Below are 57,671 nucleotides of genomic sequence, written 5' to 3' on the forward strand. Positions count from 1 at the left end.
CACCTGGCGCCGCTCATCGGGTGACAGGATATCAAGACCATCGAGCATCGCCTGTGAATCATCGTCCATGCTGTTTGCCAAGGCTTGCAATGACCGCAGCATGTAGTCACTCATTCGCCGCGCTGGAACTGGCGCAACGACATGCGCGATAAGCTCCATCGACTCCTCATGAGCCTCGATCGTCATGCTGAAGGGGTATGTCACGCCCACACGTCCGCCTAACCACTGAATTCCCGCAGGCAGGGCATCCTCAGTACCGACGACGCTCGCAAGATTATGTCGGTAGTTGAGCAACGCGCTGAACAGAGGCGTGGACGCGGGAATGGAACCGCAGCGCTGCGCCAACGTCAGCGGCGCGTGCTCATGACGCAGCAACAGAGCCAGGGAAGCATGGGCATTGCGAACAGCTTCATCAACCGAGACATCTTGCACGGCGAGGCTGAAGGGAAGCGTGTTGATCAGGAGTCCCATAGCGGGCTCGTCGAATGCTGAGGAAGATGCCCGTCCTAGCAACACAGTGCCAAACACCACATGGCGGTTCTGGCTGGTCCGCGCAACTGTCAGCGCCCAAGCAAGATGGCATAGGCTACTCAAACTGACGCCGAGGCGACGCGCATGGTAATTCAGGCGCCCGAGGAGTTGGGCTGGCACCCATTGTCGATGTTCCTGGAAATGTTCAGGCGACGCCTGCGCGATCCCGAAGGGCAAGCTCGGCTGACTAACCGAGGAAAGGTAATCGCGGAAAAATCGTTCGTAGCGGCCAACAGCCGACTCAAGGTAGGTATGGGCCACAAAATCTCGAAAATGACGCACCGGCGCCAGCGCACACTGCTGGTCGGCAAGCAGGGAGAAGACCTCGTTATTGAGCATTTGCAGCGTGACATGGTCACCAATCAGATGATGCAAACGCAAATGCAGCAACCATCGTCCCTGCTCGGCATCCTCGGCAACAACCGCCCGTAATAACCCAGCTTGGCTGATGTCTAAACTATGTTTACGCGGGTCGAAACGGTCACGAAGCTGCTCGAGGACAGGGCCATGCCGGGCATCCAGCTCAAGGAAAGTCGTCTGTAGAGGGGCATGACGCCAGACGACCTGCGCCGGAACAGGGAGGTCACGCCAATGAAACGAGGTACGCAAGATGTCATGACGACCAATGACTTGTTCGACTTTACTCAGGTAGCGATCGAGTATGGCGCGTTCGGCGAAGGCAAGCTCGTAGACCATCAGATAGGGGTCCCCTTGAGGGGCCAACAAGTGATGGAACAAAATGCCGTCCTGCATGGGCGACAGGGCATAGATATCTTGAATGTTGGCAATACCTCCAGGCACCTGCTGGACCAGCAAATCAATATCGGCCTGGGATAATGCAATCAATGGCAACATCTCAGGCGTGATGCTGGATGTCTCGGATGTAATCAGGTTTGCCGGTACCTCGACATTACTCGCCTCTCGCAAAACATCGGCCATCTCCGCCAGACGAGGCCTGGCGAAAATCGAATGGATGTCCAGTTCCAATCCGTACTTGCGCAGCTTCGCGACCATTGAAACAGCGAGCAAAGAATGCCCGCCGATTTCAAAAAAGTTATCATTGCGCCCTACTCGCTCCAGCCCCAGCAGCCCCTTCCACACCTCTACCAGAACCTGCTCATACTCAGACTGAGGCGCCGTGTCGTTCGATGTCATCGGCAAAAGCCGCTCGGGAGCCGGTAGGGCTTTACGGTCAATTTTCCCGTTCGCCGTCAATGGCAAGGCGTCAAGAAACACCAGCACGCTCGGCAGCATGTGTTCCGCCAGAGTTGCGCGCAAATGAGCACGCAACGTTGTAACCAGCATGTCCTGATCGGCTTGGCGAGACACGACATAAGCAACCAGCCGCTGATTCCCTTCAGCGTCAAAGCGGGCATCCACTACGACTTGCCTAACCTGTTCGTGCTTGGCCAGAGCCGACTCGATCTCGCCAAGCTCGATACGCGCACCGCGTATCTTGACTTGAAAATCGTATCGCCCCACGTACTCGAGACTACCGTCAGCCCGCCAGGCCCCCAAGTCTCCCGTCCGGTAAAGACGGCCACCGTGCTCCGTTCCATACGGATCCGGCACAAACCGCTGGGCGGTCAGGGCTGGGCGATTCAGATAACCGCGGCTCACACCTGCACCACCTATGTAAATCTCCCCCACTACCCCGATAGGCAGCAACTCGCCAGCGGGTCCGAGCACATACACTTGCGTGTTGTCGATCGGGGCACCAATGATTGTGTCTCTCCCATCGGCCGTGTCGAAACGATGGCAGGTAGACCATATGGTCGTCTCAGTGGGGCCATAGAGGTTCCAGAATGCACCGGCATAATCGAGCAAACTCTGCCTTAACCCTGCCGGCAACGGCTCTCCACCTGAAAGGATCTGCATCCTACGCGAAGGCCAGCCCTGCTCGGCGAGCATACGCCAGGTAGAAGGAGTCGCCTGCATCACCGTGACGGCATGATCATCGACGATTTTCGCTAGTGACTGCGGGTTGGCCGCCGTTTGCCTAGAAGCAAGCAGCAGAAGAGCACCATGGATAAGTGGGTGGAACAGCTCAAGTGCGGCAATATCAAATGACAGTGTGGTCACAGACAGGAATCGATCTGCAACGCCCAATGGAATTTGCCGCTGCATAGCCCGAAGGAGATTCATTAGGTTGCGGTGCTCTACCATGACACCTTTAGGCAGGCCTGTGGACCCAGATGTATAAATCACATAAGCAAGCCCACTCTCCGAAACGACGGGTAGACTCTCAGGCAACGGTACTGGCACATCCGGGCCATACAATGCCCAGGGTTCGAGCCTTGTACATCCCACAATCGATTCGAGCCCGTTGAAGGCATCGCGCCCCGCCAAGATAAATGCCGAGCCACAATCCTCAAGCATGAAATTGATTCGTTCTACAGGGTGGCTTGGATCCAAAGGTACATATGTCGCACCAGCGCGAAGAATACCCAGTAGTGCAATGGGTATGTCCAGACCGCGTTCAAGCATTACCGCAACATATGTCCCTGCACCGACACCATGCCGGAGAAGTTCCCCTGCCAACTGACGGGAGTAGACCTCCAACTCGTGATAAGTAAGCTCTTTGCCTTCATGAAGGACTGCACACTTCGCGGGGTTTTGCCGGGCCTGACGCTCAAACTGTTGATGCGCCAGCAAAGGTTTGGTTAGCGCAACCCGTGTATCATTCCAGCCATAGAGTGTCTGCCGCACCTCATCGTGCGAAAGCATGCGTAGCTTATGAACCGGTACATCCGGGCGCTCCATGACATCTTCAAGCACTGCCTGGAAATGCCGTATGAGGCGTTCGATGGTGAGCACATCGAATAGATCGCAGTTATATTCCATACTGCCTAGCATGTGCCCTTCCTGGCCACTCTGCATGAACATACAGGTGAGATCGTATTTGCTCACCTGTACAGCCACATCTAACGGTTCAACACGCAAACCCGGAATGTTGATCGCTCCTCTGCTGGCACCTTGCATCACCAGCATGACCTGGAACAACGGCGAATGGCTCAGATTACGAGGTAGTTTAAGCTCGTTGACCAACTGCTCAAAAGGAACGTCTTGGCATGCGTAGGCCTGCAACGCCGTGGCTTTCACATGCTCTAACAATTCACTGAAATTGGCGGAAGGTTCAATACGTGTGCGCAATACCAGAGTATTGACGAAAAAGCCTATCAGGGGCTCGAACTCCACTCTGCCACGACCGGCAACGGGGACGCCAATGCATAAATCTGTCTGCCCGCTATAGCGATGCAACAACACGCAGAATGCCGCATGCAACACCATAAAAAGCGTCGCTCCGCGAGATTGAGCAATCGCCGTCAAGCGAGAAACCATCTGCGACTTCAGGCGGAAAGGTAGACTCGCCCCTCGATAGGTTTGCACGGCAGGACGTGAACGATCCGTGGGCAAGTGCAATAACTCTGGTGCGTCCGCCAACTGCGTCCGCCAATATTCGATCTGCGGAATCAATAGGCCGTTTTGCACCTGCCTGCGTTGCCACGCTGCATAGTCGAGGTATTGCAGGGCCAGGGGCGTAAATTCGCAGGCCATACCCGCCACACCGCGACTATAAAACTCGGCTATTTCCTGGACCAACAATGTCATCGACCAATCATCAGCGATGATATGGTGAATATTGATGAACAGAACATGCTCTGCCGGTGCCAGCCGAATAACCCCAACGCGCAGCAACGGTCCGAGCGCCAGGTCGAACGGTTTATTCGCCTCAGACTCTAGCGTCGCATATAATTTCGCGGTACGGGCCGCCGGCTCCAATGCTTCCAAGTCGATAACCGCTATCGGCTGGCGCGACGTGGGTTGCACGCACTGCCTCGGCTCGCCATTCACTTCAATGAATGTGGTGCGCAATACCTCATGGCGCTCACATAAGGCATCGACCGCGTACTGGAGCAGTCCTACCTGAAAAGCAGCGCCCCTAAGGCTAACGGCGGCCGAGATCGTATAACGTGCTTCCCCCGGTGAGTAACGGTCAAGGAACCAAAGGCGCTGCTGCCCCGAGGAAAGCGGGAAGGGAGTTGAACGCTGCTCGACCGACAAACGCACAGGCGCGCCACTGTCGCGCAACTGAGCAACAAGCGCTGCCTTGTTGTCACTGATCAATTGTCTGAGCTCGGGAGTCAAACCTCCCTTGGGTGCCTTGACGCTGAGCTGTCCATTTGCGTTTACGCTAAGACGAACTCCTGACTGATCCAATGTCCGCAACAAGTAGATTACGGGATCCTGCGGAACAACTAAACCGTCAGCGTGCACAATGAAGAACTCCAATCCATGAGAAAAAAGACGCGCCAGCATGGCCATCCGACACCGCGCTACTCCAGCATCGCCCCGCTCACCCAATAATCAGCCAGCGCAGTATCAATGGCCGTACAACCTATACCCAAAACCTGCCAGACCTTGGGAAATGAGTCCGCTACAAATTAAAACACCACACCCTATGTTCTAAATATGAATAGCCCCTACAGATCAAATCGTTCATGACCTCTCGCCGAGCACTACCCCCGGTGACGTCTTCGTCCGCCCCTTGTGATCCGAGCCAACCGTTTGGAAATCAACCAGCGAGCCATCTTCCATCACAACGATCTGGTCGGCCACATCGAAATATCTATCATCATGGCTGATCACGACCACAGCCTTGCCCTCCGCTCGCAAGAGGGGGAGAACACGGCGATAGAATACCTCCTTGAATCCAGGATCCTGATCTGCCGCCCACTCATCGAAGATGTACAAGGACCGGTCTTGCAGCAAAGCGACCAGCAACGCCAGACGCTTACGCTGCCCATCCGACAACGCCAGGGTGGAGAACACGCCATCATTGATCGTTACCTTGTTTTCCAGGCCGAGCATAGACAAATAGCCACGGGCTCGTTCATGAATATGCTCCGTCATTGGAGCCAGTAATTGCTCGAACAAATGGTAGTCAGAATAAATTGCCGAAATTTCCTGACGAAACCCCTCACGTGAAGAATCATCAACAGCACGCCCATCGAATGAAATGCTCCCACTCAGGGGCGAGTAATGCAGTGAAATCATCTTGCACAGTGTCGTCTTACCGGAGCCGTTGCCACCAACAATGAACGTCAAGTTGCCACGGCGTACGCTCAGGGAGACCGGCCCAACCTTATAGATCTCTCCATGCACTTGAGACTCGTGCTGGAAGACAATGTTGGACAACTCCATGCACTGCCAAGGCCCTGCGGGTTCCACACCTTCAAGCGATCGATCCTCGGACAGCTCACCGAACAATTGCTCAAGCTGGCGCAATGCGTTCTTACCCATGATGATAGGAAACGTCACATCAATGATCATCGCCACAGGGCCCGCTACGTAGAGCAGAGCCATTACCACTCCCACCAGTTCCGTCGAGCTGATAGCGTGGTAATTGACGAAAATAAACGAAACGACCCCAATCACGAAGAAACTCAGCAAGTCACCATACGAATTCGCCGCGACCAAAAACGTATAAGTGGTTCTGTCGGCCTTGAGCAGGTCCCGCTCGTGCGCAAGTACCACATTTTCCATGTAGTACTTCAACCCCTCAGAGTTTAATTTCAGCTCCTTAGCGCCATAGACCAAACCGGTCATGGCGCTTTGTAGTTTGCCCAGTATTGCACGTGATCGGGAGAAGCTACGATTGCCGAAGAATACCGGCAACTGATGCATGAGCACGCCCACGCAGATAGCCTGAACGACGAACACGAACACTGCTGTATTCAGAAGCGCCAAGAAAGTCAACATACCCAGTAGCGTGACACTGCTCATCAATAGGTCAGGCAGCAACTGCCCCCCTAACACCACGCGACGAACATCCTCAGTCATGGCGGTAATGATCCTGGAATGTCCGACACCCTCGAGGTTACGCAGATCTGCCCCTGATATCTTCTGATAAAGTTTGATGCGCAGATTCAACGTCAGCTCTGCGGAGATTCGCATCAGAATTGTGCGCGATGCCGTTCGCGCCAGCACGATTATCACGCATAGCGCCAGGAAGACCGCCGCCATCTTGTGGTTCGCAATCTCGATCGACAGGAAGGTGTAACGCTCCTCACTCACTGGCGAAAGGCCATCGTCCTGACCACCCAAAGTACTCAAAACAATTGGAATGAGGAAGGCATAGCAAATACCCGCCAGGGAACCAAGGATCAATGCAAAAAACAATCGATTGGGGGCTTTGCGCCCAAATTCACTGATGAGCATCATGCCGGCGACTGCTCTCCGAATTGTTTTCGACGTCATCCCGGCGCAGCGTCATGTGATAATACTGCCCCAGAGCGAACGGAGTGAGCATGTCGGCGTAGTGAGCACTTAGCACGCTCCCCGACTGCCCCGTGGAGTTCATGTAGGAATACGAGTTTTCCACCGCCCCCATGCTCATGACCTGGCGGAAGCCAGCCCCAACATGCTTCACATAGCTATTGGCGTTCATGAATGAATAATATGAAACATTCACTGTATCCGTAGAACCAGCGGCGGCGACACTACGCTCGAAAATCGCGTTCAACGGTTTTATGAAACTGAATGGGGTATGTTCGTATAGCCCGTGCTGCAACCCCCCCCAGCGCCAAGCACTCATATCTCCGCCTTTCAGCTTCTCCAGCTCATCCAACGCCAGATCCAAGGACTCATAAAGTGCCGCGGCACAAGGCCTGGGTTTTTCCTTAAGGTCACACCATGCGCTAGAGGTACCGTCCAACGCCGCATACACATCATCCGTACTTAATCGCGCAAACAACGCTTCGACGTCGACCAGATGACCTCGCTGGTTGAACGGAACGCGTGCCTTAGCCGCGAAGACTCGATCAACCACATGGCGCATCCAGACGTTGAAGATCGCCGCTGGCACACTGTCCAACGACATGTTTCCATCCCAACCACGCAGTTGCGTCAAGGCGAGACTCTGTCGCGGCGTACGCCCCTCGAGCGTTGCCAAGGCTGTGGCCATTCGCAAAGCCGGTAGACTCATCACGTCCTGCTGAATTCGCTGGTGGGTCTCCAAGTCAAGACCGCCCGAGCGCTCGAGGCTTTCGGCGATCAACTGGCGAATACGCAAGGCTCGACCGGGTGGAGCCCAGTTACTGGAAATGAAATAAGGATAATCCGCCCCCGTTACGTCGTCATTTGCCGACACCAAGTATCCTTCTGGCGGATTGAAACGCTGAGGCATATCGTTAAAAGGGATATAGCCTTCCCACTCAAATTCACTCGTTTCGCCAGATACAGGAGCAAGTCCATGTCCGTTCTTACGAATAGGAATCCGACCGGCGCCTTGGTAGCCAATATTACCTTGAACGTCAGCGTATAAAAAATTCAGCGCCGGTGAAACGAACAAGGACAATGCCGACTTGAAGGCCTGCCAATCCTTGGCATAGTTCAACCTGAGCAAGGCTTCATAGGTGGTATCGTTATCATCGAAGGCCACCCAGCGTAATGACGCCACCGCTTCAAGGGCAGGATCCATAGCGGTGATAATAGGTCCATGGACGGAACTTCTGACCTGCAAGCGCACAGGCTCGAGCGCTGTTCGCAGCACTGCGGGAAAGTCCGCTTTGACCTGTATTTCCTCGGTGCGCACTTCAAGCGGCTCCCATCGGCCATCACGGAGATACTGACCCGGCCGCTTCGCATCGAGCGTCTCGAAATATAGATCCTGTACGTCAGCCGTCATGCTGGTAGCCCCCCAAGCGATGTCGCTGTTCAGCCCCAGCACCACCACCGGCAACCCGATCAAGCTCATGCCGACGCTTTTTAGATGCTCCCCTTCGAGCGCGACCGGATACCACCAGGACGGAATGCTCAATCCAAGATGCGGGTCATTGGCAAGCGTAGGTCGACCATCCGCAGCCAATCGCCCGGCCGTCACCCAGGCATTGCTCCCCAGCCATTTGCCTCCCAAGTTCAGATCTTCCCGCAAGACCCGCTGCCCTTCGACCACAGCCGCCAGGGCCTGCACATGAGCGTTATCGACCCCATTGCTCTGCGTCCCCCCACCGTCCTGGTGCCGGCTGAAAAGAAAGTTGATCTGATCGGAATTGAAATAGGCACTCGCTATATAGCGCTGCATCTCGTCGTCGAAGTTCCCCGACAGGTTCAGGGCGAATACTTTGATCCAAGCCAGCGAATCCACCGGAGTCCATGGCTGCGGTTTTATCCCGAACGCGATGAATTCGGGTGGCAAGGCCCGCTGCTCGGAGATCCAGGCGTTGACGCCCTCGGCGTACGCCAAGAGGGAAGCGCGCGACGCCTCACTCAACGATTCCCATGCTTTGCCTGCTGCACGATAGAGCCCCAGGGTTTTAAACCAAGCGTCCTGCTTGACCGAGCCACGACCCAGTATTTCGCTCAGGCGCCCCTGCGCGATGCGACGTTGAACCTCCATTTGCCATAAGCGGTCCTGCGCCTGAGCATACCCCGCCGCATAGAAGACGGCGAGATCCGATGCTCCGCGAATATGCGGCATACCGTGCGCATCACGGGTGATGGTCACAGCGCCCGGATCATGACCGCGCCAGAACAACGTTGCCTTTGCTTGAGGCAATGATGAGTGCAGATAGCACAGCCCAATCCCAAGCACGATCAACAAAGGAAGTATGATGATCAGCAACAGACGAGACAATAGCGGAAACTTATTGATCACAACGAATCCTTTCTCTCAACGGGATGGAGGCTAACGAAAACTCTTCATCGCCGACCTAAAATCATACAAGTCCATCCCACCGACTCATATCAACAAGCCAGTATCCAACCGAGAGCCTAACGACTGCGAGCAATGATTCGCTGCAACACTATTCGCCAGCAAAACTAACAGAAAATCATCAAATAACCGCATAACCTTCAATAATTCCATTTAATATGAGTTACGTGTCAAACGGTTAGCATCCTAACGCAATGACCAAGCGGAATCTACTGTCGAAAGACCTTGGCGCGATCGGCCCATCCCAGCCTACTAACCTACATCCGGGCATCCATCGCCGCCGAAAGTGTTGAAGTCCTGAAAAACAGGGCGGACTCCTGCGTACAGCGCTTCAGGTCGTACCTGAGCGCTCCGGAGCCCGGATCCGAAAGTCCCCAACTCGTTGCACGCAATGACTGGCCTATACCGAAGCCATGCAGCCGCAAGCCCGCTCCCCTGAGCTGTCACAGGCGTAGCGCGCTGCGGCGCCCCCTCCTAAACGAAGTGTAAGTGTTGAGCGGGACAGGCGAAATATGGTTTTCTCGATTATACAGGTGTGTATACTTCGTTTTCTTTGCGCTACTTGAGAAACTGCGCAAGAGAGTCGTAGAGGCCCCATACTCGTCGGCGCCGAACGCCAAGCCAAAGGATACGGTTGCATATGGAAATACATGATCTCATCGGAGTTGGCTTCGGCCCTTCCAATCTGGCGCTGGCCATTGCGCTGCACGAACAACACCAGGACAGACGCCCTCAGAACATACGCTTCCTCGAAAAGTCAAAGAACTTTTCGTGGCATGAGCACATGTTGCTGCCCGACACGCGTATGCAAGTAGCATTTCTCAAGGATCTGGTTTCGTTACGCAACCCCAAGAGTCACTTTACTTTCGTCAACTACCTTCATGAGAAGAACCGTCTTCAGGCATTCATCAACCTGAAAACTTTCTATCCCAGCCGACAGGAATTCAGCGACTACTTGGCATGGGCCGCCAGTCATTTCGATGACTGTATCGAATATGGCCAAGAGGTCATCCATGTCACACCCGTGTCAGAAGCGCGCTCCGTCAAACTGTTGAATGTGCACACGCGCGATACCCAGGGGCTCGAACGCTCTTACCTTACGCGCCATCTTGTCATGGGCGTTGGCGGAAGCATACGCATACCCGAGCAGTTCTCGCCTTATAAGCACGATCCAAGGATATTTCACTCAAGCAGCTATCTGAAACACATCGCCGAGCACCGCGGCGCCCAACGCATCGCGCTGGTAGGCGCCGGGCAGAGCGCTGCAGAAATATTCATGGATCTGCCGAATCACCTGCCCCACGTAAAGTGCGATTTGATCATGCGTCAGAGTGCCTTGCGGGTCTCGGACGACAGCCCTTTCGTCAACGAAATCTTCGACGCCGACATAGTCGACTCTCTATTTGAGAACCCCGAGCGAAACAGTGCCTATATCAAAGATTTTCGCCATACCAATTACGCTGCTGCCAACCTGGACTTAGTCGAGCGCATTTACCAGCTCATCTATCAGCAGAAGGTCAACGGCGTGGAGCGGCATCGTGTTCTCAACGACCAAGAAATCACTGCCGTCGAAACGTCGGCACAAGGAGTGCATATCGCGCTACGCGATATGCACGACAATACGCGCACCACTGAGCAGTACGACTTGGTCATACTCGCCACAGGCTATCAACGAGACCATCATCGCACCCTACTCCAACCCTTGGCCTCGTATCTGAGCGACTTGCGCGTAGACAGGCACTATCGCCTGCATACGACAGATGACTTTCAACCCTCGATTTTCCTCCAAGGGGCCTGTGAAAACTCGCATGGCCTGAGCGACACGCTGCTGTCGATCCTCGCTACCCGGTCGGCAGAGATTTCTCATGCACTAGCGACCAGTCTGCACACCTGCGAACAGGCCTGAGCCGCACTAGCGGCAAATAGCGCTCATATCACGCTATTTGCCATGCCACAGCCTCTCGTGCATGGGGCTTTCGCCCTGTTATGTCGGCGCGCAACCGAGTCGCGCCAGTCAGGTCTGCTGCCGTGAACTGCAAGGGAACCTTGACGCGCTGCACCCATGGCGTTGCGCAATCTCCGCCACGCCTCCAGCTCAAATAGAGGAAGCGTGCCTGGGCCACTCCATGGACGAAAGGCCCTGAAAAATCGACCTGCCCGTGGTCCTTGGACCGCACTTGAACTTGGCATGTGAATTCATGAATACCAGCCTGGTTTTCCACACCTTCATGAACCACCTGCTTCTTATCCTGCAAGCCAACCTGGACTGCCTCCTCGAATTCTGGCAAGGCCTTACAGGATAGGACCACTGTTATACGCGCGGGCAAATCGCTCATTCTATCCCCTCATTGGAATGTGGGCGGCCTTGTACTGACCGCCTAGTGGAGACCTCATGCGCCGCCTACCACAGACCACCTCGCAGGCGACTATCGGATGGACTATCAAAAATCGAACGTTTCGAATTCATCGCATGACAGCTCGTCGAGGCGTGCGGCGAAGGCATGCAGCACGGGAATATCGAAGATGTCTCCCATAGACACCTCGATATCGAATTTATCACGGATGCGCGCCACCAGTTGCCCAACCAATAATGAGTGGCCGCCCAGCTCGAAAAAGTCATCGTGCCGGCTAATATCGTCGACTGCCAATAGCTGCGACCATGTCGCGACCAGCCAAGATTCGGTGTCATTGATCGCGGGTTCGTACAAGCGCCTGGAAAAATCTTCCGACGCTGGCATTGGCAAGACCTTCACATCGACTTTGCCATTCACCGTTAATGGAAACTGTGCAATTTGCACATAGGCGACCGGCACCATATAAGCTGGCAAAATACCGGACAAATACTCACGAAACGCAATCGGTGAGGGTGGGACTTCATCAGGTTGACCGAGGCGATAATAAGCAACGAGTCGAATCCCGCCGCTTGCTGATGCAAGAGCAACGACGTGAGCTTGTCCGACGGCAGGATGCATGGCCAGCCGCGCCGAAACCTCTCCAAGCTCGACACGGAAGCCACGGACATTCACTTGTTCATCTGCGCGCCCTGCGTATTCCAGCTCGCCATTGTCGAGCAAGCGTCCAAGGTCACCACTGCGATACATGCGCGCCCCTGACCGGGCAGAAAATGGGTCGGGCACGAAACGCTCCGCAGTCAATGCCGGCAGCCTGTAATATCCCCGAGCAACCCCTTCACCAGCAATCCAAATCTCGCCCAAGATGCCGTTGCCTGCAGGCTGCAACTGCTCATCTAGGACATACACATGCCGCCCCGAGATCGCTTTGCCGACCGACCTCTGGGCCCATGGTTGTGTGTCGTCCTCGCTCAAGCGATGCCAGGTCGTATGGATCGTGCCCTCGGTGATACCATACATGTCGATAAACTGGGTTTGGCCAGCGGCATCGGCATCGAACCAACCACGAAGCAGTGCCGGATCCAGCTGTTCACCTCCAAAAATCACCTGACGCAAGCTATGGGCTCGAGGTGCACGCAGGTGCTCCTCCACTATCTGCGCGAACGCACCTGGGGTCTGGCTGAATACCGTCACCCTCCGCTCACAGAGCCAACGGTACAGTTCTCCGGGGATGCGTGTTAGCGCTGCAGGGACCATCAGTACCTTCGACCCGGCGCGCAGACCGCCGAACAATTCCCATACCGAAAAATCGAAAGCGATCGAGTGGAAGAGACTCCAGACATCGTCCTGTAACGCGCCTATCGTGCCCACGAGAACGTCCAGCAGCGAGCGGACCTGGGCGTGCTCCACAACCACTCCCTTTGGACGCCCTGTCGAGCCAGAGGTGTAGATGACATAAGCCGCAGCTGCGCCGGCGATTTCAACATCGAGCCCGTGAGCCGCAAGCCCTCCCCAGGCTGCATGTTCCATGTGATAGTCAAGCCATGCAGCATCGCTTTCTCCCGCCAGCGCTTGGCGCCCCTCGTCATCGATGATCACCAGCAGAGGCTGGCTGTCTTCGATGATCTCGAGCATGCGGCCCTTAACCGATTGCGTTTCAAGCGGCACATAAGCGCCACCGGCCTTGAGTATCGCCACAATTGCGATGACCAGTTCGATGCTCTTCGACATCGCCACCGCGACATGACTGCCAGCGCCGACACCGCGTGAGCGCAGATAGCGAGCCAGCTGATTCGCCGAGGCATCCAGTTCCAAGTAACCGAGTTGTCGCGAACCCTCTTCGATCGCAACGGCATTCGGGGTCATTCGCGCCCAATGGGACACGCAATCGTGCAGACAGGCGGAACTCGATGAAGGAATCATGGCGGCAACATCGTGAGCGCGGAGCAGACGATCAGATGCTAGACCGGAACTCGCATCGGAAAACAGGTTGCGCTCCTCAACCAATGCCACCAGCACACACTTGAACGTCTGAAGGAAGTCAGCGACAGTGTCCTCGTCGAACAACGCAGTCGCGTAAACCCATGTCCCCCCCACCTCATCGGTGCGCTCTTCCATCATCAGGGCCAGATCGCATTGCGTGGTTTGAATCTGCGGATGCACCTCGCTGATTTCCAGCCCTTCGAGCCGAAACTTGGCGGTCGGTGTGTTCTGCCAGACCAGCATGGCCTGGAAAAGGGGATTGTAGGCACGGTCACGAACAGGGCGTACCGCGTCGACGATTTGCTCAAACGGCACGTGTTGTCGCTCCTGCGCATCGATCGTCAGTTGCTTGATGCGCGCCAACAGCTGCGCCACCGAAGGCTTGTCGCCCAGACGTATATGCAGGGGCAAGGTGTTGACGAAGCAACCGATGAGCCCCTCGAGCTCAAGCGTAGTACGGTTGGCCACTGGCGTACCAATAACCACCGATGTCTGCCCCGCCAGCCTATCCAGCAACACGGCATAGGCACCCAGCAAAATCATGTAGAGCGTTACACCGTGACGTCTCCCCAGTTCACGTAGGGCAGCCGTCAAGGCACAATCGAGAGTGAAGGTCAGACATTTCCCTGCTGGATCCTGAATCGCGGGGCGAGCACGTTGCGCAGGCAGCTTCAGACAGGCTGGCGCGCCGGCCATATGTTTGCGCCAGTAACGAAGATCTTCATCATGCACAACCATGGTCTCACGTTGCCACAGCGCGTAGTCCGAATATTGCAGCGTCATCGGCATCAGAGGGTACATGTCGCCGTGGGCGAAGTGCCCATACAGCCCGGACAGCTCGCTGGCGAGCAGGCTCATCGACCAGCCATCGGAGATGATATGGTGCATTGTAACGAGCAACACATGTTCATCAGCCGCGAGCTGAAGCAAAGTAGCGTCAATCAGGGGCCCACATGCCAAGTCGAACGGTCGCTGGGCAGCATGGGCGAACAGCTTGGCCACGTGCAACTCGGCGTTTTCCTCGATCGCTATCGCTTCGACGCGCCAATTGAACCCCTCATCGGCAGAGACAACGACCGGCTGCACAACACCTCGCTCTTCGATGAATACGGTGCGAAGAACTTCGTGGCGCTCGACCACCTCCGCGAAGGCGGCCCTTAAGGCAGCGCTATCGAGCGCTCCCCGGATCCGCAAGCCGCCGCTCAGATGGTAGGCAAGACTCTGGCGACGATCGAGCCGACTCAGGAACCACAGTCGTTCCTGGGCAAACGACAATCTAGCCGGACCTCCCTGGCGCTTGATCACACGCTCCTCTTGTGGTTTAGCTCGTTCGAGGGCGAGCGCGAAATCCTTGAGCAACGGATAGGCGAATACATCACGAACGCTGAGCGCGACCTGTGTCAGGGAGCGAACTCTCGATACCACCCTGATAGCCAGCAGTGAATGACCGCCCAATGCGAAAAAGTCATCATCGACACCAAATACATCGCGCTCCAGCAACTCCCGCCACACGCCTGCCAGCAGTGACTGCATCGGCGTCAATGACACCAGCGACATAGGCTCGTCGGACCGGTTGACATCAGGCGAAGGCAATGCGGAGATGTCGATCTTGCCATGGGTATTGACCGGCCATCGCGCTACTTCAAGGTACAGGGCCGGCACCATGTAGGCGGGCAGCACCTCGCACAATCCAGCACGCAAGCGCTCGCTGTCGAGGGCTGCACCGTCTTCGCAGATGATATAGGCAATCAGCCGCTGTTGATCAGCAATGACTTTGGCATCTCGAACGCCGCCAACACCTCGGAGTGTCGACTCCACCTCCTCCGGTTCAATGCGATAGCCCCGCAACTTGATCTGCTTGTCGTTGCGGCAAACATACTCGAACTGCGCGTCCCGATTCCGCCGCCCGATGTCGCCCGTGCAATACAGACGCGTGCCGGGCGGCCCATAGGGATCAGGCAAGAAGCGGGCAGCGGTCAACGCGGGACGATCGAGATAACCTCGTGCGACGCCTGCACCACCAATGCAGATCTCTGCGGCCAAGCCTTGTGGCGCCAGACGTCCGTATCTATCAAGAATATAGGTACGGCTGTTATCGAGAGCGTTGCCAAGGGGCAATGTTCTCTCTGAGCGGGCATGATCCGCAGTCAGCTCGCCCATGATGGAATTGACCGTCGTTTCGGTCAGGCCATAGCTATCGCCAAGGCGTATTTCCTGAGTCCCCGAGGCCTTGAACCAGTCGCGCAAGGCGTCATGCTGCAGCTTCTCGCCACCCGCCAGGATAAGACGCAATGGCGGCCTGGGCAGGCAGCCTTGGTCACCCGTGGCGACCTGCTGTGCCCAAAGGTGCCAGAATGCGGTCGGCAGATCTACCACGGTGACACGATGACGCGCCAAATAGCGCACGAAGGCATCGTCAGGCGCCACCGGACCATCGGGGCGCACCACGATGGCGGCGCCCACGCTCAAGGCAGGGAAAATCTCGGCAATGGCATTGTCAAACGAGGGCGAAGCGAAATGTAGTACACGATCCTCTTCCCCCAGCCGACACCATCGCGCATGCGCACGCATGAATGTGACGACGTTGCGGTGCTCGACCGTAACGCCCTTCGGCTCCCCAGTAGAGCCTGAAGTGAACATGATATAAGCAGCTTGCTGCGCAGACACGCGCGGCAAAGACGACGGTGCATCGACGTCCTGGGTGCCAGACCAGCGTTCGAGCTGCCGCAGGTCAACATGAGCCAGCCCCAACTCGCGGGCCAACTCAGCCCCCTCGGCCCCGCTCAATACAAGAGCAGGCCGCGCAAGCCGAATCAGCAAACGCAGACGTGCTTGCGGATAGCCAGGATCAAGCGGCACATAGGCCCCTCCAGACTTCATCACCGCGAGCATCGCCACGATCATCTCGATCCCGCGAGGCAAGCACAACGCGATCCGGTCTTCCGCGCGCAGTCCAAGATTGCGCAGGTGCGTCGCCAATCTGCTCGCTCGCGTATCCAGCTCGAGATAATCGATGGTCTCCGCGTCGCTGATCAGACAAGGTGCCCTTGGCGTACGTGCAACCTGCGCCTCAAAGAGGCCATGTACGCTGTCACGGGCTAACAGAAAATCATCGACTCGCCCGTTCGAAGGGACGAGACGAGCCATTTGTTCCTCCGGGATCACCTGCAGATCGCTGACAGCACGATAAGGTGCGTGCTCCACCGCTACCGCCAACTGCTCTAACGCCTGTTCACAGTAGAGCGCAACCCGCTCAGGTTGCAGATCGGCCAAGGTCTGCACCTTCAACACCAGCGCCTGACCGGAGTCATCGACCGTAAGCACCAGAGGGAAACTCGTGCGCTCACTGACCAGGTCATCTTCCGAGCGCTCGGCCAATGGCGCTACGGACGATGCGGGCAGGTAACGGTAATCGAGCAGTGCCCCCGTCAGCGCCCCGCTCCCCTCAACGCCGCTACAGCGACGGGCCAGCGAGAACGGCGCATGCTCGTGTTCGACCAACTCACCTAACAGTCGTTGTGCCTGAATCAAACTTTGGCTCACGTCCAGGCTCAGCAAGTTCAGACGGAAAGGCAAGGTATTGACCAACATACCTAGCATGTTGGAAGTACGAGCCCGGTCGTTCATACGCCCAGATAACACCGTACCGAAAACCACGTCCTGTACCCCGCTCAGGCGCGACAGCACCAGCGTCCATGCCACGTGCAGAATTGCGGGGATGCCGACACCATGACGCCTCGTCAGCTCACGTAGACGTGTCACCAGAGAAGCATCAAGCACTGTCCTGGCCTCACCGAGCACCGCTCGTGCATCCACCGCGTCCAATAGTCCCAACGGTGCAGTCGGCTCACGTAGATCGCCAAGCCGTTCGCGGAAAAACGCCTCATCGCGTTGCGTACCGAGCGCCCAAACCTTTACTGCGTAATCTGGGAACTGATTCACGATCGGCAGGCGTGCCTCATCACCAGCCATGATCAGGGACAACTCGTCTTGCATCAGACGCAAGGAGGTGCGATCCCCCACCAGATGATGAGACAGGATCAACAATGACCAGCCACCGGAATTCGATCGGGCGAAAAGCCCTTTCATCAGCGGAGCGGTACTGATATCAATGCGATGCTCAGGTCCTAGTTGGTCGGTCAGCCATTGATCGCTGGCACCCTGCACCGGAGCCTGGAGCTCCAGTATCGGCAACTCAACGGCACGTAGCACCACCTGCAAGGGCATAGCGAGCCCTTCCCACAGCACTGCGGTTCTCAGGACCGCATGGCGTTCAACCACCTTACACAGAGCCAGGACAAAACGATCAAGCGCATCGCGGCTTGTGAAATGAACAATCTGATGACGTAAATATGGGTCGGCATCGCCAGCCAACATATGATGGTACAGCAACCCCTCCTGTAGGGAGGTCAGAGGGTAGATGCCTTCGAGGTTCGATTCTCCCCCCGGCACCAAGGAAACAATCGTTTGTCGATCACGCGCCTCGCAAATAAAGGTTTGTGCTCCCTCGTGTTGTGTCGAGTCGATCAGGTTCTTTTTGACAAGCCTCTGGCGTAACGCTTCGCGCTGCTCCGCCGTCAACGATGGCGCGTTGACATAGGGTTCATCACGCATACATTCTTCCCTGAACAATTGTTTTGATTGGCACATCGATCAGCAATGATCGAGCTGTTCTGAAATGTCTATTGATAGAGTCGCATAGATCCTTCTAAGATGTCTTGTCAAACGACAGCGCCAAGACAATAGAATACTCTCTCCCTCGCGATCTCGGCCTCATTGATCATGTCAAATCACCCCCTACCACCTGCGCCGCTGGCGATAGATATTATCACCGCCCCCACACCCGAGACGCTCAACAGTCTCTACATCACACCGGGCAAACCCGTGCTCATTCGCGGCGTAACGGATCATTGGCCCGCGCGTTGGAAATGGTCCCATGAGTACTTCGCCAAACATGCCGGCCATACAACGGTAACGGTCAGCCGCCAAAGGGGCCGCGACGCGCAAGACATGCTGCTTGCCACATACCTGAAGTATCTCGAGTGCACTCAAGAAGCCGATCCTTTGTATCTGTGCAATTGGATTTTCGAACGCAATTGCCCGCAACTACTGAACGATTACGAAGCACTCGACCTGTTCGAGCGTCTAGAAGCGAAACTGCCTGAAAACTTGCGACCGCAATGGCGCTGGATGTTCATCGGACCGGCTGGATCAGGCACTCATCTGCACGTCGATGTTCTCGACACCAGTGCCTGGAATGTCGTGATTACGGGTCGCAAGCGCTGGCGGTTCTATTCTCCGGATCAGCAGGCCCTGATGTATCAAGGTCATGTAAACACTTTCGAACCTGACCTGACGGCCCACCCACTCTTCGCCCAGGCCCAAGCGATCGAATGCGTGCAACAACCCGGGGATCTTGTGTTCACGCCCAGTGGCTGGTGGCACCAGGTTCTGAACGAACGAGGCGGCATTTCAATCACAGAGAACTTCATTGATCGAGCCAATCTCGAACGCGTCAAACAAGCTGCACAACGGGCAAACCTTGCCTATCTGGACCAGGCCGTCGCCGCCATCGGCTGAAACGGCGCGGCCGGCTGGAAAATCGCGCTCATCGAATGAGTTCAACGACCTTCGAGAGATCCAGCGATGCTTTATCCGCCCAAGTGCTGCACAGCTGCTGTAGCCGGCTGATCAACTCTTGCGCCTGAGTACTGGAGCAGACCTGCGATTGATAACGCAGAGTGAAACGCACACGCTCCGCTTGCTCGCAGACGATGACCAGTGGGTAGCCCTCGTTGATGTGAAACTGCATGTCCTCTACCTGCAGTCCTGTCGCCACTCCAAATAACCGACCCACAGGGGCATGGTTCTCGTGCACGTAGATGGCATCGAAAAGCGCCGACTCGGCCGGCCAACCGATACTGCGCTTGATGTCAGGCAGCGAATCATGTGCGCGCTGTTGCAGACAGGCGATGCTGGACTGCATGGCCCGCGTCCACTGCTTCAAGCTTCGGCCGCCGTTGAGCGTCGCTCTCAAAGGCAGTGTGCTGATCAAGTTACCCACGGTGTCGGCGTAGTCCGAATGCTCGGCATGTCGTCCAGACGTCACTAGGCCCACCAACAGGTCACGGCGGTCGAACGTTACCGCAAGCGCCAACGCAAACCAGGAAGCAAAGGCGCTGGCCATCGTCAGTTGCGCACTGACTAGCGCATCACCAAGCGCACCAGTGATTTCTTGAGAAAGCTCGAACGAGAGTTCCTCGGGCGTGGTGACATCCGATTGCCTGCCTAGCAATCCCGTGACATCGACATGCGCAAGATAATCGGCCCAGAATTGTTGTTCAGCCCGAGCTCTTGCTCGCGTGTCGAGCAGAAGATGGCGATAACTCGGATCCTCTTCTACGTGCAACGCTGAGTCTATCGCCAGACCGGCATACAAGTCCGCAAGCTCGATCATCAGACATTCTTGAGCTCGTCCGTCGGCGATTAGATGGTGTTGTGTCCAAATCCACAAATGCCGCTCTGCGGACAACCTCACCAGGCAAATGCGCAACAGTGGTGGGAGGGAGAATTCGAAAGGAAGTTCGCGCTCGCGACGCTTGAGCTGATCCAGCTCCGTGACGCCTGTCTGTACGTCAGGCGACTCATAGCGCAGCATCACCGTCACATTTTCATGGATTTGCTGGCTGTGGCAAGCACGAAGGCTTTCTGGAAAGGCCGTACGTAACGCGGGGTGTCGCTTTATCAGTAGACGCAACGCGGTCTCGAAACGCCCAGGATCAAGCGCGCCCACCAGCACACAGCTGAATTGCGAGACATAGAGCGAATCCTGCGGGTTGGCCAAGCAGTGGTACAGCATACCCTCCTGGGCAGCCGTGGAGGGATAAATACCACTCTCGGCCTGGCCTGCCGTCACAACGGTATCAATCGAGAGGCTGGTGCTCGTCGCACAAGCCGCCAGATGCTGGGCAAGCGCGCGCACCGTGGGGTGATTGATGATGTCCTGCATGGCTATATCAAGCCCTGCGCGCCTGGCCCGCGCAGAGATGCGGATGCTCTTGAGCGAGTCACCGCCTAGCGCGAAATAGTTGTCCTCCACCTGGACGGGACGGGCAAACGACTCACTCCAGATATCTAGCAGCTTAGCCTCAAGATTGGACAGCGGCTCCCCCTCCACCTCATGGCTGGTGGCGCTCGGTGCAGCCACCGTTTGCCCAAGAAGCTCGGAGAGAAACTGCTGTTTTTCCTTCTGCTCATTGAAACCGGTGGGCTTGGAACGGCTATGCATAAGGTTCGTCCAGTGTAACGTTAAGTGAAAGGGGGGCAGGTAGCGCCGGACCAGGAAAGACCGCTTCGCCCAGCATGTCCTTGATGGAGTCGTACTGGGACAAAAACTCGAACGTCGTAGCGATAGCCGCGCGGACTTGCTCGACTTGATCACGCGAGACATGCCGTGCATCGTAATCGAAAAGAACCCGCAGACCGTCTCCAAGGTGATCCTGGTTAAAGTGGACGGTCAGCGGCACATAAGTTTGGTCGGACGCATAGTGACTGGCCACCTTCAGTGGAAGTGCCTGCAAGCCGCGATACACATGAAAATGCGTATATACGAAGAGCGCCTGAAACAACGGACGCCCGTCATTCATAGCGACCAGTCGAGCATAGGGAAAGCGCCGGTACGGTAAATAGCTCTTCTCTATGTCAAAGCAGGTGCGCAGCAATTGCCCCCAACTCATGCCTTGCAGATCGATAGCTACCGGGAGCAGATTATTGAATACCCCGATGCAACGGTCGCCACCGCTCAGCTCTGGCCTGCCATTGAATTCAACTCCACTGCGCTGCAACGTACTGTTGGTGACGCGAGCCAATGCGTAGAAATGGATCGCCATCAGCAGATTCTTCAATGGTACCCGTGCCACTTGGGCGATAGCCTTGAGACGTTCCACCGGTCGGGCCGTGGCCTGCCAGGTCAGCCGACGGTGCAGCCCACCAGCGGACAGCGACGGTGCCTGTGTATCGGCGAAACACCCGGTCTCAAGCACATTAGCCCAGAACTGGGCATGGGCCGCACTGGTCAGCGCCTGACGCTCCAAAGCCACGAACTCGGCATAGCCGAGCAGTGGGCGTCTGGCCGTATCCGGCACCTTGCCCATGCTATAGGCAGAATAGACTTCTAGCAGCTCCGTCAACACGGTTGCCACACACCAGCCGTCGAGCGAAGCATCGGCAAAGGTCAACTGAAAGCGCTCTTGATCGAGCAAGTGGACAGTGCAGCGGAAATGGGGTGCCACTTCCCACGTGAAAGGCCTTTTTTTCTCCGCCTCTATCCAGGACTTCAACTGGCGCTGACGCTCGGCCTCGGTGAACTCGGTCAAGTCCTCGACCGCCAGTTCCACCTCCACGAACCGGTGCAGGATCTGCACCGGTTCGGCAAAGCGCTCCAAATCGACAGAGGTTCGCAAGAAACCATGCTCAGCAACGACATGGCGCAACGCACGGTGTAACGCCGGCGCGTCCCAACGAGCAACGAGTTCCAAGGTTGTTACGAAGACCTCGTAGTGATCATCGTTGAAAAACTTGTACACGATTCCCCGCTGCAAATAGCTCAGCGGGTAAGCATCCTCGAACTCAGCCGTTTCCAGAACCGAACGCTCCTGCTCGCTTAGCAGACTGAACGGCGCGACGGCTGGGACAGCGGGCTGCACATTCCCGCTGCTGGCGAGGGTCTCCTGTATCCCAGCGAAACTGCTGCTACGGAATAAGGCTTGAACCGACAAGGCAATGCCGGCCTCGCGAAGACGACCAATCAGATGCAATGCCAAGATCGAGTCGCCACCGCACTCGAAGAAATCATCAGCATCGCAAGGAACAGGCCCGCCCAACACGGCCTGCCAATGCAGCGCAAGTTGGTCGCGAAGGCCGGTGGCGCCAACAACCGGCGCGTCAGCGCCGTCACGACGTCGCTCGGCGCGCAACTGCGCGCGATCGACCTTACCGTTAGTCAGCAATGGCCATTCCGTCAGCAATCGCCACTCTCGAGGGACCATGAATTCAGGCAACCATGCCCGCGCATGCGCCTCGATCTCTATCCTGGTCAACGCTACCTGATGGTCGATGTGCACAAATGCGCAAAGTCGTGCAGGGCCAACCTCTTCCACAAGCATGACCACCACGTTGCGAATCCCCGGTAGACGGCTGAGTGTCTGCTCGATTTCGCCGAGTTCGATGCGATATCCAGAGAGCTTGACCTGACCGTCCAGACGTCCGAGGTAGAATATGTTGCCATGCTCATCGAAACGAGCCCGATCGCCGGTGCGATAGCTCCGCGATCCCCTTCCCAAGGGTGGCGGGATGAATCGGTCAGCGGTCAACGCCGGCTTACCGATATAGCCAATCGCCACTTGTGGCCCGGCAACCACAAGTTCACCCTCAGCCCCAGGAAGTACCGGAACGCCCTGTTCATCGACTATCGACACCTCGCAGTTCGGTGCAGGCCGCCCGATGGAAACCTCTGTCGAGTTCGCAAACAGCTCGGCATAGGTCACATCGATACCGGCCTCCGTGGGCCCGTAAAAGTTAAAAAGGCGTACGTGGGGCGCGCAGGCGAAAAATGCTTGGACATGGGCCGGCAGCATCGCTTCACCACTGCACACTACGTGCCGTAACCCTGCGATTGCCTTGCGTACACCGTCTATGCCCAACCAATGGCTCAGCACAGAGGGAACGAAATGCATGATGGTGACCCCATTGCGCAAGACCGCATCGGCCACCGCTTCGGGATATCGCTCGTGCTGGGGTTGTATGCAGACAGCCTTGGCGCCCAGTGCTAAGGGGGCAAGGATTTCCCAAAGCGAAACATCGAACGTCCAAATCGTCTTCTGTACGAACACATCATCGGCTGAAAGCGCAAGGCGCTCGATCATCCAGTCGAGTCGATGATCAAGAGCTCGGTGGTCGACCAGAACCCCTTTGGGCTGCCCCGTACTACCGGATGTGTAAAGCACGTAGGCACCCGCATTAGCGCACGCGAATAGATTCATCGAATCGCTTGATGCCAATGAGTCCCTCGTATCATCCGGCGTAGCGATCAAGGGCAGGGTCAGGCCCGCCTGGAGTGATTCACTATTCGCTATCACCGCGACAGCACCACTGTCACTTAGCATGTAGTCACGCCTGGACACGGGTGTCGATGGGTCAATCGGAAGATAGATACCCCCCGCCAACATCACCCCCAGGCAAGCAGCGACGCCCAACGGACTGCGCGGCAGCATAACGGCCACTACGACCTGGCGCTTATCAGTGGCATGCGCACGCACCTGCCTGGCGTAGGCGTCAGCCATGACCAGCAAACGCCCGTAGGTCCACACCTCACCTTCACCAGCGGGGATCAGAGCGATCGCATCGGGATGCGCCAAAGCCTGCCCGACGATTCGCGCCATAGTGGATGGTGGGGGGCTGCCCGCTTCCTCACCCCACGCCTGCAATTTACAAAGGATCGTTGCGGGCAGTGCCATTGCTGCGGACAGCCGACGATTACTGCCTTGGGCAATGACCGCTAGCGCCGAATGGAATTGCTGGACCCATGACCACACCAACAGCGAATCCAGCGCGTCATGACGATAGTCGACACACAACTGCAAATGGTCATCGTCACCCAGCAACTGTATCTGCATGGGATAATGCACAAAGGCCGGCGGCAGTTGGAAGGGCGACACCTTCAGTCCACCAATATCGAAGGAGGCGAACTCTCGTTCAAACGCAATCCCAACGGATTCGGCGCCGACATCGAGCCCTGCCATATCGAAGTAGGCAAACACGACATCGAAGCAGGTGCCCGACGTACTGCCGCTGGCGGCCAGGTCCGTGCCCAACTGCGAAAGCGGCACGGCCTCGTGGGCCAGCGCGCTAGCCAACCGATTTCTGACATCTAGGAGCGCGTCATCGATGCACGCATTAGCAGTTACCTCGGCTTCCATTGGTATCAGGTTGGCGAACATCCCCACCGTGTCACGATACCGAGCAGCACGATTGAGTAAAGCAACGCCATATCGGACGCGTTCGCGACGCGTGAGAATGCCGAGGCTTGCCTCCATTGCCAATTGCAACACACAGCCAACCGTCACGCCCACTTCGGCCGCTCGAACACGAATCGCCGCGACCAGGTCCTTCGACAACTCACTGCGATGCCTACGCGCCTCATACCGTTCAAGACCTTGCGCCAGGAGGGGTAGGCGCGGATCACAGGCCGAGTTCAGTTTTGACTGCCAGTAATGTGCATCGTTCTGGGCTTGCTGAGACCCCAGATAAGCCTGATGTTCCTGACAAAAATGCCGATAGAGCGCAGCGTCAGGCGACTTGTGCACAAGCTCATCGCGCGAGACGGCTTCATACAACGCGAACAGATCACGCCAGATAATGACGAACGACCAAAAGTCGGTAATAGCATGGTGGACTTGAAGCAAGAGAAACGCCCCACCCTCGCGTCGACGTAGCAGTACCACCCGATAAAGTCGAGCAGCATCGATTTCTATACCCTGAACACTCCATTCATGCAGACGGGCGGACGCAGTTGCATCCTGCATGCCCAGGTCTTCAAAAACGAGCGAGGGCGCACAATCAGCGTCGACGACATAACTTAGCTCACCGGACGCGAGGCTGAAATGCCCGCACAAAGCCTCATGCCGTTCTTCCAGGCGAGCCAGCACGAGCCGCAGCCGATCTGGCTCGATCTGCCCCTCGATACACACTGCACGTTGCAGGGTGTAAATCGGCTGACCCGCCAATGTCTGCGCAAACACCAAGGCACGCTGGTAATGCGTCGCCGCAACGCTGCGAGCGCTTACAGGTTCAGGGGGCGCTATGACCTGTGGTACCGATGGGTGAATTTCATCGAGCAGATCGCCAAGACGAGCGCCGGCATACATCCGTGCCCGATCAAGGACACAAGCAAAGCGACGCTCCCACTCAAACTGGATACGGACAATTGTCAACGAATCCGCTCCCAGCTCGACCAGGGTTCGCTCTAGATCAAGCTCGTGCGCGGCGCGTCCGAGCAGATGCGCAACAGTTTCCAGCGGGCCCGCCCCGGCACCGGGCTCAGGGGCCGACTGCCGATGTGCGCGCATGATATAAGAGCCCTGCAAAGGCTCAACCTCGAACATTTCGCGCACACGATCGCGTTGCAGCTTACCGCTGCTGGTACGAGGCAAGGAGCGATGAGTGAACAACACCCCGGCAACGGCGATCGGGAACATGGCTTCGATCCGTGAGGCACAACGCTCGCCAAGTACAGGAAGGTCGTCCAACGCAATGGCGCTCGGTCGCACTTGATAGACGAGTGTCACCGTCTGTCCACCATCTCGGCTCAACGCCGCCGCGCTGTTAGGCGTAAAGCGTGAATCGAGTTGCAGCATGGCAAACTCGATGTCGGTGAAGAAATACTTGCGTCCGGCCACCGTGATCGCGCTGCCTATACGGCCCAGCACATGAATGCCGGAGCTTGCGATGTAACCCAGGTCCCCAGTGGCCAGGTAGCGCCTACGGGGGACCTGAGGTAGGCAATGGTCGAACGCATCGCTATCGATTTGCCCATTGCGCAAGTAGCCTTGCGCAAGACTCGGAGCGCTAACCCAAATCTCTCCGACCTGACCAGGCTCGCATTCACGACGGGTTGCCGTGTCAACGATCCTGATGTCGACATCTGTGTCCTCAGGCATCCCACAGCTGGCAAGTGCGCCCATGGTAGCGAGAGACTCACCGGCAGCCTGCTCCCCCCGTTGCGCGGGGGCGTCATGTGCAAGACCACGCCGTGCGCTGATCATGAGGGTGGCTTCAGCCATGCCGTAAGCAGGGCACAGGGATCGGCTATCGAAGCCATGGCTGGCAAACCGAGTCGCGAACTTTGCCAGCGTGTCATGGCGAACCGCTTCCGCACCACACACGGCGCTGGACCAGCTTGAAAGATCGATGCCCTGCAGCTCATGCTCCGGTATGTGAAGACAAAGCTCATAAGCGAAGTTCGGGGCGCTGCTGACCGTGCCGCCAAACTCATCGATGACCCGCAACCAACGGGACGGACGTTGCATGAAAGTGGCTGGCAGCATATGCACACTTGTCGCGCCCAGGTGATAGGGCAGCAACAACTTGCTTACCAATCCCATGTCGTGGTGCAGCGGCAGCCAGTTTACGAATCGCGAATGCTCGTCGAAGCCAAATGTACGCATCAGCAAGTCAAATTGGGCCTCAAGCGCCTTGCGGCTGACCACCGATCCTTTCGGATCGCGGGTAGAACCTGATGTGTACTGGACAAAGGCGACCGGGGAGTCCACTCGAGCGGCTGCGCGAAAGCCACACTCAAAGCGCTCCCCGATTGCGACCACCGAGACATCGGTGTACTGGCGCAACACGTCGATCGCCCCGTGTTGCTGTTGCATCGCATCAACCAGCAGCACTCTGGCCTGAGCGTCGCGAGCGATCGCCAGCAAATGATCGCCAACACTGAAACGCTTGAAATTGGATGAGAGGCCAATCGGCACGGCACCGATGTACTGGCAGGCCAGGAATGCGGTGGCAAAGCGCAGCGGGTCTCGCAGCGTTATCATCACATGCTGCCCGGCACGTACATCACAGCCATGCTGGAGAAACGCAGCGGCCTCGCGAACGGCCTCGTCCAACTCCGCGAAGGTGAGTGAAGTGGAAGCGTTCACACCGTCACGCAGATAATGGATGCTGTTGGAACGGGTGCGCCCTGCCTGACCGAGCTTACAACTCATACTCGTGCCTCACGGCCTACGCTGACCAGCCTATCTGGCGCACGAGGGCTCCTCAATCGAGCGCTGATCGCTACTGCGGAACCTCGCTTGCAGAGCTGATTTTGAAGGAGAAGAAGCTGGATAATCGACTGCATGTTCTCTCGCTGTGCTATTCAATTCCTTTGAGCCACCCCTTGAAATCAGAGGGGCGACCGTCAATCCCTTGCGATCAAGGCCACCAGCCGCTCGGCGATGCGTTCGGCATCACGCGCGATATGACCGACGCTCTGCGCGTCCGGATAGGTTCCGATTAATAAAGGCCCGATTGCGAACAGGCTGCCCTCTGCCGGCCCTGCAGCCTCTTCTGCCGGCACCACCTCACAGGTGCGCGGGTTCACCCTAATCCCACCCAGCTCGACGGTTTTGCCTGCATCCTGGGCGTAGACCGAGCAGGCCAGGCCGCGCTCGTACAGGTCACGCAGCAAAGGGGAAACCGTTCGTTCAAGGCGTACATCCGACCCAGCGGCAGCTACCACCAGATCGAATTCCCCAACGCTTAGGAAATTGCCAGCGTCGTCCTGGATCTCGAGGTACTGGACATTGTGCTTCTGATCCTGAATCAAGCGATATCCTTGTGGTGCAGCTAGAACATCAAGCGAGCCAGCCTCGAACAGGGCATTGAGTCGCCGTGCGTTCTCACCAGCCATGGGCATCGCCGCACGGTAGTAGCGAGAGCGCAACGAGAGGAATCTGAGCTTGTCGCAATCGCTGAATGTTGGGAACGCCTCACTCAATAAAGGCAGTCCACCGAACAATCCCGTCTGCCACGCCAATACCGCTCCATGCTCGATTTCCCGCAGGTCCTCCTTCAGACGCTGCCCGGGCTCACCAGCACAGAGTCGCTGCAGTTTTCCCGCCAACGAAGCGCCCGTCCCATGCAACTCACCGAATGCGGCGAATAGGATCATCCGCTCAATTGCCGCTAGATCCAGTCTCCCCTGCGCGCGACACTGGGCGATAGGTTCGCGCATGACCTCTTGGCACAGTGCGTCGACATCCAAAGGCGGTGGCGGAGCCCCCCAAACCTTCGGCAACTCCCCACTACCGGATAGCACGCTAAGGTGCAACTGACCCGCTTCTGCGCTCGCCCCCAGCCCCACCGCCACGTCTACCGCCGTCAGGTAGCTGCCCAAAATCAGGACGCGTGCCCCGCCTTGGGCAACCTGCGCATCGACACGAGCGCACAACTGAGCGAAAGGCCAAGGACAGTGAAGCACTCCGTCGACGGGTTTCTTCTGGGCAAAGGCGCTATGCCCGATCGCCAACACGACGTGTCGAGCGCCCGGCACAGGCCCCCGATTGCCGTGCAAGGTCCAGCCCTCAGCAGCGGGCTCGATCACTTCAATCGTCGTTTGCAATTCGGTGGTTACCCGAGCCCCCTGACTGCGTAGAAACGCCACGATCTGTTCGAACCTACCCCCCTCTTGGCGACCCACCTCTGCCCGCAGCGAGGGTGCTGCAAGGCTCGACAGATGCGCGTCTCCAACAGCCTCCGGAGACCAGGCCAGTCCCGTCCCCCATTGCCTGCCCTGCTCATAGACAGCAACGCGCAAACTGCTGGGCAACCGTCCGGACACGATTGCATGGGCAAGTGCCAGCAGCACATATTTGGCTGACTGTCCCCCACCGATGATCGCAATATCATCCGGCACGCTCATACGCCTCGGTTCAGTTGTTCATCAATGTGACGTGCCAGCGAAGCGACACTCGGCGCATCAATCACACTGCCTAGCGAAAGGCTGATACCAAAGGCTTCACGCAATGCGACGATCAGGCGGCTAAACGAAAGTGAATGGCCGCCACTCATGAAAAAGTTATCATGCACACCCACCTGCTCTATCTCGAGCACCGAGCACCAACATTTCGCGACCAGAGCTTCGGTCGGCGTGCGCGGCGCCACGAACTCGGATTGCCGATCTGCTTGGGCGAGATCACGCAACACTTGTTGATCGACCTTACCGTGCGGGTCCAGCGCCAAGTCCGCGAGCACGACGATCCTGGCCGGACACATGCTCATCGGCAACTTCACCCTTAGTGCAGCGCTCAGTGCTTCAACGCTGAAATGGTTAGGCGATACAGGAACCACGAACGCGACCAGACAAGGCAATGGCTCGCTCAGTTTTATGAGCGTGGCCTGCTTCACTCCAGGCTCAGCGTTAATGGCAGCGATGATTTCCGCTCGGTCGATGCGTACACCGTTGAGTTTCATCTGGTCATCCTGGCGCCCGACGAACTCGATGGTGCCGTTTGGCAGGCGACGCACCCAATCACCGGTAACGTACATTCTCGCACCCGCGCAAGAGGTGAACGGATCCGGCACGAAGTGACGAGCAGTAGCAGCAGATGCCCCCACCAGCCCCCTCGCCAATCCTGCACCACCAATGCACAGCATGCCGATGCCGGCCACTGGAGTGGGCCGACAGGCGGTATCTACGACATAAAAGACGTATTCATCCAATGGTTCACCAATGGGCACAGTTCTGGAATGCACGTCGTCCGTGGTTCGATACAAACTGGCGTTAATACAGGTCTCTGCAGGCCCATACGCATTGATCAGCGAACCACCGTGCTGAGCCAACGCGGCAACGAAAGTCCCCGGGAGAGCCTCACCACCGATGACCACATGCGCAACTTTCGCCAATGCTGGCGCGCCGCCCGCATGCAAGCAACGCGACAGAAGACTGGGAGTCATTTGCACGATGTGAAATGGAAACGCCTCGAGCGCCGCAATAACAGCGCGCTCCGAGGCGCCATCCACGACGTTCAGCAGGTGCAGCCGCGCACCACGGCAGAATGTCAGCACCCACTCCCAAAGAGAGGCATCGAAGGTCGCAGGCGTGCGCCCCAGTACGCGTTCACCCGGCATGAGGGGGAAGTGTCTGGTCAAGGCCTCCACCTGGTTGGCGAGCGCCCTCTGCGATACCGCGACCGCCCGCGGCTCCCCGGTGGTGCCGGACGTGCAGATTATGTAGGCCAGCACGTCCAGAGGCCATCGTCGCGCCTGAGCGCGCGGCGTGGTGGCCCCCAGTGCCGACTGCGCCCGGACGCCGCCGTCGATCTCAATGATCGCTTTCACTTTCGAACTATCGATGATGTGCTGTCGACGTACCGCCGGCACATGCTCGCCGAGCGCAACGAAATGAGCGCCAACCCGCCAAACTGCCAAGGCGCCGATCAGGTAGCGCACCGGGTCAGCAACGGACAAGCCCACGCAATCCTCAATGCCAATACCGATGTCGCGCAACGCTTGCGCCTGCTCGCTAACAAGCTCACCCAGCTCAGCGTAGGTCCATGCCTGAGCGCCGTAATCGAGCGCGATTTGCTGCCCCTGCTGCTCAATGACATTCCGGATACGGTCATCAACCATCATTAAAGCGTGCTCGGTGTGTCCTCGCCGCCTCGACACCATCCATCCATCAGCCTGCAGATCAGCCACGTTCAACTGACCGACCTGGACCGATACATCCGAAATTGCCCGGGTCAGGATGTCGTGCAATTCATCCAGAAGAAAATCGACGGTCGCCTGGGAATAACGAGCGGGGTTCGCACTCATTACCAGGTGCGCTCGCGCCCCGCGGGCAAAGGTCACCTCGAGGTGGCTGGACGGCGCGAAACAGGCATGCGGGTGCTCTTCCCAGCTCAACTCCCGACTTTGCCCAGTTCGCAGCGTGCGCGTGGAGAAACGAATATTCTGTCGATCGGCATCAATCGCCAAATGTTGCTCAAAAAAGCACTCCTTCCACTCACCGCACTCATCCAATTTCTTGAATACATGCTTGGCCAGCCCGGCGAACGACGTGCTGCTGGAAACCTCGAATGTCACCGGCAGTTCGTAGTCCAACCGGCCGACCAGATGTTCGAACATCTCTTCACGGTTACTGAGGACGACGATCAGGTCTTTGCTTCGCTCCGGCAGCAGACGCTCAAGCACCACTAGCCACGCACTCAGCACCAAGCTTTGGGCAGACACTTGTAGCCGAGCGGCGATTGAATCGAGGCGTTGCCCGAGCGCCTCACTCAATGCACACGTTGAAAAGGTCGCGCTGGTGGCAAAAGGCGCTTTCAGGCGCTCTTCGATCGGGAGCTCCAGGAGCGGTTCGAAAGAAGCGGCCGCCCGGGTCCAAAACTGCTTGCCGAACTGGGCTTCTGGACTGGCCATCAACTCGTGCTGCCAGTTCATGTAGTCCGCGTAGCATATGCGCCCCTCATACCCACATGCGCCGCTCGACATCTGTTCAAGTGCCTGTACGACGAACAGCGATAAGCCATCCGCGTCAAAAACCCAGGCGCGGGAAACTGCGACCAACCATTTGCGCTGGTCGATACTAACCAATGCCAGAGCGCACGCAGAACTGGCCAGCAACTGCGCCTTGGCCATGCGCTCAGATGCACCTTGCAGAGTTGACGCCTCGATCGCTTGCACCGAGCATTCGACGTTGATTCCCGGCAGGTAAATCCGACTGCGCGACAGCACATCGAAGGCAGATTGTCGCAGCATATCGATGCTGAGGTCGCCGGAAAGAGAAAAGGTGCAGCAGATGATTTCCGAGGACTCTTCACCCGTAGTACGACGGCCATAAGCCTGCAACTGCGGCAAAGACAGAGAGGAAAAGCTCATGATGGTTCTTCCTGAACACACGATGGGGTACGCAGTTGCGCCCACTCGATCTGATCCAACTGGGAAAAATAGATGATCCTCGCACCCGCATACGGTGCGCGGCCATGCGCTATGGACAGGTTATCGATCAACAGCACATCACCAGGCTGCCATTCGATTGACACCGTATTAGCGTCATAAGCCTGCCCGATCGCCATGAGTATGTCGAGTTCGATAGCCTCGCCGTTGGCGTAACGCGTGTCATTGATCAGTTGATCTCCCCGCGCCTCGACAGCCAAAGCCTCGCGCGCATGCAGCGGCAAATTCGAGTGGTGGAAGAAAAACACATGATTGGTCCAACAGAGCGCACCGGTACGCGGGTGCACTGCCACACAAGGACGAACTTGCGTCGTGGTCAACACGCCATTGTCCTTCCACTCTAGGTGTATCTCGTCGCAAGCGGCGATGGCCTCAACAGCGGCTCGATCATTCACACCGAAAGCTTGCTGCCAGGACATACCGAAGTAAGGGTGATAACTGCGTACCAGTTGATAACCGCCAAGGGCAAAAGATGACCGGATGCCCTCAGGTAGCATCTTCCATACCGCTCGGCAATCGGCAAGCCATGTCGCCCCCCCTGTTTGCGAAGGCTGGCTGCAGTAAAAAAGCAGCTTGGCAGGCATCGCCCGCTGATAGGAATTTTCGTTGTGAAACGCGATGGGGTAGGCACCAGGGTACTCCGTGGCGGTGAACACGCTGCCGGAAATACGCGTGCGAGGAGAGGTTTCCTCACGACTGATGGTGGGGGTACAACCCAGCCATTGGCCTAACAATTCAAACTCGCGCGCGCCACCGACTTCAAAACCACGAAACAGCAATGCGCCACGCTCGTCGAGCCGGGCCTCGATCCACGCAGCATACCGGCGGAACACCTCAGCCAGCCGAACATCTGGACGTGCGGGCATGAACACCGACAAGAAAGGCCCCTCAGCCGGTACCTGCACCAGGCTGTCCCGCCAGTCGGACATGTGTCCGCTGGGCTGAGCCGAACGATCGAGCGAAAACCGCTTTTTCCATTCATGCATCGCTGCCACTCCCGCTGGTTCGCGCAAACCGCCGCTGTTTCATCCGCGCGAAAGCTGCTCGATGTCCGCTATACAGCTGCTCTTGTCGAGCCTGCAAAGCCCCTATGAACTCACTGCAGCTCGCGTCTGGACAATCGACTGCCAGTTGGGCCACCTGCTGGTACAGTACATCGAAATCGCTGGCCAAGGCCTCGGTGTGCGCGAGGATGCGATAGGCCACACTGATGCGAAATGAGGTACCTGCATCACTCAAATAGCAGACGAAGGGCACATCGTGCTCTTGCTCACTATGAACATGGTTTGCCGCTACTGAACACCCAGGTAACGAAAACGTGGCATGTGCGTTGTTATGGAATCCGAAGAGATAGCTCAAGCCCGACAGCCCGGCAGCTGTGGCTTGCGCATCGATTTCATGATGCGCCAGCCACTTGTGAGCCAGCGCGGCGCGTAGGGTTCTGCCGACCTGTGCGACCATTGCCGTGAAAGGGATGGCTGGCTCCACGCCCTGGACGATGGGTACACGATTGACGAACAAGCCCACGGTTCGTTCGAACTCGGCGGCGTCACGCATCGAGGCATCTAGCCCAATACACTCGGCACCGGGCGATTGCCTGGCCTCGAGCAACAATCGAAAAAGGGCAAACATTGTCGAATAAAGTGTTTCACCGCACCGTCGCGACAACGCTTGCAGGCTGGCAATTACGGGGGCCTGCAAGGTGAACTCGAACGAACGCATACTGCCGGAACCGCCGATCAACGCTGCTCGTTCGAGGCTCGGACGCCCCGCCGCGGACGCAATTTCCAGCGCGCAGCACATTTGTGCTCGCCACCAAGCGAGCAGTGCCGCCCGCCCCTGCTTGGCAATCGTCGCTCGCTCATACGCCACGAATGCGGGATACCCCAAGGATCCGGCGCTTTCCGGCAGCGCCTGACCGGCATGCAACGCCCGGTAACCCCGACAGAACTCATCGACGATGATCGCGAAGGAAGTTCCATCACTGGCAATGTGGTGCCGACGCAATGTCAACAGAGTGTGCTCACTGCCCAGGGTGCAGAGGTTGACGTCCAGCAATGGGCCAGTCGACAGGTCGAAGGGCCGTGTGGCGTGCTCGGCGGCGAGGTGGCGCAGTACCGAGAGCATGTTGTCGGGTAACTGCTCGCTACCACGCTCGACCGATACCTTGACAGGCCTGAACGGATGCACCTGCTGGCGGGCGTCGCCATGCTCTGCATCGAACCCCATGCGCAAGGCAACATGCCGCTCCATCAAGGCATTCACAACTTCAGTCACGATGCCTGGGTCCAAACTCCCTTGGATCAATACACAGCTGGTCAAGCCAAATCGCGAGCTGCTGGGGCGAGCCCGTTCCATAGCCCATATTTCTTCCTGAGCATTGGACAACGGAACACCGACCGAGGCACCGGCCCCCTTACCTGAAGCACCAAGCAACTGCCTCAGCTCACTCCGGTGCCGCGCCAAGGCCTGTAGCAGCTCACTCGACAAATGCTCCTTGGGTCCTTTGACCTGTAGCGCTTCCCCCTGCAGTAGAACGCGCCCCCCTTGTCGATAGAGTTCGACGAGCGATTCGAATGCCTGCGACTCAGAGTTCAATACCAACCTCCGAAGACGGCGCCTTCTCGGCAATTTTCATGTCGATGTAGGCCACGAGAGCACCAAACGTGAGCGTGTCAAGCAACGTGGAGAGCGAAAGATCGACACCATGTGCCTGTTTCACCAGGGCCGACAGTCGCAACGCCAACAACGAATCACCACCCGCGCTGTAGAAATTGTCATCATTGCCCTGCACTGCAACGCCCAGCAACTCCTCCCATATCTGCGCCAGTGATCGAGCAGTGTCGTGCGACACAAATGCCAACCCGCCCTCTCGAGAGCCGGGCTGCACGGCAGCGCTCAGTTTCAGACTATCGAGGTAGCGCCCATAATCGGCGTGCGTCGCCTGTTGTTGATAGGCCATGAGCGAGGGCAAGTCTTGGGCACACACCACCACTTCTTCATGGTCGCTCGCGATGACTCTGAGGAGCGTTTCGACACCCTGCCGAGCAGATACGCTCTGAAGCCAGTGGCTATCGCCCCAGGTGTCCGTCGTGCTCTCACGCTTTTCGTCGTTCAACCTGTAGCGTGACTGGAACTCGCTCTGCGCATAGGCCCACATCCCGTCGGTTTGCCAATCGGTCCAATTGATGCAAATGAATCGGCACGTAGAGTCTGCTGCGCCGGCTCGCGCATGAGCATTCAGATAACCATTCCCGATGACGTAACCGGCCTCCCCGAACTTCGCCTTGTGCAAGACCGCACCGATTGAGGAGAAATTCACATGAAAATCCGGGCGCAAGTGGGCGAATGCTTCAGTAACATTGGTAACGCCATGAGTCTTGGTGCGAATCGAGCGTTCGAGCATGCTGAACGAACGATTGCGCAACACGCCTTCGCGATCGATCTCGCCCGCCAGATACAGCACGCCGTCAATCTTGCTATGGCGTTCGCCGATGCGTCGCGCTGCGGCAAACACCGCTTCTCGATCATTGGCATCAAGCTGCTCGAGTTGTAGGGAGGAGGCTTGGCCACGGATCGTAGCAAGCTGCCGGCGAATCGCCACCTGCCGCTCATCATTCTCGGACTCGGGGCGATCCAGCCACTGCGCGCGATGGAGGATGACCAGGTGGACGGCAAAGCGACGCACGAGCGCTTGCGCGACAGTTAAACCAATGCCACCCAGTCCTCCAACCAGCACGAGGACGGCACCATCGAGATCGGGTTCATCAGGGGAGAGATCCACCTGCGCATGGTAAGGCTGCCAGAGGTACCGCCCCCGAACGGCTAGCGTCCCAGAGACGTTTGCGCAGGTACATGCGGTGGCAAACGCCGGTGGTAATGCACCGTCGGCCGGCAGCTCGACATGACGCAGATGAAACTGGGGATATTCCAGCTCAATCATTTTCGACATGTCGTAAGCCAAGCTCTGGGAAGCGTATACAGGCTCATTGCCCGCCACCCTGAAAAGACCGCGGGAAATGACCAACCACTCGATGCTCTTATCACCCTGCATCTGATCGAGGATCTTCGCGGTCCAGTGCAAAGTACCCAGAGAAGTAGTTACAGCAGCCTCCAACTCACCACCCGGGACGGGGCGAGTCCAGGCATACACGACCCGATCGATCCGGCCATGACGCCGCAGGCATGCATCTATCGCCAGGCGGACGTGTTCCTCGTTGCCCATAGATACAATGTGATCTTCGGGGGATAGCGCATCACTCGCGGCACTGACCACCGCTAAGACCTTCGCTTGACTTTCCTCGGCCAGGTTTTCGATCCCGCGCCGCAGCGTTGCATCATCGACGAATGCGAGCACAACATCACCGGTCGGCCAGCGCTGCTCGCACGCTCCGGTAAAACGTCGCCATTGAGGAATATAGGTGTGCTCTTTGGCGTAGGGATTGGGTCGCCCCCACCACAGCAAAGATTCGGTCTCTTGGCTGGGCGACCCCGCAAGCAGGTATTCACCGCATGCGGATGCCAGCAACTGCTGGTAGCCCGCGACCGACAACAAAGGGCCATGAGCGCGTTTGTCTTCGTAACGCCACCACTGCGCAAGCATGCCCCAGATCAATTGCGTGGAGAGCCGCGAATCTGTCGAATCGATTTGGCACAGTACGCCCTGATCGTTGATCAACTCACCAAGATTGGCCAACGCGGCTTGCAGATTCGTCGCTACGTGCAAGACATTGAAACCGATCACCACGTCGAAGTGATCGACAGGTATCGACTGGGCAGCTGGCCGACGGTCTATATCGAAACGTGCGAAACGCAGTTGTCCAAGCGTTGCTTGTACCTTTTCCTCGAGTCTCTCTCGGGCCCGCTCGACCAAAGACTGACTCTCATCGCTAATCCAGTATTCGGCCAGATGCTCCGTGTTCGGAGCAGCGAGCAAGTGCTGGGTCAAGGCCAAGTGGCCGCAGCCGATCTCGAGGATACGCAGCGGTCTGCCCAGCTCGGCGCAGAACCGACGCAGGAACAGGTCGACCTGAGCGAATTGATCGGCCACGATAGCGTTGCGCTGAACATCGCTGCCAATGGCCTGGCTAAGTCGGTCCATGCCTTGTTCAGCCAAAACTTCCAGCGCGGGGCATCCTTGACACATGATCGATGCACGCTGCTCTGCCAAATCTGCAAGCAGTCGCACCAACGGCGCACGGGCGGGACAGCGCTCAAGCACCGATGCGGCCAACTGCGACGACTGAGGTAGGCCCATCAGAGCACTTGCCTGCAACATTGACTGCTCGCCTAATAGAAGGCCACGCGCCAGCATGCTTTCGACCAGGTACTCACCGAAGCGCTGGTAGTCGGGATCAAGCCCAAGCTGATCGATCAATTGGGCACGCTCGATGGTTGGATCTGCGCTGAGAGCCGTCACCCGATCGAGCAAAAAATCGCGAATCAGGCCGGCACTGTAGTCTTCCACCAGTCTCTCGGTAACGGGATCCTGCGGCGGCAATGGCACATCGGGGACCTTGCTCGCAACTTGCCACCATTTCGACGCGCGTGGCGCCTCGCTTCGCTCCACACGGCACTCGGTACGGCGATAGGGATAGGCAGGCAAATGCAGACGCCGCGAGTTCGCCGGAAACAGATCGCTGAAATCCACGGCCTCGCCTACCAACCAAGCGCTTACGCGAGACTCCAGCTCACTCTCTGCAACCTTAGCAGACCGGCCTTGCTCCAGTTGCAGGAGCAAATCGTCCAGGTCCGTGCAAATGAACGCCGCGCGACAGTCATAGCATTTTCGCCCCACGCTCAGGGTATAAGCCAAGTCAGCCAAATCAGGTCTATGTGTCATGACGAAGACCTGTAGCGCCTTCACGACCTCCTCCAGAACCTCCGGTCGATGCGCACTCAGTAGAATTGGCAAGGCCGGGGGCGCTTGGAGCAGCCGGGGAACAGGTTCGGGGGCCGGCTCCAGGACCACAAAGACATTCGTGCCACCCATACCGAGGGAGTTCACCCCCACATAGCGCGCCTGCTCCGTGTCGAACAGCGCGCCTGCACTGGGGACAACATGGAATGGCGAGGTTTTCCATGGAATCAGCGGGTGGCCTTCTCTGAAGCCGATCTGAGCGGGTCGTTTACGCTCGGATACGCACAAGGCAGCCTTGATCACACTGGCTATGCCGCTGGCACTGTCGAGGTGCCCGATATTCGCCTTCACGGAACCCAGGGCGCAGTACGGCTCATGATCCGAGGTCGCACCGAAGGCCCTGTGCAGAGCATCGAGTTCAATCGGGTCTCCCAACGCCGTACCGGTGGCATGCGCCTCGATGAATGCAAATGCCTTGGGGTCTGCCTGGGCTGTAGCAAGGGCGAGACGAATCGTTTCAACCTGTCCCTCGACCGAAGGCGCTGCGTAGCCGACCTTACGTCGCCCATCATTGCCACAGGCACTCCCGGCAATGGCGCAATAGATGGAATGATTGTCACGCACGGCATCGTCCAGTCGCCTGAGTACAACGACTCCGACGCCACTTCCACCTACCGTACCGGTCGCGTCCGCGGAGAAAGGTCGACAGTGGCCATCCTTGGAATAGACCCCTCCCTCCCGATAGACATGACCTTGACGCTGCGGGAAGATAATCGATGCCCCGCCGACAACCGCCACGTCGCATTGGTAGGTCGCCAGGGCCAGGCACGCGAAATGCAGCGCTGCCGCCGAACTGGAGCAGCCGCTTCCGACACTGACAGCAGCGCCAGTGAGCCCCAGTCGAAAGGCGATGGTGGTCGCAATATGGTCCTTGTCGTTACCCAGCAAGGCACCGAGCCCGTCCATGTTCTCTTCGAGCAAGTGTTCCAGCAGGTAGGTGCTCATGCTGGCGGAAAAGAACACGCCGACCTTGCCGTCACCGGTTTTCATCCCCGCGCAGCCAGCATCCTCCAGGGCCTCATGAGCGCATTGCAGCGCAATGCGCATCTGCGGGTCCAATCGTCGGGCCTCGCCAAGGGTATAACCGAAGAGCTCGTAGTCGAACGCATCGACATCCGGCATAACGGCTTCGGCACCGACTACCCCGCCATCAGGCAGCTCATTGGAGGCGAAACGACTACGGGTGCTGAGCATGGGGTCAAATCGCTCGACAGACTCAACCCCTTCAAGCAAGTTCGTCCAGTACCGTCGCACATCCGACGCTCCTGGGAACCGGCATGACATGCCGACAATCGCGGCTTTGCCCAGCCATTGTTCTTCATCTTCAAATCGATTCATCGTTTCCATACTTGACCTTGTGACGACGCAAAGCCGCCCGGTAGTTATTGGCACTGCGCGAAGACGTTTCATCCATGATGGGACGAACGGTATGGTCCAGCCGAGCTGCCATTTGTTCCACTGTTGTGTAAGTGAACAGATCGATCACGCTGAGTGCATCGACACCACTTTTATTGCCCGGCAATCGGTCATGGAGCGCCAGCAGCATCAATGAATTGCCGCCGGCCTCGAAAAAGTTGGTGCGAATGTCAAAAGCCGTGTGCCCAAGCAGCTCGCCCCAGAGCTGCATGAGTAGCCTTTGGGTTTCGGTCGTCGGCTGCCCTGCTGTCAGGGCCTGGTACTCAAGCTGCTTCAACCGCCCCCGTAGTGCTGACGCATCGAGCTTGCCAGCGGCCGTGCGTTCGAGGTGATCGCTGATGACGAAACGCTTGGGGGTCATCGCGCGAGGCAAACGTTGAAGGCAGAAGCGGCGCAAATCATGCTCCTGCAACTGTGCCGCTCTGGCCTCAACAAAGGCGACAAGCAGCCCTTCTTTCGAGCTGCCGCAGACGAACGCAGCCGTGACCTGCGGATGATCGAGCAAAGCCCGCTCGATCTCCTCTGGTTCCAGCCTCGCGCCTAGACTCTTGAGCTGCCGGTCCCGTCGCCCGACATAGTTGAGCATGCCGCGCCCGTCCACGAATACGCTGTCACCGGTCAAGTACATTCGCGCCCCGATCTGACCGCTAAACGGATCAGGTACAAAGCGCGCGGCGGTTAAGGCAGGCATGTCGCGATACCCACGCGCGATAGCCCCACCGATGGCCAATTCCCCTACCGCACCATCAGGCAGCCGAGTCCAGTCGTCTCGTATCACGTAGCATTGGAGACCATCGCGAGAAACGCCAATTGGAACCGGCCCCTGGCCCACCACTTTATGAAGACTTGTGTAGACCACAGCCTCCGTTGGACCGTACAAGTTCCACACCGAACTCTCGGGGGCCTCGCTGGTCAATAAGGCGGCCAATGCCGGAGAAAACACCTCACCGGCAACAAACAGGTGTGTCACGGACTGCAGCGAGATACCCGTTGCAAGAGCTGACCGCAGTACCGAAGGGACAGCTGCGAACCCTCCGGCGCTTAAGCCACGCAGCCGGTCATGATAGGTCTTACCAGCATCGATGTATAACGGGCAACCCGCTGCAAGGGGCGCGAACACCTCGAACAGCGACACATCAAACGACGCATGCGTCAGTACGTTGAACGCTTCGATGCGCCTGAATTCGAAAGCGTTTGTCGCCCAATGGATAAAGCTGGCGAAAGCACTATGGGAAACGCTCACCCCCTTCGGCTCACCAGTGGATCCAGAGGTGTACATTACATAGGCCAGTGAGCTTGCATGTACAGGCACCATCGCCTCGATAACCGGGCAGGACGGCATCACCGCCAACGCCTGATCGAGCACCACCACAGGCATGCCCATGTCTTGCGGGGCATAATTTGCCACCAAAGACGGGTCGCAGATCACCAGCGACTGGATACCGTCGCGCTGGCAGAGCATTTCTACGCGGTACCACGGAAGGTCGGCATCGAATGGCACAACACAAGCGCCAGATCGCATCACCCCCCACATCGCACCGATCATCCGAGCGCTCAGCCGGCCCCATACCGCTACACAGGCTTCACCGTGCAAGGCCATGGTGGCTAGGCGCTGCGCGACGTCTGCGGAGAACTGATCAAGCTGGCCGTAGGTAACCTGTTCGGCACCGGTGATCGCGACAGCTTCGGGATTGCTACGTGCAACGTCGGCCAGCCATTGTGGCACGCTCCCTCGAGGAACCGCCTGCGCTAAAGGGTTGACTGGTCGGTGTGACGGGTAGGCTTGCCCCACCCGTTGTTCGCAGGTCAAATCATCGTTAGCACAAAGCTCGAGCAAATGCGCATAGTCGGCCAACATTTGCTCGCAGATCCCCTGGTCGAACACCTCCTGCCGATATTCAAAAGCCAAGTGCACAACACCATTGCTGCGACTTGCACACACCAAGAGGTTCGTCTTGGCCTCCCGGTTGCGCAGCCCCAACGATGAGCCTTGAACTCCCCCCAGTTGCAAGTCCATGGCCGGACCGGTCATCACAAAGAGGGTTCCGGGTAAATCGGCGCGCGCCCCGCTGTTGCGCAAGGCATGCTCGCTCAAAACGCGGTTCATCGAAGGGTAATCTGGCGACATCGCTTCCTCGACCTGCCGGGCAATGCGCTGGCATACGTCCGAAAACGCTTGATTCGGCGCTACCCTCTCGCCAATGAGCGCCAGTTGCTGCACAGGTCCAACGACACTCATCAATCGCTCGTCCAAGCGCGCCGTCACAGGGGTGATGAGTGAAACATTGCGCGTAGTCGAGTAACGTGCTTGCAACATGACGAAGGCGGCCAGCATGAAAACGAACTCTGAAACCTTCAGAGCTCGTGCGGCCTTACTGACGGCGGCACTCGCCTCACAGCCAAGCTCACGCTGTTCCAGGGCAGTCCGATTACCGTTAGTCATGTCATTGCGCACAACACGACTTGGTTCAGCACTGGCCCGTTCCAGACGCTTTACGCATTTTTCCAACAAATGGGTCAGGCCGTCGCTGTCCCCTTGCTGACGTTCCCACTGCACGTAGTCCCGATAAGCTGATGGCGGCGGCAATGCCACCAGGCCGTCGTTGTACAAAGCAACGAATTCCTCCAGCAACTGCGCGGTGGACCACTCATCGCACACTAGGTGGTGCAGTATCCATAGCAGATAGCTGCTGCCGTCCCTTGCATTGATGACACGGCCTCGAAAAAGCCTGCCGTGGGCCACATCAAAAGGTCTGCTCGCCTCCTCCTCCAGCCATCTGTGTGCGACCGCCGACGGGGCTTGGCCTGGCACATCCAGGAGCGACAGCGCGGTGAAATCCAATTCGGCGCGCAGCGAGATGACACCGACCAACTCTCCGCCAAAACGCACGAAGGACTGTCGCAATACTTCATGGCGCTGGACCAGCATTTGCATGCAGTTACGCACCCGATCGATATCCAACGGCCCGTTCATCTGCCAAGCCATGGGCACCGAATAACTCGCCCCTTCCCCTCCGATCACGTGAGCCGCATAGATCCGTTGCTGCGCAAGTGAGGGAGGTGCCAGGATTTGGCGCTCAGCCATCAGGCGCTCAACGAGAGCATCCCGTACTTCAGAGGCCCGAGCCTTGAGCCGATCGCTCAAGGCCCCGGCTGGGCCGGCATAACACAGCCGGCCCTCCTCGCTCCAAAGGGTAAGTCCTGCGGCAACAAGCTCCCCGGCGACCTCTGTGGCGTTACAGCGTGCCACTTTCAAGTTCTTCATGGCGCTTCTGACTGCCCTGCAACGCCGAATGCGCCTCCAGCGCCTCCGCCAACATGGCTATGTTATCCATCGCCGCCAGCAGTGTGCGTACTGGAATATCAACATCGAGCGTACTGCGCACCTTAGCGGCGATACGCAAGGCTGCCAGCGACTCTCCACCCAATGTCATGAAGTCGTCATGAATGCCTACGCGCTCCACATTCAGGGCAGTCTGCCAGATGCCGGCCAGCATTGCCTGCAGTGGAGACTGCGGCGCGGCGGAAGAATGGTCAGCCGCAGCCAGGGAGGCCGAATGTTCGAGAGAGGCCAGATCGACCTTGCCGGTACTAGAGACCGGCACCGCATCGACGAACACAAACTGGGCAGGCAGCATGTATTTTGGCAGGTTCTGCTTACAGAATGCCTTGAGTTGATCCACCGAAAGCGCCTGTGCGGTATCGCGTCGTACGATGTAGGCAACCAGTTGCTTGATCCCGTTGATCGCCTTGACCACGGCGACAGCCCGGTGGATTTGCGGATGGGTGGCTAGGACATGCTCGATCTCGCCCGGTTCGACACGGAAACCCTGGACTTTGACCAGTCGGTCGCGACGACTCAGGAACTCGATATTCCCTTCAAGATCCAGTCGCACCAGATCGCCAGTACGGTAGAGCCGAGCGCCAGGTACATCGCCGAACGGATCCGGCAGGTAGACGGCAGCCGTCTGCGCCGGAGCGCCCAGGTAGCCCTGAGCAACCCCTTCGCCACCAATGTACAACTCTCCAGGTACGCCTACCGCCACTGGATGCATGCGCTGATCTAGAACATAGAGCCTTGCACTGGGGATGGCGCGGCCGATCGGCATCGTCGAAACCGGACGGTAAGGCTGTCCTTGCCACACGCTCGCCCAGACCGTTGCCTCTGTTGGTCCGTACTCGTTGTAGACAGTGGCGCCCGGAATCGCCGCAGCACGCGCGTAGGTGTCACACGAAAGCGCTTCCCCTGCAGAGATGATCTGACGCAACTTCAGCGTGATGAAATCGTCCGTCGCCAGCAACGTATCAAGCAACGAAGGTGTGCAAAGTGTCATTGTCACCTGCGATGCACGCAGGTATTGCACAAGCCCCGCCAGGTCGAGCAGGGTTTCCTCATCGGGAATGACCAAGGTCGCGCCACCGACCAACGCCCCAAAGATAACGCCAACGGCACTATCAAAAGCTTGCGAGGACAACAACGCGCAACGGTCCCGCCCTCCCAGCCCGTAGTAGGCAACCCGCTCACGTGTCGAACTGTCGAGGTTGGCGTGGGACACTACCGTCGCCTTGGGAACCCCGGTCGAGCCCGATGTGAAGATGACGTAGGCGGCGCTTTGAGCGCAAACAGGTACATCATCATGAATGTCCGCATCCGCATCTACATCCGAATAGCGTACGAAACGAATCTCGCTATCCAGGCCTGGGACCAGATGAGCATACGCAGCGTCATCGCAAACGACCAGGCTCCCAGTCTGCTTGATTGCGCACGCAAGCCTTGCAGCCGGCTGATCGACATTGAGCGGTACATAGGCCGCACCGCTCTTTAGGATACCTAGCATGGCGACGATCGCAGGCAAACCACGGGACATGAGCACCCCGACCATGTCGGCGGGACGCACATGCTCTTCTTCCACCAAGTGTTTCGCGAACCGGGCCGCCATTGCGTCCAGCTCTGCATAGGTGATACGCGACTCACCACTGACAACGGCGATGTGCTCCGGTGTGCGACGAGCATGCTCGGCGATCTGGGCCACAACCGACAGGAATGGACGCTGTTCACGTTTCAAAGCGCCAGAAGCCACACCAAGAACACGGTCGAGCTGCTCGCGCGCCAGGAAAGCATCGGCATGGTAGTCGGCCGACGGATCTTTAACCATCGCCGTCAGCACCGCCAGGTAGAAATCGCCGGCGACGTCCATCACTGCCTTGTCATAGCGCAGATTGTCGTACTCCAGGCGGATACGCAGATCTTTCTCGAAAGGCGTCAGGAAGGCATTAACGCAGAAGGGGAAAGTCGATTCAGCGTAGACCTTCAGCCCCAACATCTTGAGGTTAGGCCAACGCTCGAGCTCATCGGTGACATGATAGTGGTTGAAGAAGAACAGAGTTTCGGAAAGTGGCTCGCTACCGTGCTGTCGCTTGACCTCCGCCATAGGGTAACGACGCCTTGCCAGAACTTCATGCTCGCTGTGCAAGGTATCGAGAATCAACTCTCGCCAGCTCCCACCCGGCAGACTCATGCGAAACGCCAAGCTGTTCACGAATAGGCCAATGACCGCATGACTATCACGGTTCTCAGGCCGCCCATTGGAGACGGTGTATGACATGACATCATCCACACCGCCCAGCAGGCTCATCACCTTCATGTGAGCCGCCAGCAACACGGACTTGAGGGGAACGGCCAGCTCACGGGCCAGTTGCTTGACGGCATCGGACAACTCGCCACTGATGGGCACTTCGAACTTGATGATCTCTCGCTGACCGAGATCCGCACGGGGTGGGACGAAACTGGGAAGGCGCATGACCGAGACATCACGCATCCGCTCATTCCAGAACTCTCGGTAGCTATCGTCGTTGACCGCCAACTGCTCAAGCAGAATCGAATCACGGAAGGTCGAGCGCAGTTCGGGCAGCTCGAACACTTCGCCACTGACACGGGCCATGTAACGATTGACCAGCTCCGTCACCATCAAGGCATCGCTCCAGCCATCGATGATTTCGTGGTGGAAGCTGTAGCTGAGCTGGCAAGTGCCCTCTGAAAAATGATGCAGCATAAATCGAATCAGCGGGTACTGCTCGATCTCGAAGCCGCGCTTCTTTTCATCTTCCAACCAGGAGTCCACGTAATCCTGATGGGTCTGTGGGTCGACATGCCTGAGGTCGAGGTAGCCGAACTCCGGCTCGCTTGCCTTGTGCACCAGTTGCAGCGGACGGCTGAAATGCGTCAGGTCGAACGAAGTACGCAGCAATGGATGACGGGCAACCAGCTCATGCACGGCATCGCGCATCGCGTCCACGTCAACAGGCATCTCCACATGATATGAGCAAATGGCGTGGTAAACCGCCGACTTTGCAGCGAACTCGCGGTGATAGATCATCCCTTCCTGCAGAAGGTTCAGAGGATACGCGTCCTCCACGTCAGACGGAATTCGCGCTCGGTCCTGCTCGGAAACCAAATAGAAAGGCTCGGAGACTGGCAGATCGACCGGCGCTGTCGCCTCGCGTACGGCTTTGGCCAGGGAGCGCACGGTCGGATGCATGTGCAGCGTCGCGATGGTGAAACGCACTCCACGCTGCTCAGCCAATGCGGTGACTTCGATGCTACGTAACGAATCCCCTCCGAGGGCGAAGTAATTGTCGTCCAGCGTGACGACGTCGCGTTGCAGTACACGTTGCCATACGGCAATCAGCGTCTCCTCGATGCTGTCGGTATGAAACTCAGCGCTGGCCTGCGCTTGCGCCACTTGCAACTCGGCAAGACTACGGCGATCAATCTTGCCATGGGCAGTGACAGGCAACGCAGGCAAAGCCATGATGCGCGACGGGCGCATGTAATCTGGCAGTGCATCGCCCAAATGCTTGGCCACAGATTGCTCCACCTGCGCGGGATCAGCCTGGGTCTCGACGAACAGTGCCAAGATACTGCCGCCACCTTCACGCTTGACGACCGCGGCGGCATTGCTCACTTGCGCGACCGCCATCGCCTGCGTTTCGATTTCCGTCAGTTCAATACGATAGCCATTGAGTTTGACTTGAGTGTCTGTGCGCCCGAAATAAAGGAAGACACCGTCCTCACGCAACGCGCCCATGTCCCCCGTCGCATAACAAAGCCGATCGTCCCATGTCACGTTAAGGAGTTTTTTCGCCGAAAGCTCAGGGTTACCCAGATAACCCGCCATGACGCCCACACCAGCAATCAGAAGCTCTCCACGCGTTCCAGCCGGCACCTGCTCACCGGACTCATTGACCACATACAGCGCCATGCCATCGATAGGTGTGCCGATGGCCACACTTTCCAAGTTGGCAGCAGTCGCGCCGCCCCATGCTTGAACACAGCAACCGACGGTCGCTTCGGTTGGCCCGTATTCGTTGTAGATACGGCAATTGGGGAAGATTCGCTGCAGCGCTACGCAATCACGAACGAGCAGTTCCTCACCGCCGATCACGAACACGTGTGCCACCTCGCGGACATGCTGCTGAGCATCGAACCAGTCGATAATCGCTCGCACATGAGTGGGGGTGACTTTGACGACAACAGGTTGAGCGGCGTCAAACAGACGATGCAGAAGCTTCTCCAAGGCCGAATCGCCTGGGACGATGTCCACACAGCCACCGGCGATCAGCGGTACCAGGAAGCTGGTGATGGAAAGGTCGAAGGTCGTGGCTGTGTGCCAGATTGCATCGTAGGCACCTTCGGTCGCGTAGCTTCGCGCAGCCCAGGTCAAATAGTTGACCAGACCACGGTTGGTTATCTGTACCCCGTTAGGTTCACCGGTCGTACCTGAGGTGTGTAGAACGTAAGCGATTTCGTCGCCAGTCCCCAAAGCCTGGAACTGAGCGGGTGCCTGACTCTGCTCTTCACACAATTCTTGAAGCGACAGCGCAGGCCAATCGATCCCAGGCAAGGCGGTGCTTCCGGCGGTGAGAACCAATGCCGGTGCACAACGGGCCATAATGGTTCGTGAACGCTGTATTGGCGAATTTGGATCCACCGGCACATACGCAGCCCCGACCCTGAGGGTCGCAAGAGCAGCCACTACGAACTCGATCGAGCGCGGCATAAACAACACGATATGGTTACCAGGCTCTACACCTTTTACCAGCAGGGCGTTACTGGCTACTTGCACACGCTCGGCCAGCTCTCGGTAGCAGACAGTTCGCGCGTCCTCACGCAATGCGACAGCATCAGGTGCATACCGCACCTGCTCGTCGAACAGCGACAATGTGGACGTAAGGGTGGCTTGTTGATGATCCATAATCATTGGCTTCGTTCCGTTCGTAGTTTTGTTTATACAACCCGTTCGCCGCCTCGGCACGGCGAAACCAGGTCAGGCAAGCATCTTCACGTAGTGTTTGCGCAGTCCCGTGTAAGCATCACGACCATGCGCGGTCAGCATATTATCGATAATCAGTACATCACCTCGTTGCAGTGCCAGCCGATAAAGTGCCCGCTCGTAAGCCTCCCTGAGCACCTGATACGTCTGCGGCTCAATTGCCGAACCGTCGCCATACAACGTTTGAAAGGGATAGACATCTGGACCGAACAATTGATTGAAGGCCTGTCGCGTCGACTCAGGAAGCGATAGTGCATTGAAGAAAACGCCATGGTTGAACCAAACTGACTGATGGGTGTGAGGGTGCTGAAAAGACCACCTCGCAGCGCGCTCCACCACAAGTTGGTCTTCCAACTTGAACCATTGATAGCCGCGCGCCGAAAGCAACAGAGTCAACTCTTCCTCATCTGGCACCGCAAACGCCTGGCGCCAGCTGTATCCAACGCCTTCGATGAAACGACGCCGGTATTTCAAGCCCTGGCGCTCGCATGCCTCGCACAAGGAAGCAGGAATCTCGGCGTACACCTGGCGGGTATCGGCAAGGATCATCGATCCTCCCGACGAGGCAGGTTGTTCGCAATAAAAGCCGAGCAAGCGCGGCCAGCTCGAGGCGTAAGCGTTCTCGTTATGGAGAAAAATGGGTTCACGAGCAGGGTACTCGGTGGCGGTATACAGATGAGTACCTACCTCAGTTCGAGGCGTACTACGCTCTTCATACTCAAGCGACTCGCTGCCAAACATCTGCAATGCGGCAGAAAACTCATCGAGAGTGGACACACTGAAGCCGCGGAACAAAATCGCCCCGACGTGTTGCACCAAATCGACCAAAGAGCCCGCGACCTCGCTTAGCAACGCTGACAATTCCATGTTGGCCGTAGCCGCGCGCACGACCACGCAGGCAGCTTGGTCATCGAGCAATTCAAGGGTGACGCCCGATGGCATCAAGGCTTGGCATACACCCAGTCGCCGCCGGGCATCCGCTAGTGAATACATGCTGGCCTCATACGCTGGTGGAAATGCGCAGGCGTTTCAGGCCATCGAGTTCAACCCTCCGAGCGCCGAGCTCAGTCATGTAGCGGCGGAGTTTTCCTTCCAGAAAAGCATCAGGCAACAACCGTGGCTCAGTACTTTGCTCGTCCATATAGATCCCTTTCAAATGTGCCTCCCTGAGCAAGTCAGCTACTCGCTCCTGCAAGCCTTCGGCAGGCGATCTGGCTGACGAGCATGAGCTTTTCGCTTCTGGATGAGGGAAGTCGAAAATCAATACGATTCGATCCTCATCACTCAGGTTCCACACCTCATGCTCATATGAGTCGTCGAACACAATGCAGCGCCCTACTTGCCAACGTACTGTTTCTGAACCGACGCGCATCATGGCATCAGCAGGTGTATTGATCCCCATGTGCAAACGCAAACGACCGTTGGTCTCGCCACAATGGGGGACGATATGCGTCCCGGGAATGATCCTGGATAACATTACGACCCCGGCGCCCAGCAGTTCGGTGGGCAACGCATTGAGCACGGCAAAGGTCGCAGGCAAATGACACGCGGCGCGCTCAGAACGTACCCCCGCCTCGAAGAAGACCAACTGCTGCCATTGCCCTCCCGGCTCTACTAGCGGCTCCTCGACATCGGAGAAGCTCTCGAAGCCCCCAGCCACAGCGGCCATTACTTCATCGACGATGATGTGCCCATGGGCCTCAAGATGACGAACCACCTCGAAATCTCCTGCGCGGTAGAGCGCGGGTCCCGCCACCTCCCTGAGGTAACGGATCGGCCGTTGCAATGCGCTGGGAAAATAGCCCAGCTCAGCCATCAACTGAGCGAGCCTTCGCGCCGCCGTCCAATCGGCACACGCAGCCATCTGCCCGATCAGTTCGTTAGCTCGTGCACGAAGGCCCTCTTCCGTGCTGTCCATATTCATTGTTTGCTCCAATTAACGACCCGGAAGAAACAGGCTTAAACTCTGTTCACCATGCTCCAGCACTGGCGAATCGCTTAACGATATCGAGTGTCTCACCCACACATTCGCGATGAAAGAAATGCCCCCCTGCCACCTCACGCACATGCAGATTGCCGCTCGTATGCGCTCGCCATTGCAGGGCATTTTCACGATCATGGTTTTCATCGTAACGACCGAACAGTGCGACCACTGGACAAGCCAACGGCGTAGCGTCGGCATCATGAACATAGCGATTGAACAACGTGAAATCCGCCGCAATCATCGGCATGAAATGCTGGATGAAATCCTTGTCCTGTATCACCGCTTCATCGACGCCCCCCAGACGGCGAATCGACTCAATCAATTCGGCCTGGTTGGTAAAACGTGTCTTGTCCTTGCGCACGGCTGAGGGTGCATAGGCTCCTCCCGTAACCAAAACTCTTGGACCGGTAGCGCCTCTAAGCTGCAGGCTTCTGGCAACTTCATATGCCAACAGCCCGCCCAAACTGTGTCCATAGAAAATGAATGGCGTGTCATCCCACTCAGCCACCCCCTGGCAAATCTGCTCTACCAGAGGCTGCCAATCCATCAGCGCAGCCTCATGCACGCGCTGTTCGCGTCCGGGCAATTGCACCCCATGGACGCCAACCCAAGACGGCAGGTGATTGCTCCAGACGTGATAAATCGAAGCTCCTGCTCCGGCGTGAGGGAAACAAAGCAGACGAACCCGCTCATCGGAGCCCTTCGAGAGGAGCTGAATACTGTCATTGCTCATCGGATGATCCTCCAGACGTCTGTGCAACTGTTGACGTCGCCTGCCGGGCACAGACGATGGGATATGACGTGCTGAGAATTAGCCGCCCTTCCTTGCGATAGAGGACATTCTCCCCCGCTAGTGGGTAGTATTCGAAGACAATGTCAGCGCACGCCCGGTGAAACGCCTCTTCACGCAGGCCATGCGAAACCAGAACAGGAGCCTGTCGCTGCCATGCATTGCGCAACAATGCAATGACATCACTCTCATAATGATGCTGCGCAACGTCGACCACCTGGGCAAAACCGGCGTCATGCAACCATCGTTTCAGCACCTCGGCACTGGCCCAGTAACGAGCACGCATTCCTGTAGCCTCGGCACAGAATGTGGCCACGCGATTTCGAAGCTCGCAGCCCAACGCCGGGCTCGTTTCATACTGAAGGATGAACAGCCCGTCGGGGCGCAAGTGCCTACGCACATTGGCGATCATCGCTTGTTGCGCGGCCTCGCTGTTGTAATGCAATACCAAGCGCATGAGGATGATATCCGCCGGTTGACCTACGTAGGAGGAGATATCACTCACGACAGCCGCGATACCTCGAGCATGGGCGCGCGCGACGAAGGTGGGGTTCGCATCGACGAGCAGCGCATCGCATTGAACACCCTCTTTGGCCAACAGCCTCATGCACCGCTCCAGCAATAGCCCTTGCCCGCCCCCGAAATCCATGATGCGCACTGGCCCAGGTTTCGTAGGGAGGTTGGGCAGCATTGCCGTACAGGCAAAATGATCGGCATCGCTAACCGACCCAAAGAAAGGATGGCTGGCCTCCAGATCGAGATGCCCGGCGATGTCATCGGCCGTTCCTGGTATCGCGAGCTTCATACTCAGCGTGCGTTCTCTTGCATCCAGCGACGCAGGCTCAGTGGTCGCATGTCGGTCCAGACCTGGTCGATATGGTCGAGACAGGCTTGCCTCGTACCCGACTTGCCTACTGTTCTCCAACCGGCTGGCAAAGCACGATCCTGTGGCCAGATCGAATATTGTTCTTCATCGTTCATCACAACACAGAAAGTGATTTGGTCATTATCGTCAAACATCAAGTTTTCCTTCCGTTGATACTCAGTGAGTGAATGTTGCTTCAGCGCCGTATCGCTGGCGCCTCGATATCTATGACAGCATGCAGATGGCCGGAGTCTTCATTCAACTCATTGAGCATCGCATGAACTTCGTGAATGGTTTCCACCCAGCGGTTATCGCTGCGCACAAGTCGGATCATCGCCCCCACGGTCGGTTCCGCCATGACGTCATGCAGTCGCAGCTCGATGAAATAGAGTTCGTGCAAGCGCCCCAGAATGCCCAAAGCATCGATCGATGTTCCGCCAATGCGGAAGAAATTGGAGTCGAGCGACACCTGGGGCACACGCAGCACCTCGCACCAGATCATGCGGATAGCCTGGTCGACCAGATCCTCAGGCTCGCTGGCACTCGCCGCCATGTCGTAGTCATGTGCCTCGTCAGTGATCACCGGACGTTCGCCACGCTCGATGAGAATCGCAGCAGGCACATGCGTAAGCAGCTCAGACGCATACATCGCCAGTGACGTCGAAGCCAGTTCATACTCAGCTTTCGTGTCGCCCTGTGGAATCTCTTGCTGACGCGGGTCGAGCGCGCCGGCCAGCACCGCGCAGCGGACCCCCGCCCCGCTCGGATCGACCATGCCACCAGGGGTGAAACCGAGCATACACATGCCAAGATTACGATGCCCCGATTGCATCATCAGCCGCTGCGCATAGCCGCCGATTGCCAGCCGTGCCCGGCGCTGAGCATCTTCATCGATGAAATTGCCCTCGACGTACAGCTCGAGCAGGCATTGACTTGCGTCCCCGATGAGTCCGTCGAGTATTGGATTAGGCCCACTGAGAATCTGCTCGCTGAGCAGCTCCGCGCCCTCGCGACCAACAATCTTCAAATGCGCGCCATCACGCCGATAGATGCGAGTACGAACAGGTTCCGCCATCGCCATCAGCCCTTGCCCAGGCGCGTCACCCGCAAGCAGTGTAACCGTGGCCAGCGACGTCAGGCCCGAAACGGCCACCGTGCTATCAAGCATCTGCTCACAGATACGCAATCCATGCCGATTAGCAGCCTGCTCAAGCACAGCAAGCATTGCTCCCGCCTCAAACTGGGCGAACGCCTGCGACTTCTCACCATAAAGCGACGCAATACGCTCAAGGTCGGCGGCCAACAGCAGATGAACACCTTCACTTGGCAACCCACGTTCCATCGCAGGGTCCACACAGCGCGTAAGGCTACGGGCAATCGGGTCGAGGGCGTACCATCCAGCCGCCAGCCCATAGCCATCCGTTACGGCCAGATAGGCATGTACCGCGTAGCAGCTCCCGGCGGAGGGATAAGGGTATTTGGGCAACGGCAGCGCAATACTCTCCACAGCCGTCAAGCTGCCGATCCACCTCAACACATCGCTCGACTCGATGCGCCGTGAGCGCAGCGCCAGGACCGGGCTCGCGCGCGCGGACTCCAGCCACTCCATGATCTGGGCATCTTGCAAGGCAGCACCCCAGAACGTGCGATAGCTGCGACGCCCCAATACTTGAGTCCTCGATGCGTCATCACGCTCAGGTAGCGAACAACTGATCTCGGTACTCCTGGCCCCGATCATCCATTGGCGTTTTTGCTCCAGACGATCAACCCACGAAAGCGGACTCGTTGGCATGTCCAGCGCACCTTTGGCCCAAAGCTCCAATGCCAAGGGTGCCAAGCGCACGCCTACCGTAGGCGCAAGACCTTGCCCAGGCGACTGCTGCCACGCTTCAGCAACACGAGGATGAGCCTGCAGGCAGGCCACCATGGCATCGAGAGGATCCTGTTCTGCGCGGATACGTGCCAAGTGATCATGACAAGCGGCGATCAAGGTTTCTGGCACTTCGAGCTCAGAGGCACGCCAGGCCATCGGATTGTCGCTCAAGCGCTCAAGCGCAGCGACATAAAGATTGAAAAGCGCCTGCACCAATGGTTGATCCAGCACGTCATCGCGCACGTCCCAGGCCAACAGCAGATTGCCATGCTCCTGGTACACCTGATGGTCGAGCCAAACCTGAGGCGTCTGCGTCAGCGCATAGGCCACTTCGCCCTGAACATTTTCAAGCGTCAACGAGGCCCCACTGTTTACCGGAAGTACCAGGGCGCTGGTAAATACAACCGGCGCCAAGGCCACACGCCCCCGCCGCTTCGACAGGTCCTGAAGCACTTGCACACCGCTGTACTGGCTATTATCGAGATCCGAAAGAACTTGCCGGCACAGAGCGCCAATCGATGCATCCAGAGGCTCTCCATCGTTACACCGGTATTCGAGCAAGAATGTCGAAGCGAAATCGCCCACGATATCGTTGATATCAGGATGAATAGGAGGACGATTGAAGTGGGTGACATTGATGACAAACGATGCGTTGTCGCAAGCCAAGCGCAACACCCGACCGAAGACGGTCAACAACATTGACGACGGCGTCGCACCACATTCGAGGGATCGCATCTTCAAACGCGCCCACTGCTGTGACTCAATGACCTGAGTGTAACGCGTGAATCGGGCAGCGGCGCTTTCGTCGCCAACGCGTCGGACCGGCAAGGCCGGTGGCGGCGGCAAGCTGTCGAGCCTTTCCTGCCAGTAGTCACGCATGCGCACATAGTGCAGCGAATGGCGCAACGATGCCATGTAGTTGACGTAATCACGGAAGGAGAAATCCAATCTCGGCAGCGTGCTTTCGTTTTCTCGATAGAACGCGAGAAGATCACGCGCAATGAGGTTGGTACTCCATGCATCCGCGATGATGATATCCAGGCTGATATGCAGGCGTACTACGTCGTCAGCATGACGAGTCGCGGTGATCGAGAACAGCGGCCATTGAGCTGGATCTTTCGCCGCCAGCGATTGTCTCCGGCGGTTGGCTTCTAGGCGCTGCGCCTGGACTTGGAGCGAATGGGCACGCACGTCATCCACGGCTATGCAATAACGCGGTACACGCTCCAAAATGCGTTGCTCGCCATCTTTGAACACGCATCTCAACATACCGTGCCGTTCGACGGTGCGATTCAGAGCCTCCTCGAAACGCGCCAGTTCCAACCCACGATAATCGATCTCGATATAGGAATGGGCGGCAACCGCGCCCAGCGTCATATCATCACGACGCCCAACATGATACGAGCGCTGGATATCCGTCAACGGGAACGGCAGGAACTGCTCGGCAGCCTCGGCGGCGATGGCCATCGGCAGAGGCGCAACCGCTCCCCCGCTCATGTCTCGGCAACGCTCAACGTGTTCGGCAATTGCCTGCAGGGTGGGGTGATCATAAATCGCCCGGGCAGTCAGATCCAGGTCGAAGATCGAGTTGAGCTTGGCGACGAATCGGGTGGCGACGAGCGAGTCGCCACCGCTGCTGAAAAAGTTCTCTTGTTTTTGGGGGTGCATGACACCAAGCATGACCTGCCACAACTCGGCAACGACTGGCTCCACGATGACATCGCTCGAGCCCCGCTCTCGTTCGAGTTTGTGTTCAGGCAGAGCTTCACTCTGGAGCATCGCACGGTCGACCTTGCCGTTGGCGCCCATCGGCAAGGCCGTCAATATCTGCAAGGCAGCAGGCACCATATAGCCCGGAAGGTGTGCCTGTGCATGATCGAACAATGAGCGTCGAAGCCGGACTTCATCGGTCACACCGATGTCAGGTGTCAGTACGACATAAGCATTCAGTTGTCGAGCATGGTTGAGGATGGCAACAGCGCTCTTTACCATCGGGTGCGCCTGAAGTACCCCCTCCACCTCTCCGAGTTCGATTCGCAAACCATTGAGCTTGACCTGTCCATCCTGGCGCCCCATGAAGCGAATATTGCCATCTTGCATGTAACAGCCGATGTCACCTGTCCGATATAGACGCTCGCCCGTGACAGGATGGCAAATGAACTGAGCGGCTGTTTTCTGTGGGGATTCCCAATAGCCACGCGCCAGCCCCGCGCCACCGATGTAGATTTCACCCGCCACCCACACCGGACAGGGTTGAAGCAGCACATCGAGCACATACATGCTCTGACCGGGCAAGGCGCGACCGTAAGGAATACTGACCCACTGCGGGTCAATGGCGTCGATGGGGAAGTAGATTGACCAAATCGATGCTTCGGTTGCGCCCCCCAGAGAGACGAGCTGCATAGCAGGCACGATCTGGCTCAACCGCGCATGCAGCGTCAGAGCGATCCAGTCGCCACTAAGAAACGCCAAGCGAAGACTTGCCAGGGCGTCGCCCCGGCCCTTGCAGTTATCGATCAGCAATTCCATCAGTGCCGGAACGGAGTTCCACACCGTCACGTCATGCTTGCTGATCAGCTCTGGCCATCGCCAGGGGCGTGCGCCCTCCTCAGAGGTCAGCATCACACAGGCGCCACCAACGAAGAGCGGCCCCCAGATATCGTAGACGGAAAGGTCAAAGCACAGTGAAGAAACGCAAAGAACTCGATCATGTTCTGTCACCTCGAACAACTGGTTGACAGACTCTATGGTGTTCAATACGGCGCCATGCTCGATCACGACACCTTTGGGCGTTCCCGTGGTGCCCGAGGTAAAGATGATGTAGGCAATGCCGTCTGGCATAGCCTCGACGGGGCAGGAACTCGGCGCGGATTCAAACGCAGCGTCATCGAGCACCACCACCGAATAGCCCCCTCCCAAACCCTCGGTCGAGCCCGGATGGGTGATCAGCAATGAAAGCCGTGCTGCCGAGATGACCGTATCGCGGCGTGCCTTAGGCCAGGCGCGATCGATAGGCACATATGCGCAACCGCCCAGGTTGATGGCGAGCATAGCCACCACAGCTTCCCAGCCTTTTTCCAATAGCAGACCAACCCGATCTCCGGGCCGCATGCCTGCAGCTTCCAACGTCGCACGCAAGCGCTGAGCCAGGTCCAGCAATTGCGCGTAGCTAAGTGTTCGATCAGCCGCGATAATCGCGGCATGATCCGAGTAGAGGTAGGCAGCCTTGATGACTTGTTCAGGCAGCGTGCTGCTGATCACTTGCCGGTTATCGAACGACGGCCAGGCATCCGCATCTCGTGTCGTACGAAGGCTAGTCATCCAGGCATCATCTTGGGTCGCTAGCGCGCAAAGCAGGCAACGGTAATGAGCGAACATCGCTTCGACGACGCCGGCTTGAAACGCTTCATCGACGGCATCCCAATTGACGACCAGCTCACCACCCGCCTCTTCGATCTGGCAATCGATCCATACGTTCGAGGTTTGCGTGACACTATGGACAAGGCGCCCAGAAAGTCGACTCGTCTGCTCACTCATCGCTTCAGGCAACCCCAACGCGCTGGTGAATACCACGGGCAGGGCGATTCGTTCGCCGCCATTGCGTCGAGTCAGCTCACGCTGAACCTGAACACCACAGAAGGCTCGATTCTCGAGCACCTCCCGTAATTGCGATTGCACACGAACGAAGGTTTGAGATGCCACTTCGTTTGCGCAGGATTCGCAGCTGAAAACCAATGAGGATGTGAAATCGCCGACCACCTTGTCGATGTCGCAGTGCAGCAACTGACGATCAAAAAGCGTCAGAACCAGCGAGAATGCCTCACTGGCGCACCACGCCTCAATGGTCGAGGCATAGGCACCCAGCAGGACACTGGTAACCGAGACTCCTGATTGCGCGGCACGCGCCTGCAGAGCCCGCCATTGAACGCCAGAAAGTCTCATGCCTCGTCGATTGAAGCGCATCGGCGTCTCATCGCTGGGGCGGCGCCGCGCCATGGGCAATTGCGGCGTCTTGCCCAACGACTCCATGCGCTCAAGCCAGTAAGCCTTGGCTCGCTCGAATGTCGCGCCTTGCTGCGAAGATTGACTCGCGATCACATAATCACGGAATGACAGCGCGATCTGCGGTAATTGCACCAAGTCCCGCTGGTAGCTTGCCTCCAGCTCACGCATCAACAACCGTGCACTGAAGAGGTCAATGAACAACATGTCGAAAGCGAAGAACAGCCGATAGCGCTCGCCCCCTAAGTATGCAGCGGCGACGCGAAACGATGGCCATTGTCCCGGCTCGAAACGTGTGCAGGAAAACTCGTCGCGACATTGATCCAGCTTTATGGCCAAGTCTTGCTCGGCCAATTGAGACAGGTCTTGGGTTTCGATCTGATAAATCGGTACCTCGCTA

The 57,671-nt window shown here is 57.6% G+C and carries 22 protein-coding genes (1 of these 22 running past the window's edge); 2 read left to right on the top strand and 20 right to left on the bottom strand.

Annotated elements, in window-relative coordinates; translation table 11 throughout:
• The 3 genes from PF66_RS15230 to PF66_RS15240 all read right to left on the bottom strand — a co-directional run.
• Positions 1–4,857: non-ribosomal peptide synthetase (locus tag PF66_RS15230; RefSeq protein WP_152973026.1), on the bottom strand; the 4,857-nt coding region annotated here is incomplete at its 3' end.
• A 174-nt stretch (positions 4,858–5,031) separates the two neighbouring features.
• Complete coding sequence (locus tag PF66_RS15235) at positions 5,032–6,756, bottom strand: cyclic peptide export ABC transporter (protein ID WP_054063132.1); 1,725 nt, start codon at positions 6,754–6,756, stop codon at positions 5,032–5,034.
• Positions 6,740–9,190: a penicillin acylase family protein gene (locus tag PF66_RS15240; RefSeq protein ID WP_054063133.1), complete on the bottom strand. Its 2,451-nt coding sequence runs from the start codon at positions 9,188–9,190 to the stop codon at positions 6,740–6,742. The genes PF66_RS15235 and PF66_RS15240 overlap by 17 nt, the downstream gene beginning before the upstream one ends.
• Before the next feature lie 697 nt (positions 9,191–9,887).
• Between PF66_RS15240 and PF66_RS15245 the strand changes: the two genes are divergently transcribed.
• On the top strand, positions 9,888–11,153 hold the full coding sequence (locus PF66_RS15245) for a lysine N(6)-hydroxylase/L-ornithine N(5)-oxygenase family protein (protein ID WP_054063134.1): 1,266 nt from the start codon (positions 9,888–9,890) through the stop codon (positions 11,151–11,153).
• A gap of 28 nt (positions 11,154–11,181) precedes the next feature.
• Here PF66_RS15245 and PF66_RS33290 read toward each other — a convergent pair whose 3' ends face one another.
• Positions 11,182–11,583 (bottom strand): DUF5990 family protein, encoded by a 402-nt coding sequence (locus tag PF66_RS33290; RefSeq protein WP_054063135.1) that lies wholly within the window; start codon positions 11,581–11,583, stop codon positions 11,182–11,184.
• Between the two features lie 105 nt (positions 11,584–11,688).
• Positions 11,689–18,195 (bottom strand): non-ribosomal peptide synthetase, encoded by a 6,507-nt coding sequence (locus PF66_RS15255; RefSeq protein WP_054063136.1) that lies wholly within the window; start codon positions 18,193–18,195, stop codon positions 11,689–11,691.
• Between the two features lie 168 nt (positions 18,196–18,363).
• Here PF66_RS15255 and PF66_RS15260 point away from each other — a divergent pair, with 168 nt between their 5' ends.
• Positions 18,364–19,161, top strand: coding sequence for a cupin-like domain-containing protein (locus PF66_RS15260; RefSeq protein WP_054063137.1), 798 nt, complete (start codon positions 18,364–18,366; stop codon positions 19,159–19,161).
• A gap of 28 nt (positions 19,162–19,189) precedes the next feature.
• On the opposite strand, the gene PF66_RS15265 is transcribed toward PF66_RS15260, so the two are convergent.
• The 15 genes from PF66_RS15265 to PF66_RS15335 all read right to left on the bottom strand — a co-directional run.
• Positions 19,190–20,869, bottom strand: coding sequence for a condensation domain-containing protein (locus tag PF66_RS15265; protein ID WP_054063138.1), 1,680 nt, complete (start codon positions 20,867–20,869; stop codon positions 19,190–19,192).
• Positions 20,862–27,353, bottom strand: coding sequence for a non-ribosomal peptide synthetase (locus PF66_RS15270; RefSeq protein ID WP_054063139.1), 6,492 nt, complete (start codon positions 27,351–27,353; stop codon positions 20,862–20,864). The genes PF66_RS15265 and PF66_RS15270 overlap by 8 nt, the downstream gene beginning before the upstream one ends.
• A 194-nt stretch (positions 27,354–27,547) precedes the next feature.
• Positions 27,548–29,050: an FAD/NAD(P)-binding protein gene (locus PF66_RS15275; protein ID WP_054063140.1), complete on the bottom strand. Its 1,503-nt coding sequence runs from the start codon at positions 29,048–29,050 to the stop codon at positions 27,548–27,550.
• Complete coding sequence (locus tag PF66_RS15280) at positions 29,047–32,010, bottom strand: amino acid adenylation domain-containing protein (protein WP_054063141.1); 2,964 nt, start codon at positions 32,008–32,010, stop codon at positions 29,047–29,049. The genes PF66_RS15275 and PF66_RS15280 overlap by 4 nt, the downstream gene beginning before the upstream one ends.
• Positions 32,007–33,074 carry a TauD/TfdA family dioxygenase gene (locus tag PF66_RS15285; RefSeq protein WP_054063142.1) on the bottom strand — a complete coding sequence of 356 codons (1,068 nt, stop codon included), beginning with the start codon at positions 33,072–33,074 and terminating at the stop codon, positions 32,007–32,009. The genes PF66_RS15280 and PF66_RS15285 overlap by 4 nt, the downstream gene beginning before the upstream one ends.
• On the bottom strand, positions 33,067–34,719 hold the full coding sequence (locus tag PF66_RS15290; protein WP_342633321.1) for a condensation domain-containing protein: 1,653 nt from the start codon (positions 34,717–34,719) through the stop codon (positions 33,067–33,069). Before PF66_RS15290 ends, PF66_RS15285 begins: the two co-directional genes overlap by 8 nt.
• On the bottom strand, positions 34,676–39,355 hold the full coding sequence (locus tag PF66_RS15295; protein ID WP_160320660.1) for a beta-ketoacyl synthase N-terminal-like domain-containing protein: 4,680 nt from the start codon (positions 39,353–39,355) through the stop codon (positions 34,676–34,678). The genes PF66_RS15290 and PF66_RS15295 overlap by 44 nt, the downstream gene beginning before the upstream one ends.
• Positions 39,333–42,689 (bottom strand): AMP-binding protein, encoded by a 3,357-nt coding sequence (locus PF66_RS15300; RefSeq protein WP_081009861.1) that lies wholly within the window; start codon positions 42,687–42,689, stop codon positions 39,333–39,335. The genes PF66_RS15295 and PF66_RS15300 overlap by 23 nt, the downstream gene beginning before the upstream one ends.
• Positions 42,661–47,685, bottom strand: coding sequence for a non-ribosomal peptide synthetase (locus PF66_RS15305; RefSeq protein ID WP_054063146.1), 5,025 nt, complete (start codon positions 47,683–47,685; stop codon positions 42,661–42,663). The genes PF66_RS15300 and PF66_RS15305 overlap by 29 nt, the downstream gene beginning before the upstream one ends.
• Positions 47,686–47,751: 66 nt before the next feature.
• A complete protein-coding gene (locus tag PF66_RS15310; protein ID WP_054063147.1) occupies positions 47,752–48,750 on the bottom strand; it encodes a TauD/TfdA family dioxygenase in 999 nt (332 codons plus the stop codon).
• A 7-nt stretch (positions 48,751–48,757) separates the two neighbouring features.
• Complete coding sequence (locus tag PF66_RS15315) at positions 48,758–49,681, bottom strand: aspartyl/asparaginyl beta-hydroxylase domain-containing protein (protein ID WP_054063148.1); 924 nt, start codon at positions 49,679–49,681, stop codon at positions 48,758–48,760.
• A gap of 46 nt (positions 49,682–49,727) precedes the next feature.
• Entirely contained in the window at positions 49,728–50,474 is a 747-nt protein-coding gene (locus PF66_RS15320; protein ID WP_054063149.1) for a thioesterase II family protein, read from the bottom strand.
• Positions 50,464–51,336, bottom strand: coding sequence for a class I SAM-dependent methyltransferase (locus tag PF66_RS15325; protein WP_054063150.1), 873 nt, complete (start codon positions 51,334–51,336; stop codon positions 50,464–50,466). Before PF66_RS15325 ends, PF66_RS15320 begins: the two co-directional genes overlap by 11 nt.
• A 2-nt stretch (positions 51,337–51,338) precedes the next feature.
• The gene (locus PF66_RS15330) at positions 51,339–51,551 is read right to left on the bottom strand and encodes an MbtH family protein (RefSeq protein WP_054063151.1); all 213 of its coding nucleotides are present in this window, start codon (positions 51,549–51,551) and stop codon (positions 51,339–51,341) included.
• Between the two features lie 41 nt (positions 51,552–51,592).
• Positions 51,593–57,671, bottom strand: partial view of a non-ribosomal peptide synthetase gene (locus PF66_RS15335; protein ID WP_081009862.1) — the 3' portion only. The gene runs 3,386 nt beyond the window's last position; the window shows 6,079 of its 9,465 coding nt (coding positions 3,387–9,465); its start codon lies beyond the right edge, outside the window; the stop codon is at positions 51,593–51,595.

Origin of the sequence: Pseudomonas asplenii (assembly GCF_001293465.1) — a bacterium.
Taxonomy (GTDB): Bacteria; Pseudomonadota; Gammaproteobacteria; order Pseudomonadales; family Pseudomonadaceae; genus Aquipseudomonas; species Aquipseudomonas fuscovaginae_B.

Excerpts from the sequence above, each read along its gene's own strand:
- PF66_RS15235 (WP_054063132.1), bottom strand. The coding sequence starts at position 6,756 with ATGATGCTCATCAGTGAATTTGGGCGCAAAGCCCCCAATCGATTGTTT.
- PF66_RS15245 (WP_054063134.1), top strand. The coding sequence starts at position 9,888 with ATGGAAATACATGATCTCATCGGAGTTGGCTTCGGCCCTTCCAATCTG.
- PF66_RS33290 (WP_054063135.1), bottom strand. The coding sequence starts at position 11,583 with ATGAGCGATTTGCCCGCGCGTATAACAGTGGTCCTATCCTGTAAGGCC.
- PF66_RS15255 (WP_054063136.1), bottom strand. The coding sequence starts at position 18,195 with ATGCGTGATGAACCCTATGTCAACGCGCCATCGTTGACGGCGGAGCAG.
- PF66_RS15260 (WP_054063137.1), top strand. The coding sequence starts at position 18,364 with ATGTCAAATCACCCCCTACCACCTGCGCCGCTGGCGATAGATATTATC.
- PF66_RS15265 (WP_054063138.1), bottom strand. The coding sequence starts at position 20,869 with ATGCATAGCCGTTCCAAGCCCACCGGTTTCAATGAGCAGAAGGAAAAA.
- PF66_RS15270 (WP_054063139.1), bottom strand. The coding sequence starts at position 27,353 with ATGAGTTGTAAGCTCGGTCAGGCAGGGCGCACCCGTTCCAACAGCATC.
- PF66_RS15275 (WP_054063140.1), bottom strand. The coding sequence starts at position 29,050 with ATGAGCGTGCCGGATGATATTGCGATCATCGGTGGGGGACAGTCAGCC.
- PF66_RS15280 (WP_054063141.1), bottom strand. The coding sequence starts at position 32,010 with ATGAGCTTTTCCTCTCTGTCTTTGCCGCAGTTGCAGGCTTATGGCCGT.
- PF66_RS15285 (WP_054063142.1), bottom strand. The coding sequence starts at position 33,074 with ATGCATGAATGGAAAAAGCGGTTTTCGCTCGATCGTTCGGCTCAGCCC.
- PF66_RS15295 (WP_160320660.1), bottom strand. The coding sequence starts at position 39,355 with ATGGAAACGATGAATCGATTTGAAGATGAAGAACAATGGCTGGGCAAA.
- PF66_RS15300 (WP_081009861.1), bottom strand. The coding sequence starts at position 42,689 with ATGAAGAACTTGAAAGTGGCACGCTGTAACGCCACAGAGGTCGCCGGG.
- PF66_RS15305 (WP_054063146.1), bottom strand. The coding sequence starts at position 47,685 with ATGATTATGGATCATCAACAAGCCACCCTTACGTCCACATTGTCGCTG.
- PF66_RS15310 (WP_054063147.1), bottom strand. The coding sequence starts at position 48,750 with ATGTATTCACTAGCGGATGCCCGGCGGCGACTGGGTGTATGCCAAGCC.
- PF66_RS15315 (WP_054063148.1), bottom strand. The coding sequence starts at position 49,681 with ATGAATATGGACAGCACGGAAGAGGGCCTTCGTGCACGAGCTAACGAA.
- PF66_RS15320 (WP_054063149.1), bottom strand. The coding sequence starts at position 50,474 with ATGAGCAATGACAGTATTCAGCTCCTCTCGAAGGGCTCCGATGAGCGG.
- PF66_RS15325 (WP_054063150.1), bottom strand. The coding sequence starts at position 51,336 with ATGAAGCTCGCGATACCAGGAACGGCCGATGACATCGCCGGGCATCTC.
- PF66_RS15330 (WP_054063151.1), bottom strand. The coding sequence starts at position 51,551 with ATGTTTGACGATAATGACCAAATCACTTTCTGTGTTGTGATGAACGAT.